Annotated in this window: 46 protein-coding genes, 1 tRNA gene and 2 pseudogenes (1 of these 49 cut by a window edge); 21 read left to right on the forward strand and 28 right to left on the reverse strand. The window is 71.0% G+C overall.

The features are described from left to right. Together ACFYP0_RS25330 and ACFYP0_RS25335 are read left to right on the forward strand one after the other, a co-directional pair. Positions 1–561 (forward strand): WD40 repeat domain-containing protein (locus tag ACFYP0_RS25330; RefSeq protein WP_386997802.1); only part of this gene is annotated, 561 nt, incomplete at its 5' end. Between the two features lie 695 nt (positions 562–1,256). Beyond that, positions 1,257–2,351, forward strand: a complete 1,095-nt coding sequence (locus tag ACFYP0_RS25335; RefSeq protein WP_386997913.1) for a recombinase family protein — start codon at positions 1,257–1,259, stop codon at positions 2,349–2,351. Between the two features lie 225 nt (positions 2,352–2,576). Here ACFYP0_RS25335 and ACFYP0_RS25340 read toward each other — a convergent pair whose 3' ends face one another. After that, complete coding sequence (locus ACFYP0_RS25340) at positions 2,577–3,545, reverse strand: hypothetical protein (protein WP_386997804.1); 969 nt, start codon at positions 3,543–3,545, stop codon at positions 2,577–2,579. Between the two features lie 129 nt (positions 3,546–3,674). On the opposite strand from ACFYP0_RS25340, the gene ACFYP0_RS25345 reads away from it, so the two are divergent. The 3 genes from ACFYP0_RS25345 (at position 3,675) to ACFYP0_RS25355 (ending at position 5,239) form a co-directional block, all read left to right on the forward strand. Further along, complete coding sequence (locus tag ACFYP0_RS25345; RefSeq protein ID WP_386997806.1) at positions 3,675–4,112, forward strand: DUF6188 family protein; 438 nt, start codon at positions 3,675–3,677, stop codon at positions 4,110–4,112. 137 nt (positions 4,113–4,249) lie between these two features. Then, on the forward strand, positions 4,250–4,696 hold the full coding sequence (locus ACFYP0_RS25350; protein WP_386997807.1) for a hypothetical protein: 447 nt from the start codon (positions 4,250–4,252) through the stop codon (positions 4,694–4,696). 87 nt (positions 4,697–4,783) lie between these two features. Continuing rightward, on the forward strand, positions 4,784–5,239 hold the full coding sequence (locus ACFYP0_RS25355; RefSeq protein WP_386997809.1) for a hypothetical protein: 456 nt from the start codon (positions 4,784–4,786) through the stop codon (positions 5,237–5,239). Between the two features lie 123 nt (positions 5,240–5,362). Here ACFYP0_RS25355 and ACFYP0_RS25360 read toward each other — a convergent pair whose 3' ends face one another. The 5 genes and pseudogenes from ACFYP0_RS25360 to ACFYP0_RS25380 all read right to left on the reverse strand — a co-directional run bounded on the left by ACFYP0_RS25360 (position 5,363) and on the right by ACFYP0_RS25380 (position 8,765). Further along, a complete protein-coding gene (locus ACFYP0_RS25360) occupies positions 5,363–5,848 on the reverse strand; it encodes a hypothetical protein (RefSeq protein WP_386997811.1) in 486 nt (161 codons plus the stop codon). A 31-nt stretch (positions 5,849–5,879) separates the two neighbouring features. Beyond that, complete coding sequence (locus tag ACFYP0_RS25365; RefSeq protein WP_386997812.1) at positions 5,880–6,668, reverse strand: 2-keto-4-pentenoate hydratase; 789 nt, start codon at positions 6,666–6,668, stop codon at positions 5,880–5,882. Beyond that, on the reverse strand, positions 6,665–7,651 hold the full coding sequence (locus tag ACFYP0_RS25370; RefSeq protein ID WP_386997814.1) for a class I SAM-dependent methyltransferase: 987 nt from the start codon (positions 7,649–7,651) through the stop codon (positions 6,665–6,667). The genes ACFYP0_RS25365 and ACFYP0_RS25370 overlap by 4 nt, the downstream gene beginning before the upstream one ends. 86 nt (positions 7,652–7,737) lie before the next feature. Further along, positions 7,738–7,941 carry a hypothetical protein gene (locus ACFYP0_RS25375; RefSeq protein ID WP_386997816.1) on the reverse strand — a complete coding sequence of 68 codons (204 nt, stop codon included), beginning with the start codon at positions 7,939–7,941 and terminating at the stop codon, positions 7,738–7,740. A 60-nt stretch (positions 7,942–8,001) separates the two neighbouring features. Further along, positions 8,002–8,765 (reverse strand): annotated as a pseudogene (locus ACFYP0_RS25380) (transposase family protein). A 211-nt stretch (positions 8,766–8,976) separates the two neighbouring features. Between ACFYP0_RS25380 and ACFYP0_RS25385 the strand changes: the two are divergent. After that, a pseudogene (locus ACFYP0_RS25385) lies at positions 8,977–9,303 on the forward strand (transposase family protein); the annotation flags it as partial. A gap of 456 nt (positions 9,304–9,759) precedes the next feature. On the opposite strand, the gene ACFYP0_RS25390 reads toward ACFYP0_RS25385, so the two are convergent. From ACFYP0_RS25390 to ACFYP0_RS25400, 3 genes are all read right to left on the reverse strand, one after another. Next, positions 9,760–11,076, reverse strand: coding sequence for an MFS transporter (locus ACFYP0_RS25390; protein ID WP_386997818.1), 1,317 nt, complete (start codon positions 11,074–11,076; stop codon positions 9,760–9,762). Next, positions 11,073–11,696: an ArsR/SmtB family transcription factor gene (locus tag ACFYP0_RS25395; RefSeq protein WP_386997820.1), complete on the reverse strand. Its 624-nt coding sequence runs from the start codon at positions 11,694–11,696 to the stop codon at positions 11,073–11,075. The genes ACFYP0_RS25390 and ACFYP0_RS25395 overlap by 4 nt, the downstream gene beginning before the upstream one ends. Positions 11,697–11,758: 62 nt before the next feature. After that, positions 11,759–11,971 (reverse strand): MbtH family protein, encoded by a 213-nt coding sequence (locus tag ACFYP0_RS25400; protein ID WP_386997822.1) that lies wholly within the window; start codon positions 11,969–11,971, stop codon positions 11,759–11,761. Positions 11,972–12,268: 297 nt separating this feature from the next. Here ACFYP0_RS25400 and ACFYP0_RS25405 point away from each other — a divergent pair, with 297 nt between their 5' ends. After that, positions 12,269–13,447, forward strand: a complete 1,179-nt coding sequence (locus tag ACFYP0_RS25405; RefSeq protein ID WP_386997824.1) for an IS701 family transposase — start codon at positions 12,269–12,271, stop codon at positions 13,445–13,447. An 822-nt stretch (positions 13,448–14,269) separates the two neighbouring features. Beyond that, entirely contained in the window at positions 14,270–15,670 is a 1,401-nt protein-coding gene (locus ACFYP0_RS25410) for a recombinase family protein (RefSeq protein ID WP_386997826.1), read from the forward strand. 19 nt (positions 15,671–15,689) lie between these two features. Here the strand turns inward: ACFYP0_RS25410 and ACFYP0_RS25415 are convergent. Continuing rightward, positions 15,690–15,773, reverse strand: a tRNA-Leu gene (locus ACFYP0_RS25415). A gap of 231 nt (positions 15,774–16,004) precedes the next feature. Here ACFYP0_RS25415 and ACFYP0_RS25420 point away from each other — a divergent pair. The 6 genes from ACFYP0_RS25420 (at position 16,005) to ACFYP0_RS25445 (ending at position 27,211) form a co-directional block, all read left to right on the forward strand. Then, positions 16,005–18,866 carry a tetratricopeptide repeat protein gene (locus ACFYP0_RS25420; protein WP_386997828.1) on the forward strand — a complete coding sequence of 954 codons (2,862 nt, stop codon included), beginning with the start codon at positions 16,005–16,007 and terminating at the stop codon, positions 18,864–18,866. Positions 18,867–19,059: 193 nt separating this feature from the next. After that, entirely contained in the window at positions 19,060–21,675 is a 2,616-nt protein-coding gene (locus tag ACFYP0_RS25425) for a fibronectin type III domain-containing protein (RefSeq protein WP_244219239.1), read from the forward strand. 27 nt (positions 21,676–21,702) lie between these two features. Continuing rightward, positions 21,703–22,698, forward strand: a complete 996-nt coding sequence (locus ACFYP0_RS25430) for an AAA family ATPase (RefSeq protein ID WP_112583044.1) — start codon at positions 21,703–21,705, stop codon at positions 22,696–22,698. A 14-nt stretch (positions 22,699–22,712) separates the two neighbouring features. After that, positions 22,713–23,885, forward strand: a complete 1,173-nt coding sequence (locus ACFYP0_RS25435; RefSeq protein WP_386997831.1) for a DUF58 domain-containing protein — start codon at positions 22,713–22,715, stop codon at positions 23,883–23,885. Continuing rightward, the gene (locus tag ACFYP0_RS25440) at positions 23,879–26,233 is read left to right on the forward strand and encodes a DUF3488 and transglutaminase-like domain-containing protein (RefSeq protein ID WP_386997833.1); all 2,355 of its coding nucleotides are present in this window, start codon (positions 23,879–23,881) and stop codon (positions 26,231–26,233) included. The genes ACFYP0_RS25435 and ACFYP0_RS25440 overlap by 7 nt, the downstream gene beginning before the upstream one ends. A gap of 174 nt (positions 26,234–26,407) precedes the next feature. Continuing rightward, positions 26,408–27,211, forward strand: coding sequence for a class I SAM-dependent methyltransferase (locus tag ACFYP0_RS25445; protein WP_386997834.1), 804 nt, complete (start codon positions 26,408–26,410; stop codon positions 27,209–27,211). Positions 27,212–27,217: 6 nt separating this feature from the next. Here ACFYP0_RS25445 and ACFYP0_RS25450 read toward each other — a convergent pair whose 3' ends face one another. Beyond that, entirely contained in the window at positions 27,218–28,009 is a 792-nt protein-coding gene (locus tag ACFYP0_RS25450; RefSeq protein ID WP_124854185.1) for an SDR family oxidoreductase, read from the reverse strand. Further along, positions 28,006–28,989: an LLM class F420-dependent oxidoreductase gene (locus ACFYP0_RS25455; RefSeq protein WP_124854201.1), complete on the reverse strand. Its 984-nt coding sequence runs from the start codon at positions 28,987–28,989 to the stop codon at positions 28,006–28,008. The genes ACFYP0_RS25450 and ACFYP0_RS25455 overlap by 4 nt, the downstream gene beginning before the upstream one ends. 154 nt (positions 28,990–29,143) lie before the next feature. Between ACFYP0_RS25455 and ACFYP0_RS25460 the strand changes: the two genes are divergently transcribed. After that, positions 29,144–30,364: a low temperature requirement protein A gene (locus ACFYP0_RS25460; RefSeq protein ID WP_124854186.1), complete on the forward strand. Its 1,221-nt coding sequence runs from the start codon at positions 29,144–29,146 to the stop codon at positions 30,362–30,364. A 47-nt stretch (positions 30,365–30,411) separates the two neighbouring features. Continuing rightward, positions 30,412–31,275 (forward strand): DUF1028 domain-containing protein, encoded by an 864-nt coding sequence (locus ACFYP0_RS25465; protein ID WP_386997837.1) that lies wholly within the window; start codon positions 30,412–30,414, stop codon positions 31,273–31,275. Between the two features lie 32 nt (positions 31,276–31,307). Here ACFYP0_RS25465 and ACFYP0_RS25470 read toward each other — a convergent pair whose 3' ends face one another. Both ACFYP0_RS25470 and ACFYP0_RS25475 read right to left on the reverse strand, forming a co-directional pair. After that, positions 31,308–32,006 carry a maleylpyruvate isomerase N-terminal domain-containing protein gene (locus tag ACFYP0_RS25470; RefSeq protein WP_386997838.1) on the reverse strand — a complete coding sequence of 233 codons (699 nt, stop codon included), beginning with the start codon at positions 32,004–32,006 and terminating at the stop codon, positions 31,308–31,310. 23 nt (positions 32,007–32,029) lie between these two features. Next, positions 32,030–32,917 carry a phosphatase PAP2 family protein gene (locus ACFYP0_RS25475; RefSeq protein WP_208740872.1) on the reverse strand — a complete coding sequence of 296 codons (888 nt, stop codon included), beginning with the start codon at positions 32,915–32,917 and terminating at the stop codon, positions 32,030–32,032. A gap of 169 nt (positions 32,918–33,086) precedes the next feature. Here ACFYP0_RS25475 and ACFYP0_RS25480 point away from each other — a divergent pair, with 169 nt between their 5' ends. Continuing rightward, a complete protein-coding gene (locus ACFYP0_RS25480) occupies positions 33,087–33,755 on the forward strand; it encodes a DUF3159 domain-containing protein (RefSeq protein ID WP_386997916.1) in 669 nt (222 codons plus the stop codon). A gap of 338 nt (positions 33,756–34,093) precedes the next feature. Here the strand turns inward: ACFYP0_RS25480 and ACFYP0_RS25485 are convergent, their stop codons facing one another. Next, positions 34,094–37,000, reverse strand: a complete 2,907-nt coding sequence (locus ACFYP0_RS25485) for a glycoside hydrolase family 48 protein (protein ID WP_124854190.1) — start codon at positions 36,998–37,000, stop codon at positions 34,094–34,096. An 847-nt stretch (positions 37,001–37,847) separates the two neighbouring features. Here ACFYP0_RS25485 and ACFYP0_RS25490 point away from each other — a divergent pair. Continuing rightward, positions 37,848–39,191 carry a GH1 family beta-glucosidase gene (locus ACFYP0_RS25490; RefSeq protein ID WP_386997841.1) on the forward strand — a complete coding sequence of 448 codons (1,344 nt, stop codon included), beginning with the start codon at positions 37,848–37,850 and terminating at the stop codon, positions 39,189–39,191. 79 nt (positions 39,192–39,270) lie between these two features. On the opposite strand, the gene ACFYP0_RS25495 is transcribed toward ACFYP0_RS25490, so the two are convergent. From ACFYP0_RS25495 to ACFYP0_RS25505, 3 genes are all read right to left on the reverse strand, one after another. Next, a complete protein-coding gene (locus ACFYP0_RS25495) occupies positions 39,271–39,693 on the reverse strand; it encodes a roadblock/LC7 domain-containing protein (protein WP_088988684.1) in 423 nt (140 codons plus the stop codon). Further along, positions 39,690–42,227 (reverse strand): sensor histidine kinase, encoded by a 2,538-nt coding sequence (locus ACFYP0_RS25500; protein WP_208740877.1) that lies wholly within the window; start codon positions 42,225–42,227, stop codon positions 39,690–39,692. Before ACFYP0_RS25500 ends, ACFYP0_RS25495 begins: the two co-directional genes overlap by 4 nt. A 99-nt stretch (positions 42,228–42,326) precedes the next feature. Continuing rightward, on the reverse strand, positions 42,327–43,739 hold the full coding sequence (locus ACFYP0_RS25505) for an FGGY family carbohydrate kinase (RefSeq protein WP_124854192.1): 1,413 nt from the start codon (positions 43,737–43,739) through the stop codon (positions 42,327–42,329). Positions 43,740–43,944: 205 nt separating this feature from the next. On the opposite strand from ACFYP0_RS25505, the gene ACFYP0_RS25510 reads away from it, so the two are divergent. Next, entirely contained in the window at positions 43,945–45,867 is a 1,923-nt protein-coding gene (locus ACFYP0_RS25510; RefSeq protein WP_124854193.1) for an anthranilate synthase family protein, read from the forward strand. An 87-nt stretch (positions 45,868–45,954) separates the two neighbouring features. Here ACFYP0_RS25510 and wrbA read toward each other — a convergent pair whose 3' ends face one another. From wrbA to ACFYP0_RS25535, 5 genes are all read right to left on the reverse strand, one after another. Then, entirely contained in the window at positions 45,955–46,572 is a 618-nt protein-coding gene (wrbA, locus tag ACFYP0_RS25515; RefSeq protein ID WP_124854194.1) for an NAD(P)H:quinone oxidoreductase, read from the reverse strand. A gap of 293 nt (positions 46,573–46,865) precedes the next feature. Beyond that, positions 46,866–47,234, reverse strand: coding sequence for a DUF3037 domain-containing protein (locus tag ACFYP0_RS25520; protein WP_091404117.1), 369 nt, complete (start codon positions 47,232–47,234; stop codon positions 46,866–46,868). Next, positions 47,231–47,989, reverse strand: a complete 759-nt coding sequence (locus ACFYP0_RS25525; RefSeq protein ID WP_124854195.1) for a HipA family kinase — start codon at positions 47,987–47,989, stop codon at positions 47,231–47,233. The genes ACFYP0_RS25520 and ACFYP0_RS25525 overlap by 4 nt, the downstream gene beginning before the upstream one ends. A gap of 65 nt (positions 47,990–48,054) precedes the next feature. Continuing rightward, positions 48,055–48,447, reverse strand: coding sequence for a hypothetical protein (locus tag ACFYP0_RS25530; RefSeq protein WP_124854196.1), 393 nt, complete (start codon positions 48,445–48,447; stop codon positions 48,055–48,057). Between the two features lie 64 nt (positions 48,448–48,511). After that, complete coding sequence (locus tag ACFYP0_RS25535; RefSeq protein ID WP_124854197.1) at positions 48,512–48,955, reverse strand: MerR family transcriptional regulator; 444 nt, start codon at positions 48,953–48,955, stop codon at positions 48,512–48,514. Between the two features lie 56 nt (positions 48,956–49,011). Here ACFYP0_RS25535 and ACFYP0_RS25540 point away from each other — a divergent pair, with 56 nt between their 5' ends. Both ACFYP0_RS25540 and ACFYP0_RS25545 read left to right on the forward strand, forming a co-directional pair. After that, positions 49,012–49,938: an SDR family NAD(P)-dependent oxidoreductase gene (locus ACFYP0_RS25540; RefSeq protein WP_124854198.1), complete on the forward strand. Its 927-nt coding sequence runs from the start codon at positions 49,012–49,014 to the stop codon at positions 49,936–49,938. Positions 49,939–50,074: 136 nt separating this feature from the next. Further along, positions 50,075–51,184, forward strand: a complete 1,110-nt coding sequence (locus tag ACFYP0_RS25545; RefSeq protein ID WP_124854199.1) for a winged helix DNA-binding domain-containing protein — start codon at positions 50,075–50,077, stop codon at positions 51,182–51,184. Here ACFYP0_RS25545 and malQ read toward each other — a convergent pair. The 5 genes from malQ to ACFYP0_RS25570 form a co-directional block, all read right to left on the reverse strand. Beyond that, entirely contained in the window at positions 51,136–53,250 is a 2,115-nt protein-coding gene (gene malQ, locus ACFYP0_RS25550) for a 4-alpha-glucanotransferase (RefSeq protein WP_244218795.1), read from the reverse strand. The genes ACFYP0_RS25545 and malQ overlap by 49 nt on opposite strands. A 173-nt stretch (positions 53,251–53,423) precedes the next feature. Further along, positions 53,424–54,632 carry an ABC transporter ATP-binding protein gene (locus ACFYP0_RS25555; protein ID WP_124858596.1) on the reverse strand — a complete coding sequence of 403 codons (1,209 nt, stop codon included), beginning with the start codon at positions 54,630–54,632 and terminating at the stop codon, positions 53,424–53,426. Positions 54,633–54,642: 10 nt separating this feature from the next. Continuing rightward, positions 54,643–55,479 carry a carbohydrate ABC transporter permease gene (locus tag ACFYP0_RS25560; protein ID WP_091404101.1) on the reverse strand — a complete coding sequence of 279 codons (837 nt, stop codon included), beginning with the start codon at positions 55,477–55,479 and terminating at the stop codon, positions 54,643–54,645. Between the two features lies 1 nt (position 55,480). Further along, complete coding sequence (locus ACFYP0_RS25565) at positions 55,481–56,464, reverse strand: carbohydrate ABC transporter permease (RefSeq protein ID WP_124858598.1); 984 nt, start codon at positions 56,462–56,464, stop codon at positions 55,481–55,483. Then, positions 56,461–57,671, reverse strand: partial view of an ABC transporter substrate-binding protein gene (locus tag ACFYP0_RS25570; RefSeq protein WP_355494681.1) — the 3' portion only. Its footprint extends 76 nt past the window's final position; 1,211 of the gene's 1,287 nt are visible here — the last part of the coding sequence; its start codon lies beyond the right edge, outside the window; its stop codon occupies positions 56,461–56,463. The genes ACFYP0_RS25565 and ACFYP0_RS25570 overlap by 4 nt, the downstream gene beginning before the upstream one ends.

Here is a 57,671-nt window from a genome sequence, read left to right on the forward strand (position 1 = left end):
AGTCCTGACGGGAGACTGCTCGCGTCCGCGGGATCGGACGGGACGGTCCGACTGTGGGATCCGATCACACGTCAGGCTGTTGGCGCTCCGCTCACCGGGGATACGAACGAAGCGACCACTGTGGCGTTCAGTCCTGACGGGAGACTGCTCGCGTCCGCGGGATCGGACGGGACGGTCCGACTGTGGGATCCGATCACACGTCAGGCTGTTGGCGCTCCGCTCACCGGACATACCGGTGCCGTGACCGCCATGACGTTCAGCCCGGACGGCAGGCTCCTGGCCACTGCCGGCGACGACAGGACCTTACGGCTGTGGACCACAGCCACCTGGCAACCGGTGAGCACGCCGTTGACCGGCCACACCGCGGCAGTCGTGGCAGTTGCCTTCAGCCCCGACAGCTCAACCGTCGCCACCGCGAGCATGGACACGACGATACGGCTCTGGCACCCCGCCCACTACGTCGAGCCCGTCGAATACATCTGCAGCATGGTAGGACCCCCAACCAGCACGGAGTGGAGAGGATTCGCCCCGGGTGAACCTCTCCCGAGAGTGTGCGCATAGCACTCGAGATTCTTGAGGTCCGGCGCTTCAGGCGCGGTCAGAGAGACCTATGGCGGCTCGCAGCTCGACGCGAACTCGCTGCCCTGGCGTCCGTCCTCGTAGGACATAAAGAGCACGGTGCCGCAGCTGCAGCCCATCGCCTCTCCCTCACCTCGGCGGCCATCGCCGCCACAAGGGTCTTGCGATCCCGGCGGATCAGGGCAGCGATCTGCTCCGCGTTTTCCGCGGATGCGAGGCGCTGCCGCTCGCCGGCGAAACCGGCGGCCACGGCCCGGCGAACCGCCGCGTCCAGTGCGGCCAGTGACAGCGGGTCGCGCCGCCGACGCTGCGCCGGCTCAGACGCCTTCCAGCCGGTCTGGCAGCACGCCTACAGACATGGCCTTAGGCAACCGAGACGGCGGCCAGCGCCAGTCATCCCGGGAGCGGCAAGCCCTGACCACTTCGACCTCTACTGGGAGGTCACGCCACACCGCTCGACCGAATCACCACAGGCCAAAGCCTTCGCCTCTGTCCGGCGTCGGTGAGTACTTCGGGCGCGGTGACCACTTCGCCAACCTTACGGCTACACACTCCGCGATCTTGGACCCCACCCCAACCCCGCAAAGGCCGCCGACGGCAAACACCTCAAGGGCCTTACTCCGGACGAACAGACCGCTCCAATCGTCCGGCAGATCTTCGCCGAGTTCCTCGCCGGTATCGGCCTCTTCGCCATCGCCGAGGGACTTACCGCCAACCACGTGCCTTGCCCATCCGCACACGACCGGGCCCGCAACCGGCACCGTAGCGGCATCGCCTGGTCCAAGAGCGCCGTCCGCGTCATCCTCACCAACCCCCGCTACACAGGGCGGCAGGTGTGGAACAAGCAACGCACCGACGAAGTACTGCTCGACGTCAACGACGTGGCAATGGGTCACACCGGCGTCATGCGCTGGAACGCCCGCGACAAATGGGTGGTCTCCAAGGACATCACCCATGAGCCACTCATCGACGACGCGACCTTCGAGCAGGCCCAAGCGATACTGCAACGACGCGGACGAGGAGCCGGCGGACAGCACGTCCGGCAGCGCACCCGCAACCCGTACGTCTTCCGGGGCATGATCTACTGCGCCGCCTGCGACCGACGCATGCAGGGCCAGTACAACCACGGCGACGCCTACTACCGCTGCCGCTTCCCGCAGGAATACGCCCTCGCCAACCAAGTTGAGCATCCCAGCAACGTGTACCTGCGCGAGGATGCCCTCACCGACCCGATCGACACCTGGCTGGCCTCCGCCTTCGCACCCCACCGCATCGAACACACGATCACCGCGATGGCCGACGCTCAGCCCTTGGAACATCCGCCCGCAACCGCCCCAGCAGCACAGACGATCATCACCGAATGCGACGCCAAGCTGGAGCGCTACCGGGCCACCCTCGACGCTGGAGCCGACCCAGCGGTGGTCACCGGCTGGATCGCGCAGACCCAGGCCGAACGTGCGCGGGCTGAAGCGGATCTCCACACGAGTGTGGGCACCGCCCCACGCAGGATGAGCCGAGCAGAAATCACGACCCTGGTGAACGCGCTCGGCGACATCACCGCCGTGCTCCGCGACGCCGACCCGGCCGACAAGGCCGAGGTCTACCGGCAACTCGGACTCCGACTCACCTGCCAGAGCGAAACGCAAACGGTGCGCGCCGCAGTGGATCTCAGCGCGCACCGTGGGGTTATGGTTCGTGTCCGAGGGGCGACACGACCCATTGCCCCACCGCCGATGGCGCTCAGCGCAACTCTGGGGCTCGCACAAGTCTAGTCGCTGGGTTGAACTCTTCGGGCTCGCCGAAGTGGTCGTCACAGCGGATGTGCTGGTTAGGGCACCACCGCATGGCATTGCTGTCTCAGCTGACTACACCAGTTACCGATCCGGTGGTGCCGGAAGCCTTCAGCTCGCCGCGCCCTCTCCGGGCCTTGCTGGTCGGTGCAGGAACTGCGGGGCTGCCCGAGCGGGCAGGTCACCGCCGACGTGCAGGGGCCCGGGTTACAGGATGCGGGTCAGCTCGTGCATCGCGGCGAACTGCGTGTCCGGACGTGGTGGTGGCAGCCGCAGAAGGTCATCGGCGTCGCGGTCGCGCTGTTGGCTTCCCAGCACGATCTCGGCGCGTTCGAGTGTCGGGTGACCAACGAAGGGGACGACCGCGTTGACGGGCAGATGCGGCGCTGCAACCAGGAGTTCCCGCAACTGCGGTGCCGCGGCGAGGCCCTGGAGGGCTGCCGGATGTCGGAGGTGACGCATCCCGAGGCATTCGGCGCGCGTCAGCATGATGCTGGAGCCGAAGTCCGGAAGCCGGTCGACGGTGAGCGTTTCCAGCCACAGCCACTGCAGCGCGCGCAACCGTGTCACCGGGGTGAGGTCGCTGAGCTTTCGCACCTGGCGCAGTGCCAGGTAGCGAAGTGTGGGGATCTGGGTGAGCCATTCGCTGTTCGTCAACGAGCCGAGCGTCAGCGCCAAGGCCTGCAGGTGTGGCAAGGCAATGATGGGCAGGACGTGGTCGACGGGGAGCCGCCACAGCGACAGGTCCCGCAGACCCGGGTTGGCGTGCAGCAGCTCGGGAAGCCCACGCCGGTGCTCAACGATCCTCAGCCGGCGAAGCCGACGAAACTGGGCAACAGGAGCTAGGTCGAGAGGTCTGCGGGTCTCGCCGATGTCAAGGAACTCCACATCAGCGCTCAACTGATCCAACGGGGCCAGATCGGTCAGGTGCCACAGGCCCGCGACACTGAACCGGCGAACATGTGGAAACCAGCGCAGGAACCGCAGCGTCGCAAGGTCGTCATCGAACCCGTAGACCCGCAGCGGGACCATCGGATGATCCACCAGGAGCGCGGCCACCGACCGATACCCCGCCTCGATGAGCGGCTCACTGAACTGGACGACATCCGCATCGCCCAGCCGGGCGCGGAGCTGCGTGACGTCGACCGGGCTCCGCACCTCCACGACACTGCCCATCCCCACATGATCCCGTACCGCCTACCGCCTACCGCCCTCGGCAACCGGAACATGTTCGTGGTCTGGGCCCGCCGTGGCAGATCCGGATACTCGGCGAGGACCTGCAGGATCCAGGGAAGCATGGGTCCCATGACCATGCGCGGAGAACCGACCGGGCTGATCGAGCAGACCGGTAAGTGGCTGCTACCGGTCGGCGGCGGCGTCGTGACTCAGCTGCGGATCGACTTTGCATTCACGCTCATAGTCGAGTCGTGGATCGAGATCCGCATCGAAACTGAGTTCTCCTACGGCGCACCCGGCGCGGAAAGCCGGTTCGACCCCTCGACGTCAGCAGGTCTGGCACCGTTGCTCGACCGGCACCAAGCTCAAATCACGGCCGCCAAGATCCGCAAGGACAGTCGGCTGACTCTGACCTTCGCCGACGACGCAGTCCTCGTCGTCGAGCCGGACGATCAGTACGAGGCGTTCACAGTCACGACTATGCCGCCGCCGGGAATCCGGGGATTCCGCTTCGTCGCTGTCCCCGGCCGCGGCCTCGCCCACTGGGTAGCCGAACACCGACAGTGATGCACACGCCTTCACGACCAGCGGCAGATCCGTACACCTGACCTCGACCTCGATCCGTTGGTCCGACGGCCCAACGCCGCAGTTGCACTGGACTACGCGCCGTTGGCGGGACGGGCTCCTCCGTAGCATGTTCCGCCATGCACCGCATCGTCATCAGGCCACGCATCCAGATTCGGGTCCTAGTCGTGATCTTCGCTGTATGGACCCTGCTGGGCGTCACGTACTTCACCTCCGGGGACGTACTGGCCGAGCGCGACTGGTTCGGCATCGTGCTGGGATGCCTACTCGTCACGAGCGGCATGGCCGGGATCTGGCGGGCTCTTCGACTCGGCGTGGTAATCGGCGGCGAGGGTGTCCGTGTCCGCAGCTTCGACAGCCGTGACCAGGTCACAGCGTGGAGCGCGATCCAGTCGGTCGACTGTGTACAGATCGACCTACGGGGAGGCTTGCCGCTCTACGCTCCCGTCCTCCATCTCGGCGACGACGCCATGCCGCTGTCGGCGCTCGGCTCGTACTCACGGCAGGACGCCGAGCGCAAGGTCGAACAGCTGCGGAGCCTCAAGGCCAGCGCCGCGCGTTCCTGACCGATACGCAAAGGCGGGCGCCCGACCAGCGACATGAGAGTGCGCTTTGGGTCAGCCCTGTGGGCGCCGATCGCGTACCTTGCAGGCATGCCAGTGGCATCCGCCGACGCGCTGCAAGCTGCGTTCGCTACCCCGCCAAATCGTCGCCTCGCAACGATTGCGTTCTCCCTAGCGCTGGTCGCCGTAGGGCTGGTCGGCGGCTTCGGGGCGGCCAAGCTTGCCGACGATCCGCACGCCGCCAAGCCGGAGCTGCTCGTTGGGACGGTCACCTGGTCGAACGACCAGACCAGGTCCATCGCCTTTGAGGAGGACGGGGCCCTACGGGGCCCTCTCGATGGCGACACGATCTACTCAGTCATCGCCGAAAGCTGGCAGGACGTGAGCGGGACACTGCACAACGACGGCACCTATCCAACCTGCCTGGCCGGCGAGAAGGACGACCCCGTCTCAGAGGACCGGCACCGAATCGAGCTTGAGGTCCTACACCGAGACACGGGCGGTCAGCCACAGCACATCGTCGTCCACGTCCACTGCCTCGATTGATGGCATGAGCCGGGCCTGCGCTTCTGGCTCCACCTCGGCCACGAGACCGGCCCAGAGTGATCGTTTGGTGACACCGGCAGCAGCGCGAACGACCCAAAGGGGGTGGGTCGATGCGGCGGGCTCTCATCGCTGGCTCCTTAGGGCTTCGAGAACTAGAGCCGCAACCGCCAGGCGGGGAGCCGCGAAGGTTGACCTCTTTGACTTCGATGAAGAGATGCGGTGTCGGCTTCCCGGCTGACCGAGTTGTTCCTCGAGTATGTCCGCGCCGTTGACGGTGGGGACGACCATGCGCCCGATCCGGCTGGGCGTCAGATCGACGAGTACGGTGCCGAGGGGAGCCAGCGCCTCCGCGTGTTCGGCGTGAAAGATGGCGTTGCTCGCGTCGAACACAACGTCGAGTGGTTCCTCGAGTTCGACCAGCGAACGTATGCCGTGGCTCGCAGTCGGCAGGCCCAGCCGGGCCGCCTGTTGGAGACCCGAGCTTTCGGCAGTCCGGCCGGCCACGAGGCGCAGGTCCAGGCAGTCCGAGCGCACGACCTTGACCGCAAGGTCGACGCCGATGAGCCCGGCTCCTAGCACCCCGACGGACAGCCGTCGTTCTGGTTTCATCGTTCAGGCCGCCTTTCTGTCCAGGCCATGGCTACGCTTCGTCGACGTGCAGGGTGACCGGGCCCAGCTGATCGAACTCGGCGGTGTAGGTGTCGCCGGGGGTCAGCGGGACAGCGGCGTGCAGCGCACCGGTCATGATCAGGTGTCCGGCCTCCAGCGTGACGCCATTCTCGCCCAGCAGGTTCGCCAGCAACGCCACGACCGCCACCGGATCACCCAGGGCGGCGGCCCCCTCGCCGGTCGCGATGAGCTCACCGTTTTGGTGAAAGGACAGGCGTACGCCCTGATAGTCCACGTCCGGCCGGGCCGGGATTGGACGCCCCAGTACGGCCGCACCGTTCGAGGCGAGGTCGGCGATCGTGTCGGCGAGCCGGATGCGCCAGTTCTCGATCCGGGAGTCGACGACCTCGAGGCCGGCCATGACCTCTCCGATCGCCTCGCGCGCCTGCTCCACCGTGACGCCCGGACCGCTCAACGGACTGGCGAGGCGAAAGACGATTTCGGCTTCCACCTTCGGCGCGATGAACTGGTCGCGAGCGAGGGCAGCGCCGTCGGCGTGGACGGACGAGCCGAACACGGGGCCGTAGTCCGGGGTGTGAACTCCGAACATCTCCTGCATGGAGGCGGAGGTGAGCCCCGCCTTGTATCCGACGATCTCCTCGCCGTCGGCGCCCAGCAGTTCGGTGAGCTCCCGCTGTACGGCGTAACCGTCAACCGCATCGAGGCTGGGGTCAGCGTCGGTTAAGGGAGGGATCGGCACGCGTCTATTTCGTGCCTCGTGCAGGGCTGTGGCCATGCGCACGGCGTCCTTCGCGGTCATTTCGTAGCCACGAACAGGCGGCTGCCAGGCATCCCCAGGGGTTTGCTAGTCACCTGCGAGAATCCGGCCCGTTGGAACAGGGAACGCCACTGGTCCTCGGACGGCAGCCGCACCCCCATCGAGCTCTCGTGGAGGTAGGTGAAGAGGGCGCTGAAGGCACGCTGTCCAGGACCGTCCACGTACGGCACGGCATCGGTGATGACCATGCAGCCCTCCTCGGCGATGCGTTCCCGGCATCTGGCCAGGACGCTGCCGAAGACCTCGGGATCCTGCACAATGTCGTGCATCACGAAGCCGGCGTGGATGACGTCCGCGCCGTCGACCGGGCCAGGATCGTCGACAAGTGACTCGACGGACCGGTTGACCACTGTGAGCCGTTCCTGCAGATGCGCCCGGCGGCCGGCCAGCTCGGTCTCCTCGCACGCTCCGGAACTGAGGTCCAAGGCCACGCCGGTGCAGCTGGGGAGCTCGGCCAGCAGGTGGATCAACAACGCGCCTGCGCCGGCGCCGAGGTCGACGATGCGCTGCGGCTTGCGGTTGAGGATCTCCGAAACCACGCCAGGATAGAAACCGTACGTGCCGATCCACCGCGATGAGACCGCGACGCGGCGGCCGTCGCGCTGGTACTGCCGGCCGGCTGCCTCGTCATCCTGCAGGAACTCCGCAGCATGGTCGATGTATGGACGGTTCGCGTTCAGCGACCAAGAGAGGTAACCCGCCTCGTACCGCCGGACGGCCAAGTCCGTGCAGGGCGAGAACGGTCCGGCCTCAGCCTGGCGCTCCACCAGCCCGGCGGCGACCATGGCGTTCAGGAACGACAGAGCGCGGGCCTCGGGGACGCCGGCAGCTGCCGTCGCCTCCGCCAGGGTGAACGGCCTTCCTCGGTCGAGGAGTGGCGACAGGCGCAGATTCTCGGCAATCTCTAGGAGAGCGGCATTCGCGGCCAAGTCTGCGGCGATTTCTCTGGTGTCACTGCTTTTCATCAATCGCTCCCCACCAAGGAATCCATGTCTTGTCTCAGACACGATCTAGTTGCGTTTGAATAGTCTCAAACTCGCAACGTCGATCGTCAAGCAAGATCGACGCAACCGCCTCTCAACTGCCTGTTCAGCGGACTGAATTGCTGGATCGAATAATCGCCGGATCGGTCAGTGAGGCCGATCCGGCAAAGTAGTCGACATACGGGTTCTGGAGGGCCATTCAAACCCGCTGCGCAGGCTCTGAAGATCTCCACGGCGGTGACGGTGTGTAGCGCGTCGGTGAAGTCGATCATGCTCCGGGTGGTACTGCTTTTGAAGATTCTCCAGTTCTTCAGGTAGGCACTGAGCCATTTTCATCGTGCGTAGCGGTTGGCTTCGACGTGGTGCAGGACGAGGATGGCCTGGACGATCGCGGTGGCGCGGCGCGGGCAGCAGCGCAGCTTGGCCAGGGTCTTCCAGGTCTTCAGCGTGGCGATGGCCCGTTCGCCGGGGGCTCGGATCCTCGCGTGCGCCCGGTTGACCGCCTTTTGCCGGCGCGACAGCTTCGGCCGGAGCGGCGCCGCTTGAACGGCGTGCGCACGCTGCCCCGGGCGCCCTGGTAGTCCTTATCGGCGAAGGTCATCACGTCCGCGCTGGTCAGCGCGTCGATGATGCCGTGGATGCGGGCGGGGGTGAGGTCGTGCGCCGAGCCCGGCAGTGCCGGTGAGGCCCAGACGGGCTGGCCGGCGGCGTCGGCGATGACCTGCACGTTCACGCCATGGCGCTTGTGCTTGCCGGAGTGGTACGGCTTCTGGTCTGCCACGTGGTCGACCGGAATCAGCGTGCCGTCCGGGATCGCGTACGCCAGTTGCCGGATGCGCCGCATCGCCGTGGCCAGGTCCTCGGCGACCGCTGCAAGCAGCGCGATCGCTTCCTGTACGTAGCGCCAGGCGACGCCGACGGCGAGTCGGGTGTAGGTGTCACCGTTACGCAGGTGGGCCAAAGCGAGCAGCGCCTGCCGGCCCGGGTCGAGGCGTCGCCCCCGGGATCGATGCTGGTTGCGGTGCTGGCGGATGAGGTCAGCGAGATGGTTCAGGGTGCGGTTGGACAGCGGGATCGTGGAGGGGTAAGACAGCACAGGCGAGGCTCCCGGTCGGGGCATCGGATCTTGGTCGGCTGCTGTCTTGCCTGGAGCCTCACCCTCATCGATCTCCGGGTTCGCCGCACCTGCCCTGAGCTGCAAGATCAGCTTGGAAAAGGCTCAATGTCGCGTTCGCCCGCGGCAGGAGCCGGTTGATCGGGGCGTTGTAGTTTTTCTACGCATTGGTAAGGTTGCCGCCGAATGGTTCATGAGCACCGTGTGGCGCTATTGCGCGAGGCCGTCGACCTGCTCGCCGCCTACGCCGACGACCTCACCGCCGCGATGCGCCGAGCCGATCGGCTGGCGTAGGCCAGCCTCGACGGGATGCTGATCCCGATCGACCGGGTCGCCGACCAGCGGTCCTACTACTCCGCCAAGCAAGCGCCACGGCGTGAAGGTGCAGATCCTCGCCGACGCCGCCGGGCGACTGGTCTGAGCGTAGGCCGCTCGGCCCGGCGCCGTTTATGACCCCACCGCGGCCCGAACCCACGGCCTGATCGAGGCGTTGAGCAGCGTGAACGTGCTGACCTTCGCGAAGATCCCGATGGCGCGCCGGCAGGTGATCGACACCCCGAAGCCGTACCTGCGGTGGCCCAGCATCAGCTGAATCACGCTGGCCTGCCGGTGTGAACAGCGCAGCGCCGCCGCCGTGCCGGTCGACCCATCAAGCCGAAGCGTAAACGCACGCCGGTTAACCGGCTCGGCGACCGCCGCGACGACTACCTACGCTTCGTCACCAACCCTCCGCCCCGTTCGAGTCGAGAACAATCCGTCCGAGCAGGCCATCGGCGTGCCGAAACTACCGATCAAAGTCTCCGGCGGCAATGCGCAGCTTCACCAGAGCCAAACACCTCGTCGCGCTCTGCACCTACACAGCGGCCACCACCGCCACCTGGCAAGGCATCGGCATGCTAGGTGGGCTCAGCCATGCCGCCGTCGGCGACCCGTGGATCCCGACCAGCAGAGATTCCGCACCACCTGGGTTAGGCACCTATCCAGTTACGTCCGCGGTGCGAACGTATCCGTTGTCCAAGCGGTCTTGGTCGGATGTCTGCTCCGGCAGGTCGCGCCGGTTGCGGATGGGCGAGAACAGGAGAATGAGGCCAGCGGCCGGTACTCCGCCGACAAGGATCCACAGGGCGGTGCGGGTCCCAACCGCAGTGGCGAGCGCACCACCGATCAGCGCGCCGACGGGGACGGCGCCCATGTTCAGGAAGGAGGTGCTGGCGGTGAGCCGCCCGAGGAGGTCGCGGGGGCAGTAACGCTGGATGAAGCCGGTCTTGATGATGTTGTTCGCGACGACGCCCGCCGCAGCGCTCAGCCCTCCTATGACCAAGAGCAGGACACCTGGTCCGCGGGCGGTGAGGGGGATCAGCAGGATCGGCAGCGTGACCAGGACGGCGAAGAAGAGGATCGCCCGGGCGGAGCCGATCATGTTGGAGACCCGTCGGGCGGCGAACGCGCCGATGATTCCACCCGCGCTGGTGGCGGCTACCAGAGTGCCGACCATCCCCCCGCTGAGACCGACGTCATTGACCAGAAAGACGGGGAGGATGGTCTGGTAGCCCACCAGGAACAGGTTGGCGGCGGCACCGGCAATGGTGAAGGACCGGAACCAGGAGTCACGAGCGACGAGTTGCAGGCCTTCCCGGATCTCCGTGACCATGGGGCGACGGGTGCGCTTCGGCTTCTCCGGGTGCGCTTCGCGGTGCCGGATGCCGAGCAGGCAGGCGAGGCTGATCGCGAACGTGGCGGCGTTGAGGAGCAGCCCGTTGACCGGTCCGGCCGCTTGGATGAACAGACCGCCGCAGCCCAGGCCCACGATCTGCGCGGCGGACGCGCTGCCCTGGAGCTTGGCGTTGCCCTCGGTCAGATCCTCGCTGGCGACCAGGGACGGCAGGTAGGCGGTGTAGGCGACCTGGAAGAACACCGAAGCCACCCCGGTCAGCAGCGAGACGCCGAGCAGCCACCAGTAGGAGAATAGGCCGGTCCACGCGGCCACCTGGACGCTCAGGAACAGAGCGAGCGAGATGGCGGCGGCCCATATCATGACCCGGCGCTTCGATAGCCGGTCCACCCAGGCGCCGGCGGGCAGACCGATGACCACCCACGGCAGCCACACGGCCACCACCAGCAGGCTGACCTGGAATGTCGTGGCGTGCAGCGTCGAGATCGCCGCCAGCGGCATGATAACGCTGGTGGCCGACGAGCCGAGCTTTCCCGCGACTTCACCGATCCACAGCAATCGGAAGCCTGGATGGCGGCGAAGAAGCCCGCCCGGGCGGGCGGACGGCCGCAGCGCGCTCATCGGGCTTCTGCTTCGGGAGGGGCCGGGAACACCTGCAGTTGCACGACGACGGGCAGGGAATCCGAGGCCGGCGCGTCGCTGGACGTCGGCAGGTAACGTTCCACTGTCTGAATCAGCTCCTCGGTGAGTGCGGTCATCTGTTTGGCGGTGAGGCGCAGCTCGGTCCATTCAGAGATGTTTCCCGCGTTCCGCCACTCGCCCGGCAGGTCGCTGCGCAGGTGACGGGCGACCCGGTCGAAACTCCAGTGCACGACTTCCTGCAGTAGGTCCACAACCGCCTCGCGCCCGGCCGACTCCTCGCCCAGGTCCTCGGTGTCGAAAACCCCGGTCCTGGCCTGGGCCCGCCACCAGCGCTCGCGCTTGCTGCGGAGCCCGGGATCCTCCTCGATGAAGCCGTGCTGAGCTAGCTGCCGTAGATGCCAGCTCACCGTTCCCGTACTCTCGCCGACCTGCTTGGCCAGGCGGGTCGAGTTCGAGGAGCCCTGGAGCCGCAGGATATCCAGGATTCGCAGACGCAACGGGTGCGCGAGGCCGCGCAGGCTATGCGCGTCGAGGCGACGATCGGTCCTTTGGGCTGGGACTCCGTGGCGCTTGACCCGCCGCTCTGGCGAAGGCTCCATTCGGTCACTTTAGACCGCCAACGGTCCTCTGCAAAGAGTTCGCTGTCGTCCGGGCGTCGAGGTCAGCCGTTCATCGCCTTGATCAGCGACTTTGGCCGGAGGTCGGTCCAATGAGTCTCCACGTAGTCGAGGCACTCCTGCTTGCTGCCTGACTCTCGCACGACCGCCCAGCCGGCCGGTACGTCCAAGTGCTCCGGCCACAGTGAGTGCTGACCCTCGTCGTTCGCGAGCACGACGTACCGGCCATCCGAGTCGTCAAAGGGGTTGGTCGTCATTGGCTGCCTCCTCCGTAGTTCGAACGTGTGACAAACCCACGCTAGGGACCGCGTACCGCCACCGGAGGCAGTGGTGTAGGCAGTTTACCGGCACCGCGACCGGCGCTCCGCGAACTAGCTAGTACTCCAGCCGCAGTTGCCTGATCTGGAGTTTCGGCAGCTCAGCGACATGATCGACGTTGTAGTTGAGCCTGCGGCGTAGCTGCGAATGTCGATGTTAGTCGGCGGGTGGGTTGCGGGGTCGCACCGTCTGTCTGTTGTGGTCAGTGGCAGGGCGGGCAGGCTCCCGTGCTTGTGTTGATCGATGAGATTGTGGGCTGGCGGGCGGGTCTGGATGATCTGCTGGCGCGGTTCGCGCACCGGTTCGGGCGCGCGGAGCCGCGCCGGCAGGCGCTGACCTACCTGGTGGGGTTGTTGTCGCCCCTGGCCAGCAAGAATGGTTGGACCTTGGCCGAGGCTGCCGGCGATGCGACGCCGGATCGGATGCAGCGGCTGCTCAACCGGTCGGCGTGGGACCCGGACGCGGTCCGCGATGACCTGTTCGCTTACGTGTCTGAGCACCTCGGTCACGGCGACGGGGTGCTGATCGTCGACGAGACCGGTTTCCTGAAGAAGGGCATCAAGTCCGCCGGGGTGCAGCGTCAGTACTCGGGCACTGCCGGGCGGACGGAGAACTGCCAGCTCGGAGTGTTCCTGGCCTATGCCAGCCCGGCCGGGCGCACGCTGATTGACCGGGAGTTGTATCTGCCCCGCGGCTGGTGCGATGACCCCGCCCGCCGCGAGGAGGCCGGCATCGCAGCGAACATCGGGTTCGCCACGAAACCCGCACTGGCCCTGCGGATGCTCGAACGCGCCATCACCGCCGGCCTGCCGGCGAGGTGGGTCACCGCGGACGAGGCCTACGGACAGGACTCCAAGTTCCGCACCTGCCTGCAGCAGCACCGGATGGGCTACGTGCTTGCCGTGCCCCGCAACCAACGGATCCCGACCACGACTGGCAGTTCCCGCCCGGACGTCCTCGCCGCCAACGCGCCGGCCCTGGCGTGGAAGCGGCGCAGTTGCGGCGCCGGCGCCAAAGGACCGCGACTCTACGACTGGGCGGTAGCCTCCCTACCCGGCACCATCCACGGGCACGGCCACTGGCTGCTGATCCGCCGCAGCATCACCAACCCCACCGACCTGGCCTACTACCTGTGCTTCGGCCCCGCCGACACCAGCGACGAGACCCTCATCCGCATCGCCGGAACCCGGTGGGCGATCGAGGAGTGCTTCCAGACCGCCAAGACCGAAGTCGGCCTGGATCACTACCAGGTGCGTCGCTACGACGCGTGGTACCGCCACATAACACTCGTTCTGTGCGCCCACGCCTACCTCGCCGTCACGGCCGCCCACGCCAAAAAGGGGGCACCGAACCCGACCAGGACGGCCTCATTCCGCTCACCCTCGGCGAGGTCCGACGTCTCCTGGCACACCTGATCACCACCACCCGACCCATCGACCACATCCATCGATGGTCACGATGGCGACGCCGACACCAGTACCGCGCCAAAACAGCCCACTACCAGCGAAGACTCCAACTCCATCAAGTGCGGCTGGAGTACTAGACGAGTAATTCCTAACCCTTGCTGGGGCGGTGCGCGCAGCCGGCGGCCGGAGGTGACCCTCGGTCACCTCCGTGGGGGCAGACACGGTCGTAAGCGGTATACCTCAGAGTCATATTCATACCTCTGAGGTATACCGCTCACCAGCACATCGAGATGGCGGGCGACCAAAGTGGATGACCGCGCCCTTCGCCGCAGGCCACAGCCCGTCTTGAGTTAGGACTTACTCGTCTAGGTGTGCTGTCCGGGGAGGTTGGTTGAGGTTGTGTGACGACACGGTTTGATGTCGTAGGTAGGTGAAGGCCTCCGGTTGCGGAGTGGAGCTGTCGAGGAACCGCTCCGCCAACCAGGAGGCCTTCATGTCCCACGCTAGTGCTGCTTTGACCCCTCGCGCACGTCTGCGCCTGGCGCGTCTGATCGTGGATGAGGACTGGTCAGTCGCTGCGACGCTGAATCTCAACAAAGCCAGGTATCACCTCGGCGAGATTTTCGGAGAGAGCTCGCGCACCGCCGGCTGACGTGCGCGGATAGGCCGCTAACCGCGCGTCACGCATTGTCCCCGTCGGTCGAGCGGATGCTCGGTATGCCAACACAGTGCACAGACCGACTGCCACCAAGCGGCCCGACAGTCCTTCGACCAGCGCGAGCGGACTGCTTGTCCGACTCGACTGCGAAGATCCTTCGTAGAAATATCGGCGTGTCGGACAACCAGCGTGACGATCTCGAGGATCCCCTGACTCGATGGCTCAACGGGCAGCCGCGGGCCGACCCGCAGCTGCCTACCGAACGGCGGGGTGGTCTGCGGTTTGCGTTCTACGGTCGGATGTCGACCGCCGAGCACCAGGACCGGGTGACCTCCCGGCACTGGCAACGGGACTGCGCCACTGAACTCGTCGCCGCTCACGGCGTGATCGTCGCCGAGTACTTCGATGTCGGCTGCTCTCGCCGCCGCGGTTGGCGGCAGCGCCCGCAGGCCGCCGCGCTGCTGGCCGCGCTCGACGACCCAGATCGCGGGTTCGACGCGATTGTGGTCGGCGAGTACGAGCGGGCGTTCTCCGCCAATCAGCTGCAGCACCTGGCGCCGGTGCTCGAACAGCACGCTGTGCAGCTGTGGCTGCCCGAGACGGACGGGCCTGTCGATCACCATGATCCGACCCACCAGGCGCTGATCATGATGCTGGGCGCCCAGTCGAAACGTGAGGTGCAGCGCGCCCGGTTCCGGGTCGTCACGGCGATGCGGGCCCAAGCGCGGGAGCAGGGACGGTATCTCGGAGGCCGGCCGCCCTACGGCTACCGACTCGCGGACGCCGGCCCCCATCCGAACGCCGCCCAGGCGCGCTGGGGTCGCCGGCTTCAACGCCTCGAACCGGATCCGGCCACGGCCGGACACGTGCGGTGGATGTTCGCCCAACGCCTGGACGGCCAGAGTCTCGCCAGCATGGCGCGCGCCCTCAACCACGCCGGGATACCGTGCCCGTCGGGCGTCGATCCCGACCGCAATCCACACCGCAGTGGCGACCGGTGGACCCTGCGAACGGTCGCGGCGATCCTCGCCAACCCTCGTTACACGGGTCGGCAGGTCTGGAACCGGCAACCCGCGCACACCGACGCCGACGCTAGCCGCTCGCAGCGAGAACCGATCCGGCGGAACCCGACCGTGGACTGGGTGGTCTCCACGCAACGGGCCCACACCGCGCTGGTCAGTGAGCAGGACTTCGTCGCCGTCCAGGCCATCCGCTCCCACCGGAGCGCCCACGACGGCACCACCCGCCGCTACCTCTTCACCGGCCTACTGCGCTGCGGACTATGCGGCCGAAGATTGGAATCTCACTGGATCAACCAACGCCCCGGTTACCGATGCCGCCACGGCCACACCAGCACTCAACAGCCCACCGACCGTCGACGCAAGATCCTCTACGTCAGGGAAGACCACATCATCGCAAGACTCGCCGACCATCCCCGCCTGCCCAGCGGGATCCAGACTCCACGTGACCTGGTCGCACTCCTGCACAAGAGGAAGATCACCATCGTCTGCGACCAGGAGCATTGCACACCAACCACAGAAAGATCCGCGCAGGCCAACCTGCGCGGATCATGATCAATATGTGGTAATGATGTGTCCGAGGGGGGACTTGAACCCCCACACCCTATACGGGTACTAGCACCTCAAGCTAGCGCGTCTGCCATTCCGCCACCCGGACCTACACGTTCAGCCTACCTCGCCGACCAGATGATCTTTCATCCGGTGGTCGGCACAGCGGGCCGCACGGGGAGTTACTGTACACGCCGCCGGTGGATCATGCACATCGCCTTCCGGCGCCTCTCTCCCGGCGCTCTCGCCGCTGCTCAAGCCGCCTCAAACGGCCGCGCCGACACACCGTCGGGGCGTGTCCGGGTAGCGTCCGGCGGCCCTCTGACGGCAGCATTGCCACGTGTCCCATCCCTCCCCCTTGGCAGCCGCCCAGCACCGAGCCCTCGCCCTGCGCGCCGCGGGCGACCTCAGCGCCGCCCGGCAACTGCTCGCGGAGGCCGTCGAATCCGCTCCCCCGCCGTACGGTGACGACCATCCCGAGGTGCTGCACACCACACACCTGCTGGCACGGCTGCACCGCGAGGGGGACGACCCGCTCGCAGCCCGCCGGGTGTTGGAGGAGGCGTTCGCGGCGGGCGAGCGGCGCTGGGAGCACTCCGACCCGCTGATGCTCGCGCTCGCATTCGAGCTCGCCGAGGTGGCGGAGGAGCTCGGCAACCGGCACGAGGCCCGCCGCAACTACACCCGCGTCGCCACCGCCGGTCCCGCTGCGCTGGGGGAGAACCACCCGGCGGTACGCGCAGCCCGCGACTACCTCGGCCCACCCCCGTCGACGCCGGGCGAGCAGCACCCCGCGCCGAAGCCCGGTCCGGTCCCGGTCGGCCCGGTGACCGAGCCCGGTGCCCGGTCGGCGCTCTCCGGCCCGACCCTGTCGCTGGCGACCCTCGCCGCGATGCGGCCCTCCGCCAACACCGTCTCACCCTGGGCGCCGCAACCGCCGGCCACGCCCCGACAAACCCCTCCAGGGGTACGCGCACCAGCCACACCCACGTCGCCCGGCCACGCCACCCCGGCACCGGTCCCAGTTCCTCGGGCGACGCCCGTTCAGCCGGCAGTTCCCTCGATCGCGCCAGCGCAGCCCGGCCCGCCGGCGGCCGCACCCCGACCCGCGACGCCGCCCCGCCCGCGGGCCGACGCGCCACTGGCGGCGAATGCGATGTCGCTCGGCTCGGGCGTCAGCGGGCAACCCCCCACGAACGCGCATCCACCACTTCCGCGCACCGATGAACAACCACCCGAGCGTGCGATGCCACGCCGTCAACGCCCGGATGAGCAACCGCCCGGACCGTCCCGGCCGGCTGCCGGCCCGATGCCCCGGCCGAGGGCTGAAGGCCAGCCGACGACGCCGGCCGGGCAGCGGTCACCAGACCGACCGCCGTCCGGCCCGGCCGTGGCACCGCGTCAACGGGTTGGTGGCCACGCGACCCCGCCGGTGGTCCCCCCGCCGTCGACCCCGACCGCCCCGCCGGCAACACCGGCCGTGCCGGCACCCCGCTGGGACAACCCCACGATCCGGGTACGGCAGATCGAGCCGCTGCTCGCCGACGAGGCCGCCCGAGCCGCCACCCAGCCGACCACGCCGAGCGAATCGCACAACGTGTCCGGCACCGAGGCGACATCATCGGGCAGCCCTTCCCCGGCCGTTGCCCACCCGGGGCCGGCGTACCCGGTGAGCGGACCACCGGCCCAGCCCATCAGCGCACCCCCGGTGACCCCGCCCCCGATCTCCGCTCCCCCCAGCCAGCCGTACCCGGTCTCGGGACCACCGGCCCAGCCGTACCCGGTCTCCGCACCACCCGGCTATGGCCCAACCATCTCCGGACCACCCGGTCAGCCCGTCTCCGCACCCCCCGGTCAGGGCTACCCCGTGTCCGGACCGCCCGGCTACGGCCAACCCGTGTCCGCACCCCCCGGGCAGAGCTACCCGGTGTCCGCACCGCCCGGCTACGGCCAACCCGTGTCCGGGCCTCCCGGCTACGGCCAACCCGTGTCCGCACCACCCGGGCACACCTACCCGGTGTCCGCACCACCCGGTTTCGGGCCGCCCGTCTCGGGGCCGCCCTACGGACCACCCGTCTCCGCGCCTCCGGTGAGCGCACCACCCGTGCCGCCCTGGGGGTTGACCGCACCGCCCTGGAGCAGCAGCGCCCCACCGCAGCCCTTGCCAAATCCAGACGCCGCCTCCCCCGCCCAGACCACTACCGCTGCGCAGGCCGCCACCGCCGGACAGGCCCCGGCGGCCGGGCGGACCATGATGGACGCGGGCGGTACCGGTGCGGACGGTGACTCCGGCCTGGGCATCCTCGACGCCCCGGTGGCGCCCACTCAGCGGACCCCTGGCGCGTTGTCCGACCAGACCGTGGTGTTGCCGTCCATACCGGCGCAGGGCGGCCCGACCAAAGTTGAGACCAGTCCGGGCTGGCCCGCCGCCGCGCAGGCGAACCCCACCGCCCAGGCAAACCCGAGCCTCGCCCAGGTAAACCCGAGCCTCGCCCCGGCAAGCCCCAGCGCCGCGCAGCCGAACCCCGCTGCACAGCCGGCCTGGCCCCCGTCCGTCAGCGCCGACCCGACGCTGGCGCCGCCGGCCGCACCGCCACCGGCCCAGCAGTACCACCACCAGCCGCCCCAGGCGCCGTACCCGACCCAGGACCAGCACCACGCGCCGTACCCGGGTCAGCAGTACCACCCGGCGCCGGACGCGTACCGGCCGGCGTACGCCGATGAGGGTGGGTCGACGGGCCGGAACCGGGCGGCGCTGATAGGTGCGGTCGTGGCGGCCGGGGTGGCCGTCGTGGCGGTGGCCGGCCTGGGTGCGGTGATGCTGACCCGCGACGATCCGCCGCCGACCGGGACCGCGCCGACGGCGGCGGCACCGACGACGGCCGGGCTTCCGCCGGGCGACCTGGAGCTGCGCGACGATTCGACCACGATCACGTTGACCTGGACGGACCCGACCGGTGGCGCGGTGCCGTTCATGGTCGCCGCGGGCAGGGCCGGGCAGGCCCTGGGCGTGATCGCCACCGTGGACCCGGGCCGGACCAGCTACACGGTCAACGGGTTGAACTCCCGAGTGGATCACTGTTTCACCGTGTTGGCGGTCTACTCCACTGACAGCTTTGCGACTTCCGGGCAGGTCTGCACCGCGCGGGAGCGCCGAGCCACACAAAGCGAGGAGCCCTCCGGCCGACCGTCGCCGCGCTGAGTCGAGCCGAAACCGCGCCGAGTCGAGCGGAAACCGGGCTGAGCTGGACGTCCACAACGCACACGCTCGGTATCCACAGGGGTGACGGTGCGGGTTCCCCCGCCACCACCAGCGCCATATGATGGCACCCGGCTCAGGGGAGGGGTCGCCGGAAGGCGCGCCACCTGCCACGACTCAGGGGAGGCAGCCGGCTGTGGCCAGCATCGACGACGCCGTACAGTCCGAGGCCCCCCGCTCCCGGTCCCGGCTGCGCGGCGGGCTGGTGACCGTCGGCACGGTGGCCGCGCTGTTGGCCGCCATGGGGCTGACCGTCCTCGGGTTGGGCGCGGCGGACAACGCGGTGGCCAACTACGACGCGAGTTCCTGGCTGTGGAGCGCGGCGCGCAGCGAGCTGGCCCGGGTCAACGGGGTCACCGCCCGGGTGGACACCCGCACCGAGATCCCCGCTGCCCGGCAGCATCCGATGCAGATCACCCAGACCGACCGGCTGCTGATCCTGCGCGACCTGCAGACCGGGCAGGTCAGCTCCCTGGATCTGGCCACCCTCCAGCTCAGCGCGACCACCCGGACCACCCCTGGCCTGGGCGTGAGTGTCGCCCTGCACGAGGACGCGGCGTTCGTCGTCGACGCCGTGCAGGGCATCGTCCGGCAGCTCGACCCGCGATCGTTGACCCCGGTCGGCGAGCCGGTGCGCTATCCGCCGGGCATCACCGGCGGCACCTTCGACGGTAAGGGTCGGCTCTGGATCGCGGTGCCCAGCCAGGGCACCGTCTCGGCGATCACCGCGGCCAAGCTGCCGTCCGCGCCGGCGACAGCCAGTGCCGGGCTCAGCCCGCAGCGGGTCGAGTCGTACGACGTCGCCGACGCCAGCCACGAGCTGGTCGTCTCCACCCTGGACGACGGGGTGGCGGTGCTCGACCGGACGGCCGGGAAGCTGGTGCGGGTGCAGGGCGGTGAGGTGCACCCGACGGCGCTGACGCTGTCCGGCCCGGCGGCGCTGCCCGCGCGCACCAGCGGCCCACGGGTGCCGGTCACGGTGACCGCCGATCGGCGGGTGCTGCTGGTGGGTGACGGTGGGCAGGAGAGCGGGTTCACCGTGCCGGGTGAGGGGGATCGGCTCAGCCCGGCGGTGGCCTGGGCGAACCGGTTCTACTGCGCCGACGAGGCCACCGGCACCATCTACTCCTTCGACGCGGCGGGTCAGCTGGTCGAGACCATCCGCGGGCGGGCCAACGGGCCGCTGGAGCTGGAGGTCCGGGAGAACCACCTGTTCATCAACTCCCCCGACTCGGCGACCGCCCGGGTCGTGGACGACAAGCACCAGGTGCGCGAGGTCAACAAGTACGCCAACGACGTGCTCGGCGGTGACCCGCCGCCGGTTCCCCCACCGCCGCCTCCGCCGAAGAAGCCGCGGGTGGGCAAGCCGAGCGCGCCGCGCAGCGTCACCGCCGCCGCCGGCAACGCCCAGGCGCGGGTGAGTTGGCGCCCGGCCGCCGCCAACGGCGCCGAGATCATCAAGTACGTGGTGCAGGGCGCCGGGCAGCGCCTGGAGGTGGGCGCCAACCAGCGTGCGGTGGAGGTCAAGGGCCTGACCAACGGCGAGACGTACCGGTTCGCGGTGCACGCCGTCAACGCCAAGGGCGACGGCCCACCGCGCAACAGCAACCCGGTGACGCCGACCGCCGCGGTGCCCGACCCACCGGCGAGCGTCACCGCGCAGGAACGGCCGGACGGCACGGTGCTGGTCAAGTGGCCGGCGGCGAACGGGCAGGGCAACACCATCGCGAGGTACGCGGTGACGGCCAGTTCGGCGGGGACGAACGCGCCGGCCGGCGAGTCGACCAGGACGGAGCTGGTGGTGCCCGCCGGTGAGCTGGAGTTCGGCACCCAGTACGCGTTCACGGTGGTGGCGGTCAACAGCAAGGGCGCCGGGTCGGCGGCTTCCCCGGTCAGCAACACGGTGGTGCCCTTCGCCGCGCCCGGTCGGCCGCTCGACCTGCGCGCCGGCACCGTCGCCAACCAGCCGGGCGCGGTGACGGTGCAGTGGGCGCCGGCCGAGGCCAACGGTCGGCCGGTGACGAAGTACCTGGTGGACGTCGGTGGGCGGGTGAGCGAGGTGACCGACACCCGCACGACCGTCACCGGGCTGGGCAACGGCCAGAACGTCACGGTGAAGGTGAAGGCGGTCAACGAGGCGGGGCCGGGCCCGGAGGCCACCGCCACCGCCCGCACGGTGGCCGAGCCACGGGTCACGGTGACCGGCTCGTCGTCGACGGCCACCGGGGCGACGGTCACCTTCACAGTGGACGCCGGTGGCGGTCAGGCCACCTGCACGCTGACCACGACGGGCGAACCGGCGAAGACCGGGGCGTGCTCCAGCATCACGATGACGGGCCTGACGCCGGGCACCGACTACACGTTCACGGTGACGGCGAGCAACGCCGCCGGCAAGGGCACCGCGAAGAAGGCGCAGGCAACCCAGCCGATGTTCGGGATCGCGACCTGCAACAACGGGCCCGACGGTGACCAGCGGACCTACTGCGACAAGGAAGTCGACGGTCGCAACGGCAACGAGGTCTTCAAGGTCACGCGGCAGGACAACGACCAGCAGGCCGGCTGGGCCAAGCCCGGCAGCCGGCTCAAGGCGTACTGCAAGAAGTCGGGCGAGAACGTCGACTCGTGGATCTACAACAACCAGAAGCAGAGCAACTGGTGGGTGCAGGTCGAGTTCAAGGGGAAGAACTACATCCCCTGGGCCTGGCTCAACCTGGAGGGCGGCGATGACATCAAGGTCCTGCCCACCTGCTGAAACACCAGGCGAGGAGCACCACCGACCGTGAACACCCACGAGCCGCTCACTCAGCCGGAGGTGCAGGGCTTCGCCGCCCTGGCCGCCCGGCTGGCCGAGAACGTCAACGCGGTGGTGCTCGGCAAGCCGCAGGTGGTGCGGCTGGCACTGACCGCGCTCTTCGCCCAGGGTCACGTGCTGCTGGAGGACGTGCCCGGGGTCGGTAAGACGACCCTGGCACGGGCCATCGCCGCCACGGTGAAGGGCGAGTGGCGGCGCATCCAGTTCACACCCGACCTGCTCCCCTCGGACGTGTCCGGCGTGACGATCTTCAACCAGGCGACCCGGGACTTCGAGTTCCATCCGGGGCCGGTCTTCGCCAACATCGTCATCGCCGACGAGATCAACCGGGCGTCGCCGAAGACCCAGTCGGCGCTGCTGGAGGTGATGGAGGAACGGACGGTCACGGTGGACGGGGTCCGGCACCCGGTGCCGTCGCCGTTCCTGGTGGTCGCCACCCAGAACCCGGTGGAGATGGACGGCACCTACCGGCTGCCCGAGGCGCAGTTGGATCGTTTCCTGGTGAAGCTCTCCGTCGGGTACCCGGACGAGGCCGTCGAGGTCGAGGTGCTGCGCGGGGCGACCGTGCGGTCCCCCGAGGCGCTCGCGCCGGTCACCGACACCGCCACCGTCGGCGAGATGGTCCGGATGGCCCGCCGGGTGCACATCGCCGAGCCGCTCTACGCGTACGCGGTCCGGTTGGCCGCGGCCACCCGCACCCACCCGCAGGTACGCGTCGGGGTCAGCCCCCGGGGCGTGATCGCGTTGACCCGCGCGGCGTGCGCGTATGCGCTCATCGACGGGCGGGGCTGGATCATGCCGGAGGATCTGAAGGCGCTCGTCGAGGCGGTGTTCGCGCATCGGCTGCTGCTCACCCCGGACGCCCAGGTGCGCGGGATGACCCCTGCGGAGGTGCTGCGCCAGGCCGTCGCCTCGGTGCCGGTGCCGCTGCCGTCGGGGCAACCCGCTCCGGTGCAGGGCTGACCGGCAGCAGCGCGATGGGGATCACCGCCCGTGGGGTCGGGCTGCTCGTTGCCGCCGTGGTGCTGTCAGGGGTGGGTTTCCGGTTCGCGTACCCCGAGTTGACGCTGCTCGGCGCGGCGGCCGGCGCGGCCGTCGGCTACGCCGCGCTGGTCGCGGCCTGGCGGCCCCGGCTGACGGTGACCCGCCGCGCGGACCCGGACCGGGTTGCGCGCGGCGAGCCGGCGAGCATGACGTTGACCGTGCGCAACACCGGGCGGCTGCGCTCGGCGAACCTGCTGGCCGAGGACCGGTGCGGGCAGCGGACTGTGCCGGTGCCCGTGCTGCGCCTGCGGCCCGGCCGGGACACCGAGGTCCGCTACGACGTGCCGACCGACCGTCGTGGGGTGGTGCCGGTCGGTCCGCTGCGGGTGACCCGGCGCGACCCGCTGGGGTTGGTGGCGCTGGCCCGCCCGTACGGCGCGGCGGTGCCGGTCTGGGTGCACCCCCGGATCCATCCGCTGACGGCGGTGCCCCGGGGCGCGGGACGCAGCCTCGACGGCCGGGTGGACGGGGTCCCGCACGGGTCGATCACGTTCGACTCGCTGCGGGAGTACGTGGTCGGCGACGAGCTGCGCCGGGTGCACTGGCGCACCAGCGCCCGGGTGGGTGAGCTGATGGTGCGGGAGAACGTGGACACCAGCCTGCCGCGCCTGGTCGTCCTGCTGGACAACCGCATCGCCGCGCACCCGCAGCGGGTCGGCGGTGTGGCGGAGTCGTTCGAGTCGGCCTGCGAGGCGGCGGCGTCGATCGTCACCGCCGCGCACCGCGCCGACCTGCCGGTGCTGTTGCTGTTGGCCGACGCGGAGCCGGCGGAGGTCACGACGCCCGACGGCGAGGCCGACGGCGCGCTCGGGCCGCTGGACCGGCTCGCTGCCGCCGACCTGTCCGCCGCCGGTGACGCGGTGCGGGCGGCCACCACCCGGCTGCGGCAGGACCGGCTCGGCGACACGTTGATCTTCCTGACCGGGCCGGGTGGCCGCGACGAGCTGGGGCACGTCGGGGCGCTGCGCGGGGCGTACCCGTCGGTGGTGGTCGGGGTGTTCGGCGCGGCCGAGCCGACGCCGCCGGGCGCCGCCGGCCTGGTGGTCGTCGACGCGGCGGACGGCGCGCAGTTCGCCGCCGAGTGGGACGGGGTACGCCGGTGGTGACGGGCGCCGTACGGGTGCTGCGGGCGGCGGTCCTGCCGCTGGCGCTGATCGGGCTGACGGCGCTCGCCGGGGTCGTGCTCGGCCGGGTGTACGCCGGTGGCCTGCTGACCTGGCTGGTCGTCGGCGCGGCGGCGGGTTCGGTGCTGGTCAGCGTGGCCGCCCGGCGGGTGCCGTCCTGGCTGGTGGCGCCGGTGTCGGTGGCCGCGATGGCCGGATGGACACTGTGGTCGCTGCGGCTGGCCGCCACCCGCGCCGAGTTGCCCGGCGGCCTGCTGGAGGTCACCGCGGACGCCGCCCGTAACGGCATCCCCCGGCTGCTCACCGCGATGATCCCGGTGGAGCCCACACCGGACACGGTGCTGGTGCCGGTCGTCGCGGCCTGGCTGGCCGGGCTGACCGGCGCGGAGGTGGCGCTGCGCACCGGCCGGGTGCTGCTGGGTTACCTGCCGGCGGCGGGGCTCTACGCCGCCGCCCTCTACGTGGTCGGCCCGAACGCCGAACCGGCGCTGGGGTCGACCCTGGCGTTCGTCGCGGTCGCGGCCCTCGGCCTGGCCACCCCCACCCGGACCGCGCCCGGCGGCGGCGATCCGACCGCCGAGCTGACCCCTCGGGTACGCGCGGCGGTGCGACTGCGGCTGGCCACCAGCGCGGCACTCGGGGTGGCCCTGGTGGTCGGGCTGGTGGCATTGCTCGGTCCGGTCGTCGCGGAGCAGGTCGACGGCCGGCCGGTGGACCCACGCCGGTACGTGGAGCCGCCGCAGGTGCAGACGCTCGACGAGAACCCGTTGATCCGGATCTCCGGCTGGGCTCTGCACCCGGAGCAGAAGCTCCTCGACGTGAGCACGCAACGCCCCGCCGCACCGCCCGCCGACGCCCCGCCCGAGGCCGACCCGGCGGCGGACGCCACGCGCAGTGTGCGGATCCGGTTGGCGGTGCTCAGCGACTACGACGGGGTGACCTGGCGGGTCGGCGCGACGTACCGCAACGCCGGGCGGATCCTGCCGGCCGCGACCGCGGCCCGGGACAGCACGGTGCAGACGGTCCGGCAGCAGATCAGCGTGGCCGAGTTGAGCGGTCGGCTGCTGCCCGCCGTGGCGACGCCCCGGGAGGTCAGTGGGGCACGGGTGGCGTACGACCCGGCGAGCGGGACGCTGATCCGGCCGGAAGGGCTGACGCCGGGGCTGCGGTACACGGTGACCTCCGCCGAGGAACGCCCCGACTCGAACCTGTTGGCCAGCGCGAACGTGCCCGCCGGCGACGAGGTGGCCCGGGTGCTGCGGGTCGCGGACGGGGTGCCCGACCCGATGCGCCGGCTGGCCACCCAACTCGCCGAGGAAAACGGCGCCCCGTTCGCGCGCGCGTCGGCGATCGAGCAGTTCCTGGCCGAGCACTACCGGGTGGTGGCGGACGCCCCGAGCGGGCACGCGTACCCGAACCTGGGTTTCTTCCTGTTCGGGCCGCGCAACGGCGGCGGGCAGGAGGGCACCTCGGAGCAGTTCGCGGCGGCGTTCGCGGTCCTCGGCCGGCTCTCCGGGCTGCCCACGCGGGTGGTGGTGGGCTTCCGGACCAGCGGGCAGGGCCCGGTGCTGGCCGGTGACGCGTACGCCTGGCCGGAGGTGCTCTTCGACGGGCTGGGTTGGGTGTCGTTCGACCCGCTGCCCCGCCCCGACAACGAGCCGCGACCGGTGGAGGAGGACTTCCGCCCGACCCCGGAGGACCCGCCGCCCTCGGAGGCGCCGGCACCGACCGCCGAGCCCAGCGCCTCACCGGACCCGGCGACCGCCGCCGACGCCCCGCCCGGCAACGACGGGGTCTCCACGCCGGTGCTGGTCGCCGGCGGCAGCGCCAGCCTGCTGCTGGTGGTGGGGGCACTCCTGCTCACCCTGCTGGCGATGCGCCGCTCCCTCACCCGCAGCCGGCTCGTGCGGGGCGACCCCGGCCAGCGCATCGCCGGCGCCTGGCGGGAGGTCACCGACGCGCTCCGGCTGGCCGGGAGACCGGTCGGAGACGACCTGGCCGCCACCGAGATCGCCGGGCACGCCCGCCGAACCCTCGCCGACGCCCGCCTGGGCCGGACAGGAGGTGGCGCGGTCGGTGACCCGGGCGCTGTCGCGCCCAGCGGCACGGCGCAGGCAGACGCGTCCAGCCCGGCCGTCGACGAACTGGCCGCCCTGCTCAACCAGGTGGGCTTCGCGCCCGGCGCCGCAACACCCGACCAGGCGGCTCGCGCCGCTGAGGTGGCCACCGCCTACGTGACCACCCTCCGCTCCGCCCGCCCCTGGTGGCGCCGCCTGCTCTGGTCCATGCACCCCACTCCCCTGCGCCACGCCCGCCGCTCCCCGCGGTGATCAAGAGCTTTGCGTCGGCTGCGGGCCTACTTCTGACACAAACTTCTTGATCACCGACGGCAGGGTCAGCGATGGCCCTCCGGGGGGCGGGGGCGGGGGCGGGGGCGGGGGCGGGGGCGGGGGCGGGGGCGAAACACGCTGGCGCGGGGGTTGCCCAACTACGAGCATCAGAGCGTGGATCAGCATTCGAGCGACATCGTCGACTACTACACGCAGCACTACCGCGAGGACCGGCGGCTCACCGCCCGCCCGCAGGCGCGACTGGAATGGATCCGCACGACGCAGCTCCTGGGGGATCTCCTACCCGGTCCAGGCGCCCGGGTGCTGGACATCGGTGGGGGCACCGGCGAGTACGCGCGGGCCCTCGTCCTCGCCGGCTACGAGGTCCGCCTCGTCGACCTGGTGCCCAGCCACGTCGCGCAGGCCCGCGACGGGCACCCTCCGGTCGAGGCACAGGTGGGCGACGCGCGTGCGCTTCCCGACGCCGACGGTGGGTATGACGCCGCGCTGCTGCTGGGCCCGCTCTACCACCTGGTACGCCGCGCCGACCGGCTACAGGCCCTCCGCGAGGCGGTCCGGGTCACCCGCCCCGGCGGTCTCGTCGTGGCCGCCGTCATCTCCCGCTTCGCCGGCCCGTTGGACTTCGCGGCCACCGGACGACTCGACGAGAGGCTGCTCGACGAGGCCAGGGCGCTACTGAGCGACGGCGTCAACGATCCGCGGATCGGCTTCACCCACGCCTACTTCCACCGGGTCGAGGAGATCACCGACGAGTGCTCAGCCGCAGGGCTGACCGATGTCGTCGTACACGGGGTCGAGGGCCCGGCCTGGACGGCGGCGGAGGCGGCGGCGAACGGGCCGGCGCGGGACGTCGTCTTCGCCGCGGCGTTGGACCTGGCCCGGCTCTACAGCAGCGAGCCGGCGCTGATCAGCTCCAGCGCCCATCTCCTGGCCGTCGGGCGCGTTCCGGCGCGGTAGCGGGTTTCAGGCGGTCAGCCGGCGGACGAGTTTGCGCATGCCGGCCTGCCAGCCGTCCGGGTCCTCGGCGCGGCGGCGCGCGTAGTCGGCGACCTCGGGGTGCGGCAGGATCAGGAACCGTTCCTCGGCCAGCCCGGCGATGGCCGCGTCGGCGACCTGGTCCGGGGTGAGCACCGCACCGGACGCGGCGACCACCCGGGCGCCCAGGTGACCGTCGGCGAGCCCGTCGGCGAGCATCGGGGTGTCCACCCCCTGCGGGCAGAGCGCGCTGACCCGGATGCCCCGGTCCCGATAGGTGATGGCCAGCCACTCCGCGAACCCCACCGAGGCGTGCTTCGTCGCGGTGTACGCGGCGTCGCCCACAGCCGTCAGCACACCGGCCGCGGAGCAGGTGTGCAGCAGGTGCCCGCCGCCCCGGGCCAGCATTCCGGGCAGCACCGCGCGGGCCGAGTAGACGTGGGCCAGCACGTTGACCCGCCAGGAACGGTCCCAGCCGGCGTCGTCGACCTCCACTCCCCCGCCGGTGGTCACCCCGGCGTTGGCGCAGAACAGGTCGATCCGGCCGTACCGCTCCTCGGTGTCGGCGACCAGGTCGCGGACCTGCTCCTCGTCGGTGACGTCGAGGGCGATGGCGTGCGCGACCGGGCCGATCCCCTCGGCCACCGCGTCGGCCGCGTCGGCGTCCAGGTCGGCGACCACCACGGCGGCGGCGCCCTCGGCGGCGAACCGGCGCGACAGCGCCGCGCCGATGCCGCCGGCTCCGCCGGTGACCACCACGATCCGGTCGGTGAGGTTCACGCGGACGCCTCCACGGAGTTGGTGCCCAATTGGGCGATGAGGCTGAGCAGCGCGGTCGCGCCGCCGGCGGTGACCTCGGGGGTGGGCAGCAGCGCGACGATCGGCACGTCGACCCCGTTGTCGGCGTAGCGGCGCACCTCGGCGCGGCACCGCTCCGGTGAGCCGTGCAGCACCAGCGCGTCGACCACCTCGTCGGGCACCGCCGCGCTGGCGCCACGCCGGTCACCGGCGGCCCAGGCCGCCCACATGGGCGCGAGCGCCTCGTCGCGGCCGAGCCAACGGTGGAAATCGGCGTACGCCGGGACAGTGAGGTAGCTGGTGATGAGCCGACGGCCCAGCGCCCGGGCGTACGCGGCGTCCTCGGTGGGGCAGACGAAGATCCGGGCCGCGACCTCGAAGCCGGTGCGGCGCTCGCCCAGCTCGGCCAGGGCACGCGGCACGTCGTCGGCGCTGAGCCAGTTGAGGATGACCCCGTCGGCTTCCGCGCCGGCCAGTCGGAGCATCCCTGGGCGCAGCGCGGCGAGCAGGATCGGCGGTGGCACCGCGGGCGGTCGTTCCAGCGTGAACCGGCGGACGGTGAACGTGTCGTAGGCCTCGTCCACGGTCTCGCCGGCCAGCGCGGCCCGCAGGAAACGCAGCACGTCGCGGGTGCGGCGGAACGGCTCGTCGAACGGCACCGCGTTCCAGTCCCGTACCAGCACGGGTGAGGACGCGCCGATGCCGAGCGAGAACCGGCCCGGCGCGGCCTCTGCCAGCGCCGCCGCGCTCATCGCCAGCAACCCGGGGCCCCGGGTGAAGACCGGCGTGATCGCGGTGCCGAGCCGCAGCCCCGGCTGCCAGGCCGCGGCGAGCGCCAGCGGGGTGAACGCGTCGGTCCCGGCGACCTCGGACGACCAGACGTCGGTGAACCCGGCCCGGTCGAGAGCCGCGTAGGCCGCGTCGTGCTGCGCCAGCGCGATTCCGCCCAGCGGCACCGTCATGCCCCATCGATTCGTCACCGGTTGATCGTGCCCGTTGACGCCGGCCCGAGCAAGATCCCCGGGTTGGGCAGAATCGCCGGTTTCCGGCCGTATGCGCAGGTGGGAGGTGCTACTCCTTCGAGGTGGACCGGACCGACGGCGCAGGCCGCTGACCATGGGTTCCAGGGCGGCGGGACACCTGGAGCCAGTCCCGGCGGCGGCCACGCCCGGCCGGGCGACGTTCCTGGAACTCTTCTTCGACCTGGTATTCGTCTTCGCGCTCACCCGGATCTCGGCGCGCGCGTTCGAGGACCTGACCGAGGAACCGGGCCGGGAGCACGGCTGGGGAACGATCACCGGCAGCGGCAAGACGTTGCTGTTGCTGCTCGCGCTCTGGGCGGTCTGGCAGGGAACCGCGTGGACGACCAGCCGGTACGACCCGTACCGGGTGCCGCTGCAGACCGTGGTGATCACCGCGTTGGTGTGCAGCATGCTGATGGGGGTCGCGATCCCCCGGGCGTTCAGCGAGACGGCGCTGATGTTCGCGGTGGCGTACGTCATCGCGCAGGTGACCCGGCCGGTGATCCTGTCGATCGCGCTGGGACCGCACCGGTACCGCCGGCTGAAGGTGCGGATGGCGGTGATCTTCGCCGTCAGCGGGGTGCTCTGGATCAGCGGAGCGATGCTGTCCACCAACGTGCAGGTGCTGCTCTGGGCGGCGGCGCTGGCCATCGAGTACCTGGCCGCCCGCTGCGGCTGGCCGGTGCCCGGCCTGGGTCGTTCGACGATCTCCAAGTGGGAGATCGCCGGGGAGCACCTGGCCGAGCGGTACCAGCAGTTTTTCCTCGTCGCGCTTGGCGAGACGATCCTGGTGGCGGGTTTCGCGTACAGCAAGGTGCCGTACGAGATGGGGCACGCCTGGGCGTTCGCGCTGGCGCTGGCCACCTCGATCATGCTGTGGCGCATCTACGTGCAGCGCGCCGGGCGGATCCTGGGTGAGGCGGTGATGAAGGCCCGCCACCCCGCCAACATCGGCCGGTCGGCGGCCGACACCCACCTGCTGATGGTGATCGGTCTCGCCGCCACCGCGATCGGGTACGAGCTGATCATCGACCATCCGCTGGAGCGGATCCCGGCGCCGTGGCTGGCCATGGTGCTCGGCGGACCGGCCCTGTTCCTGGCCGGCCGGGCTCGCCTGGAGTACGAGGTGTTCGGGCGGGTCTCCCCGTCCCGATGGATCGCCGTCACGGTGTTGGTGGCGGCGTCGGTGCCGCTGCTGTACCTGCCCGGTGTGATCGCGACCGCGGTCGGGGCGCTGGTGCTGGCCGGGATCGCGGTGGCCGACGCCCGTCGTGCCCACGGCGCCCCACCGGAGGCCGCCGCGCCACCGTTCTGAGCGTCGCGGGCCGACGTCGCGCCGGCGCGGACGGCTACTCTCGGCCGGTGACCTTCTCGCTCGTCGCCCGCTCCGCCGACGGCCGTTTGCACGGCGTGGCCGTCGCCAGCAAGTTCCTCGCCGCCGGGGCGTTGGTGCCGGCCGCCGCCGCCGAGGTGGGCGCGCTGGCCACCCAGGCGCACGTCAACCTCGCCTACCGCCCGCAGGGCCTCACCCTGCTGCGCACCGGAGTGGCCGCCGCCGACGTGGTGGCCGGGCTGATCGCCGCCGACCCCGAGCGGGAGCACCGCCAGCTCGGCGTCGTGGGGGCCACCGGCTCGGGCGCCAGCTGGACCGGGCCGGCCTGTCACCCGTGGGCCGGCGGGCGGACCGGCGACGGCTGGGCCGCGCAGGGCAACGTGCTCACCGGCCCGGAGGTCGTCGACGCCCTCGGCGAAGCCTGGCTGGCGGGAACGGCGCTGCCCTTCGCCGAGCGTCTGGTCGCCGCGCTGCGCGCCGGCGACGAGGCCGGCGGCGACCGGCGTGGCCGCCAGAGCGCCGGCCTGCTCGTGGTGGAGCGCGGCGGCGGGTACGGCGGCACCAGCGACGTGGTGGTGGACCTGCGCGTGGACGACCACCCGAACCCGGTGGCCGAGCTGGGTCGCCTGCTCACTGTGCACACCATGCTGTTCGGCCGGCCCGACCCGGCCACCCTGCTCGACCTGAGCGGCGCGGTCGCCGACGAGGTGGCGGCACTGCTCGGCGCGCTGGGCCACTCGGTGCACCAGGACGGTACGGAGGCGGCGTTGATCTCCTGGGCCGGGTTGGAGAACCTGGAGGAGCGGCTCGTGCCGGGGCGGATCGACCCGGTGGTGTTGACGCACCTGCGCGGTGTCGCCCCACACGTCCCCGCACCCCGCGCCGCGAGCTGACCCGCCACGGCCGGTGCCGGCCGCGACCGGGGTCAGCGGCCGAAGGCTAGCCAGCGGAAGCCGGCGGCGGCGATCGCGGCCTGTTCCGGGGCGGTCAACGCCGCTCGGCCGGTGGTCTTGCGGATCAGGGTCAGCTCGTCCCAACGCAGCCCGGCCGGTGTCGGTTTCCCGCCGGTGAGCAGGTCGGCGATCACCGCAGACGCCTGCGGGGTGAGCCATGGCGGCCGGCCCAGCGCGGCGGCCAGGTCCAGACCGTGCACACCCACCTCGACGACCCGGGTCCGCAGGAATTCGGTGAGGAGCATTGCGTCGCCGTGCCGGGTGCGTACCACCCGATCGGTCGGCGCGGCGGCGACCGCCACGTCGGTGGTCCGCCAGGCCCGGTCCAACTCGGTCGCCAGCGCTGCTCGGCCCACCTGTAGCGCGTCCTGCCGCCCACCGGCGATCCGGTCGGCGTCCACCTGCGCGGTGAACTTCGCCCTGCCGAAGTAGCCCGCGGCGTCCACCTCGGGGCGTGGCGGGGCCGGCGCAGCGAGCATGTCGGCCAGCCGGCCCACTCCGGTGCGGATGTGGGCGATCAACTCCCGGACGGTCCACGGCGGGCAGTCGGTGGGTCGGTCGAGGTCGGCGTCGACCAACTCGGCCAGGATCTCAGTGAGCTGCGTGCACTCGGCGGAGAACGCCACGCGGACGAGGTCGCGCAGGCTGCGGGCATCCCGGTTCCCGATCATCCGCGGATCCTCCTGATGCCCGCTCAGCCCTTGACCCTGGGCACCAGCCGGTGCACGACGGTGAGCGCCAACGCCATCACCACCGCCATCGTGCCGGCGATCCCGGCGGCGCTGCCCGCGTACCCGACGAACAGAGGGCGGCGGGCCAGCTCCTCCGGCCCGGTGTCGCGCAGGTCGAGCAGCCAGGACAGGGAGAGCCCGCAGGCCACCAGGGCGAGCACACCACCGAGCCCGAGCACCAGCGCCGCGACCCGGTGCGCGTCGCCCGGGGCGATCTCGGCCTGCTCCCGCTGGGTGACCAGCAGCAGCAACCCGGCCAACGCCGCCCACACACCCACCACCAGGTACGCGGCGACCGCGTCGCTGGGCCGATGCCAGCCGGCGGAGAGGGTGGCGACTCCGGCGACGGCGGCGTAGCCGGCACCGATGAAGGCGCCGACGGCCCGCACCTTGCGCGGCAGCACGAGCATCAGCGCGACCGCCACCGAGGCGGCCACCGTGGCGTGCCCGCTCGGGAGGCTGTTGCCCACCGCGGCACGTTCCGGGTCGACACCGTAGTCGGGCCGGCTCAGCCCGTACTTGAGCAGTTGGGTGGTGACGTTCGCTCCGGCGATCAGCAGGGTCGCGGTGATCGCCAGGGCGATCCGCCCCCGGATCAGCGCGATGAACCCGATCATCGCGGTGGCGGCCAGCAGCGAGACCACCGACATCGCGTTGAGGATCCGGTCGACCGGACCGTCGATGGTGTCCTGCCCGATCCGATTGCCGGTGAGGGCAACCGTGTCCACCCACTGACCGATCTCAAGGTGCACGGCCACCCGCCACACGGCGAGGAAGGCGGCCGCCTGGACGAGGGCCAGTACGACCAACCAGACAGCGGTCCAACCCCGTGCCGTCGCGCGCATCCGCACACCGTAGCGGCAGGTGTCGGCGGTCCGACCGGTGGCCCGCCGCCAATCGCCGTTAGGTTGTGCCGGAGGCGAGGAGGCGGTGGTGAGCGGAACACCGGAGCGCGACACCGGCTCGGCCGAGCCCGGTCCGGAGCAGCGTGAAGGCGACAACCCGGGGTCGGCAGGGCCGGTGCGGGCCGGCGCCGACACCGGTCCGGGTGGGCCGGCGCGGGCCGAGTCGCTGACGGATCTGCTGGGCGGGCGGCGCGGCGCCATCGACGCCACCCTGCCGCCGTTGGCGTTCGCGGTGGGCTGGGTGCTGGGCGGCGAGTCGCTGTGGGGCGGGGTCGGCGCGGCGCTGGCCGTGGGCGCGGTGGTGGCCGGCGTACGGCTGCGCCGGGGTGACCGGCCGCGCTCGGTGCTGATCGGGCTGCTGGCCGTCTGCGTCGCGGCGTTGATCGCGGTGCGCACCGGCCGGGCCGAGAACTTCTTCCTGATCCAGGTGCTGTCGAACGCCGCGAGCGCTCTGGCGTGGACGGTCAGCATCGTGGTGCGGTGGCCACTGCTCGGTGTGCTGGTCGGCGCGGTGCTGGGCCAACGGGCCGGGTGGCGGCGTGACCCGGCGCTGCTGCGCGGCTACGGCCGGGCCAGTTGGGTGTGGACGGCGACCTACCTGCTGCGGCTCGTCGTGTTCGTGCCGCTCTATCTGAGCGGGCAGGTGCTCGCGCTGGTGGTGGCCCGGGTGGCCCTGACCTGGCCGCTGGTCGCCGCGGCGCTGGCGCTGAGCTGGGTGGTGCTGCGGCGCTCGCTGCCGGCCGGGCACCCGGGGCTGCGTCACCCGGTCGCGCCACCTCGCTGAGCGGCCCCGCGCGGCCGGACTCGGGGCAGAGAAGCGGCCGGACCCGGGGCAAAAAAGTGGAGAGGCCGCCACGGGGGGAGCGGCCTCTCCGGTGACGTACGTTACTCCGTCACGGACCTCGGTGTGATCCCGCGAGGGCCCGAATTTCTGGGCTTTTTTGCGGCTGGCTCCAGTCCGGGCGGTGGGGTGGGCCAGCCGATCCGCTGCGTCGGCCAGATGGCCGGCCCACCCCGGCCTGACCGTGGGTGTCAGGCCGTCCCGCCAGCCCCGGTCCGTCGTTCCCCGGACCCGGGCCGGAGCCCGGGGTGGGCGGTCCACGCCACCCACCCCGGGTCGTCTCAGCCGTTCGGGAACATGCTGCCGTAGTCGGCGTACGCCATGGCGACGTCAGCCTGCGCCCAGAACCGGTGGTAGTTGAAGCTCGGCTCCGCACCACCGTCCAGGTACGCCTGCACCTTGGGCCAGTCCGGGTCGTTCTTGTAGAAGGACCGGATGTCGAGGAAGCTCTTGCCGGCGGCGATGGTGTCGCCGTTCGGCATCTTCCCGGTCCAACCTGACGGGACATAGAGGCCCTGCCCGGTGGACGCGTTGTAGACGTCGTCGAAGCGCCGGTAGTCGCCACGCTTCTCGGTGGTGGAGACACCCTTGGCGTCGCTGGCGGCCGACAGCGCGTCGAGCAGCCCCTTGGCGGTGTCCTTCGCCGCCACGTTGCCCGACTTGGCCGCGTACGCGATCAGGATCCGGGCGTAGGCGGCGGTGACACCGACGTCCTGACCCTTGCTGATGACCTCGACGTGCAGGCCGGTGTTGGGCTGCGGGTTGGACGGGTTCCAGGTGGTCGGCTGACCGGTCCACGCCATGTCCGACGGGATCGACCAGTTGGTGCCGAGGGTGGTGTTGGCGATCGCCCAGGGCACCCACTTGTCCAGCAACGCCTTGGCCTTCGCGTTGCCGGTCTGCTGGTACAGCTCGGCGATGCGCTGCATCGACCAGGCCTGCATACCGAACCACTGGTTCGACGGCGGGTCGTTGTAGACCGGGTCGACGTCGTAGAACATGCCGTAGAAGGTGCTGGTGCCGGCCGGCGGCTGGGCGTAGCTACCGTCCCAGCTGTTGGTGGCGCCACCGGCGATGCCGCCCTCGGCGGACTGCAACCAGGTGTAGAACTCCAGCTGCCGCTCGAAGCTCTTGGTCCAGTCGGCGACCGCGGTCGACGACTGCGGCTTGAGCTCCGGGGTGTTGGTCAGCGCCCAGGCCGCGAACGGGTTCTGGTAGCCGAAGTGGTTGTGGCTGGAGCCGATCCGCCAGGACCAGTTCTGGCTGGCGTCGTACGCACCACCCCAGGCGTAGTACCAGGACAGCAGGTAGTGCGCCGAGTCCTTGCCGCTGCCGGCGGGGCAGGTGCTGGCCCCGACGCAGTTGCCGATCTTCTTGAAGTACTTGTCGAACATCGCGTACCGCAGGTAGTCGCCCATCTTGGCGGCCTTGGCGATGGTGGCGGCGACGTCGGCCTGCTTGTTCTGCGCCTTGGACCAGGTCAGCGCCCAGTACGCGGCCTGCACGGCGCGGGCGTCGGCGTCCGGGGCGTTGGTGTACTTCCACTGCTTGGCGGGGGCGCCGGTGTCCTTGACGAACAGGTCGAGGTAGCCGTACTGACCGCCGTGCTTGAAGGTGTCGCAGGAGGGCTGCGGAACGGTCTCCCACACCGACTCCTGGGTGCCCCGCTGGAAGGTGTTGATGTAGGCCGGCTTGGTGGTGCCGTCACCGCAGCGGCCGAAGCCGTAGGTGTTGTCGACGTCCATCAGCCAGTGCATGCCGTAGATGTCGCCGGTGCCGTAGGTGGACTGCAACTCCGAGCGCAGCGGGTCCTGACCGACCGGGACGTTCGGGTTCAGCGCCGAGGGGTACTGGCTGGGCAGGTTGTACTCCGCGGCGTACTGCGGGGTGCCGGCGGAGCCGGCGGTCGGCTGGTCGGCGTGCGTGGGGATGATGTACTTTTCCATCACCGTCCAGGCGTTGTTGAACGGGGCCCAGTTCTGGGTGACCTTGCCGTAGTAGGCCTCCAGCCAGAGCCAGAAGCTGAACGCCTCCGAGGTGGTCTCGTGGCCGTGGTCGGGCGCCTCGACGATCAGCGTCTCCACCGAGTGGTACGGCACGCCCTCGGGGCTGAAGTAGCCCGAGTTCTTGATCTTGCCGTATTGCTCGAGGAACTTCGCGGTGTAGGCGTTGTCTCCGCCGGGGGTGTCGTTGTCGATCTCGGTGGCGCTGACCGCCAGCGAAGCCAGACCGGTGGCGGAGGCGGTGATGGTGGCGGCGCCGCCGACGGTGTCGGTGTCCTCCGCCGCGGCGACCGTGACGGTGACCCCGGTGTTCCAGTTGCTCGGGGTCAGCGTGGCGGTGGCCGGCGAGACCGTGACGTCGGTGTCACCGGTGCGGGTGAGGGTGACCGGCACGTTGGCCGTCGGGGCGGCGCTGAGCTTCAGGTTGAAGGTGGCGGTGCCACCCTCGTTGACGCTCACCGCTGACGGAGTGGCGATCAGGGTCGGGCCGGTGGCGGTGCCGACGGTGAACGCCTTCTCGTCGACCCCGATGCCGTTGGCGTTGTCGTACGCCTTGGCCTGGACGGTGTAGCTGCCGGCCGGCAGGTCCTCCTGGGTGTACGCGTACGGGGCGGAGGTGTCGGTGTTGATCAGCAGGCCGTTGCGGTAGAACTCGACCTTGCTGATCGTCCCGTCCGGGTCACTGGCGGTGGCGGTCAGCGGCACGTCGGCCGGCGCGGTGAACGGCCCGGACGGCAGGCCGAGCGAGACCGTCGGCGGCTGGTTGGCCGGGGTGCCGTTGCAGGGGGTGCCGTTCAGGGTGAACGCGGTGGGCTTCGGGTTGCTGCCCGTGTGGGCGCCGTTGAAGCCGATGGTGGTGGAGGCCCCGGTGGCAAGGTTGCCGTTGTACGACTCGTTGGTCGCGGTGACCTCGCTGCCGGTCTGGCTGAACCTGGCCGACCAGCCCTGGGTGACCCGCTGACCGCTGGTCGGGAAGGTCCACTTGAGCGTCCAGTTGCTCACCGGGTCACCCAGGTTCTTGATGGTGACGTTCGCGGTGAAGCCGGTGTTCCAGTCGTTGGTCGCGTAGACCACGTCGCAGGCGGGTGCGGCCTGTGCGGCGCCGGCAGGCAGGGTCACCCCGCCGATGGCGAGCAGCGCGGCGGCGGCGAGCGCCACGCGCCGGCGTATAGCCAGTTGTCTCATGTGCGCGGTGTCTCCTCGGACCAGGCCGGGATGGTCCCCGGCGAGGCGCCTGCCCGCGACGGTGGTGGTGGTCCGCGGGGATGTCGAGGCGCCGGGAAGGTGGTCTTCCCCGGGCCCGGCCGGGGTAGGGCGTGCGGCCCGCACGGGAGGGGGTCCCGCCGGCTGCGCTCGGGTGACCGTGACCGGAGCTGGTGCTGCCGGTTGCCCTCGGTGGACCCGCACTACGCGATGTGGCTCCTGTCGCGTCGAATCGACAGTGTGCCATGGAAGCGCTCCCACAACAAGCGCACGGAGCGCTGGATCAGCTCCTTGTTTCGATCTCGTTTTGGGTCTTTCACAAAGGCGTGACGGGCGTTACAGTCGCAACATCGGTCGATGGGAGCGCTTCCATCGACAAGGTTCCAACAAGAAGATCGCTGGGGTCGTTCCTGACGAGCCCAGGGAACCAGACCGAGGGCCGACGACGGGCCAGCCCGGACGCCGTCGTCAGCCATCGTCCCGCCACAGGGAGGGAGGTGGAACCAGAGCCACTCGCGTGGCCCGGCTCCCGCGCGACACGCACGGCAGGACCCAAATTCCGCCCGTGTGTGTGCAGTTACGGTGGGGACGGGGGTTGCCCTCCCCCGTCCCCACACTAAACCCCCGTACACGATAGGAAAAGAGGCCGACGGGACAGGCGCGCCGCGCCGCCCGGACGGCCTCGTTCGCTGCCCGGGGCCACACACCCGCCTCCCACCCGCCAGCGCTGGCCGTCCTGACGGCCGGCTGACCGGCCGGCAGCGTCTGCCCTATCATGGGAGCGCTCCCGAATCCTTCGGCGGTGGCCCCGTATCCATGAGGAGAATCCATGTCGATACCTATCGGGCCCGCCGGCCCGCTGCGCTTCCCGGACAACTTCGGCTGGGGCGCGGCCACCTCCGCCTACCAGATCGAGGGCGCCACCAAGGAGGACGGGCGCGGCGAGTCGGTCTGGGACACCTTCAGCCGCGTCCCAGGGCGCACCCGCAACGGCGACACCGGCGACGTGGCCATCGACCACTACCACCGCTACGCCGAGGACCTCGACCTCATGCGCGACCTCGGGTTGCGCAGCTACCGCTTCTCCATCTCCTGGCCCCGGATCCAGCCCGACGGCACCGGCACCCCCAACCAACGCGGCCTCGACTTCTACCGCCGCCTCCTCGACGGCCTGCACGAGCGCGGAATCACCCCGATGGCCACCCTGTTCCACTGGGACCTCCCGCAGGCGCTCCAGGACGCCGGCGGGTGGGAGTCACGCGACACCGCCCACCGCTTCGCCGACTACGCCGACGTGGTCTTCCGCGCCCTCGGCGACCGGGTGCCGGCCTGGCTCACCATCAACGAACCCAAGACCGTGGTGCAGAACGGCTACCTCACCGGCCACCACGCCCCCGGGCGGCAGGACCCGGACGCCGCCTACCTGGTCGCCCACCACCTGCAACTCGCCCACGGGTTCGCCGTCGCCGCGCTGCGGGCCACCGGCAGCGACAGCCGCATCGGCCCCGCGCTCAACCTGCACCCCTGCTACCCCGCCGACGACTCCCCGCAGGCTGCCGCGGCCGCCCACCTCTACGACGCCTACGAGAACCGCCTCTACCTCGACTCCCTGCTCAAGGGCAGCTACCCGGAGGACCTGCTGGCCGACCTGGGCCCGCAGAGCCGGATGGTCCAGGGCATCCGCGACGGCGACCTGAAGACCATCTCCGCACCGGTCGACCTGCTGGCCGTGCAGTACTACACCCCGATCTACGTCACCGGCGACGGCGGCACCGCGCACCGCTGGGCGACCTCCGAGGCCGAATGGCAGCAGATCTACCCCGAGGGGATGTACGACCTGTTGACCCGGATCACCCGTGAATACGGGCCGATCCCGCTCACCATCACCGAGAACGGGCTGCCCACACCGGACACCCTCGGCGCGGACGACACCGTCCAGGACGCCGGCCGGATCAACTTCCTGCGCGACCACCTCACCGCCGCGCACCGGGCCATCGCCGACGGAGTGCCGCTGGAGAGCTTCCACGTCTGGTCACTGCTGGACAACTTCGAGTGGGACCAGGGCTACGACCAGCGCTGGGGCCTGGTCTACGTCGACTACGCCACCCAGCGCCGGGTGCTCAAGAACTCCGCCACCTGGTACCGCTCCGTCATCGCCGACGGCGGCTTCTGACCGCGCCGCCACCCGGACGGCCGGGCCCGGACGGCTCGGCTCGGGTGAGCCGTGACCGTCCGGGCCTCGGCCGGCTCACTCAGCGGGGCAGCGCCTGCTGCAACTCCGCCCGCAGGGCCGGGGTGAGCATCTCCCCCGCCTGCTTGGCCAACCGGGCCATCTCGTAGCCCACCACGCCGATGTCCGCGTCACCGGCGGCCAGCGTGGCCAGAATCGAACCGTCGCGGATCTGCATCACCAGGAAGTAGCCACGGCCCATCTCGACCACCGTCTGCTTGACGACATCGCCGTCGAACATCGAGGCTGCGCCCGCGGTGATACTCATCAGCCCGGAGGTCACCGCGGCGAGCTTGTCCGCGTTGTCACGCGGCAGGTGATCGGAGATCGCCACCAGCAGCCCGTCAGAGGAGACCACCACCGCGTGCGCCACACCCGGCACCCGCTCCGCGAACGCGCTCACCAGCCAGCTCAGGTCACGCGCCTCCTGGCTCAACGTCGTCACTGTCGTCGTCCCCCTTCGTCGTGCCCCCCGGACGGTGGCACGGGTATCTCGGTGGTGTCCTCAGCCTCGGCGCGCCGTACTCCGCTGTAGAGCCGCGAGAGCATGCCGCCGACCGCCTCCGGGTCCGGGTCGGTGCGGGTCGGTGCCGTCATCGGTTGTGCCGAACGGGTGACCGCGCTCAACTGCGCCATGGGCACCCGCACCGGCAATCCCCGCTCATTGGTGCCGGCGGTCACCGGGATCTGCGGTGGCGCCGCCGCAGCGGGCACCACCGGCGCGGTCGGGCCCTGCCGCGAATACCAGCCCCCGCCGGCACCGCGATCAGCGGCGGGGGTCAACACGTCCTCGGCGCGTACCGGCACCGGGCGGCCCTGACGCGGCACGCCGACGCCCGGCGGGCGGCCGGCCACCGGCAGGTCCCGCACCGCGCCGTTCAGCATCGGGCCAGCTGCCTGCCGGCCTGCCCCGGACTGCGGAACCAGCCCCCGCGCCGCGCCCGCCGCCAGCATCCGCGCCGACGGGGGCGCGTCCAGCTCCACACTGCCCGGCGGCGCCAGCAGCACCGCGGGCAGGGCGAGCCGGGCGACCAGGCCGTCCTCGCCGCCCTCCAACCGCACGCGGACGCCCAACCGGGCCGCCAGGTGACTGACCACGAAGAGCCCCATCCGTTCCACCGCCGCGACGTCCGCGGCCGGAGGGCTGGCCAGCACCTCGTTCGCCTGCACCAACGCGGTCGGGCTCATACCCAGACCCCGGTCGACGATCTCGATCAGCGCACCCCCCGCCTCGAGCCGGGCGGTCACCACCACGACGGTGTCCGGACGGGAGAAGGCCGTGGCGTTCTCCAGCAGCTCGGCCAGCAGGTGCACCAACTCGCCGACGGCGTGCCCGACCACGTGCACGTTGGCCACCGACTCGATCCGGACCCGCTGGTACTGCTCGATCTCCGCGGCGGCGGCCAGCAGCACCGCACCGAGCCCGACCGGCCGGTTCCACCGGCGGGTGGAGTCGGTGCCGGCGAGCACCAGCAGGCTCTCGTCGTTACGGCGCATCCGGGCAGCCAGGTGATCGAGCTTGAACAGGTTCTCCAGCTGGTCCGGGTCGCTCTCCTCGCGCTCCAGGTCGTCCAGCAGCTCCAACTGACGCTCCACCAGCACCTGGCTACGGCGGGCCAGGTTGACGAACATCGCGTTGACGTTGCGCCGCATCATCGCCTGCTCGACGGCGACGGTGACCGCGCTGCGGTGCACCGCCACGAACGCCTCGGCCAACTCGCCGATCTCGTCGAGTGAGCGGACCACCGCCGGCGCGACATCGATGCGCGGCACCCCACCGGTGACGGTCTTCAGTCGGTCCAGGGCGTCCGGCAACTCGACCTGGGCGATCCGCAGTGCCTGGCTGCGCAGCAGCCGCATCGACCGGGCGACCGACCGCCCGATGAGCAACGAGATCAGCAGGGCGGCCAGCAGGACCGTGACCACCCCGCCGACGACCAGCAGGGTCGTCCGGAGCTGATCGTCGCTGGCCTCCTCGGCCTGCCGTACGGCGTCGTCGAGCACACCCGCCTCAAGCTGACGCAGCAGCTCCTGACGCTGCTGGCTGGCCGACCACCACTGCTCCGACGGCAGCACCTGCGGCGACGCGGCGCCGGAGGACAGGCTGCGCTCCTCCAACCCGGTGGCGACCAGGAAACCCGCCGACACCGATGTCTCGTCGTAGCGGCGGATCTGCTCACTGGTCGCGGCCACCCGGAACGCACCGAGCGCGGTGAGTTGCTGACCGCGCAGGTCGGCGAGGATCACCCGGTCCTCGGTGCCGTACGCACCGACGCGGGCGGCGGCGTAGAGCTGGGCCCGCACCCGGGAGGAAAGCTCCTTGACCCGGGCCAACTGGACGTAGCGCAGCACCGCGTCGTTCAACGCCGGCTGGTTCTGCCCCGGCGTCGGTTCGGCGAGCAGGTCGAGCAACGCCCCGACGGCCCGGTGGTAGTTGCTCAGGATGGTCTCGCTGCTGAGCACCGCCGGCGGAATCGCCGCGCGGATGTCGACCACCTGGTCGTACGCCTCCAGCGCCTCGGAGAAGGCCACCCGCCAGGACGCGTCCGCGTCCGCCAACGGCTCGGCGGCCCGGCTGAGGTCCACGATGGCCTTGTCGGTGGCCTCCTGCAACGGCTTCAGGTCGTTCGCGGCGGCCTGCCGGTCACCACCCTTACGCAGCTCACCCAGCTCCCCCGCCGAGCGGTCCCGCTCCTGCTGGAGCTGGTGCACGGCGGCGGTGATCTGCCGTCCGATGCCGACCTGACTGGAGAAGTCGTTCAACGCCGTCGTCCGCCCCACCAGGGTGCTGGTCTGCACCCCGGCGAGCAGGAGGAACGCCATCGACGGCACCAGCAGCACGGTGGCGAGCTTCGTGCTCATCCGCCAGTCGCGCAGCCGGAACGGCGACCGCCGTCGATGCGGAACGACTCGGACATCGAAGCGGCGTCGGCGATGGTTCGACACCGCGCCGTTCGCCGGGTCGGGACCTGCCGCCACCCTGCCTCCTCCGTCCTACCGCGTCCACCGCGGTCGGGGGAGCGCAGTCCATCCAACCAGGCTCGGTACCGCTGTCAACGGCCCGGGCGAGGCCGAGGTTCAGGAAGGATACTGCGGGTGGGAACGTCCTGCCGTGGTCGGTAAAACCAGCTCGTCCGTCCGGCCGATGTCGGCGAGCCCGATCGCGTCATCGAAGCGCCCCAGCGCCACCAACGCGGCACCGGTGGCGCCGATCTCCGGGTTGCGTTGATGCGACACCGGTCGCGGTGCGAGCGCGGTCGCGAAGGCCTGCCGCCACCACACCGAGGCGGCGACCGCGCCGCCGCCCAGCACCACACCGACCGGTTTGTCGATGGTGGACTCCAGCACCCCGAGGTCCTCGGCGACCAGCTCACACAACCCCTGCATCAGCCCGGCCAGGATGTCGACCGAGGTGGTGCTGAAGCTCAGACCGCGCAGCTCACCGCTGCCCGCCGGCGCCAGCCCGGGCGCCCGGTCGCCACCGAAGCGGGGATCCGCCGGCCGGCCACCGCCCGTCGGCACCAGCGCCAGCGCCGCGTCCAGCTCGGCGCCCCGGGGCAACCGCAGCTCCCGGTCCGCCCAGGCGAAGAGGTTGCCGCCGTTGGCGTACGCGGCCCCGGTCACCACGTGGTCGTGGTCGACCCGGTACCGCCACAACCGTTCGGGCAGGCGGGGCATCGGTTCGCCGGCCGGGATCCGCTGCATCAGCCGTACGGCCGCGGAGGTGCCCACGGTGACGGCGGCCCGGCTCGGGTCGACGCAGCCGGAGCCGACGTTCGACGCCCCACCGTCGCCCACCGGCGGCGTCCACCGGGCCTGCGCCAACTGCGGCCACCGACGGGCCAGGTCGACCCGGAGCCGGCCGTGCCAGTCCAGCTCGCCCAGCGGCGGCAGCTCCTCCGGTCGTGCCTCGGCCAGCGTCAGCGCCTCCTCGTCCCAGCGCAGGGTACGCAGGTCCAGCAGACCGGTCCCGGAGGCCTGGGAGATCGACATGGGCGCGGTGTCGAGCAGCTCGCCCAGCACGTACTCGGGCAGACCGACGAACCGGGCGATCGGGGTGCCCGACTGCTGGCGCAGCCAGGGCAACCGCATGGACCAGTACGAGCGGTGCCACCAGCAGCCGGTGCGCTGGTGGAAGCCGTCCGGGTCGGCCGGGCCGGCGGTGCGCCCGACCGGGGCGGGCCGGGTGTCCAGCCAGGTGACCACCGGGCCCATGGGTGCGCCGTCGCGGTCCAGCGGGAGCACCGAGTGCCACTGGGCGGAGACCGCCACCAGGCCGACGTCGTGCAGGTGCCCCGAGTCGGCCAGCTCGTCCAGGCACTCGACCAGGCTCGCCAGATAGTCCGGACCGGACAGCGTGCCGGTGCCGTCGTCGCCGATGGCGAGGTCGACCTTGCGGCGGGCCAGAGCGCCGGGCAGCGGCTGGGTGTCCGCGTCCAGCACCAGCCCGCGTACCGAGGAGGTGCCCAGGTCGAGCGCGAGAATGTTCATCGCCGGTCAAGTTACCCCGTGCCAGCGGGGCGACGGGCGCGTAGGGTGGATCACATGCTCGCGCAGTTGACCAGTTGGTGGCCCGCCGACCCGGCGGCCATCTCCCGCGCGTAGCTCCATCCACGCGGCCGCCATCGAGGCGGTCGCCGGATCTCCCCGGCCGGAGGGCCGCCCAACGGCGGCACCCAGCCCAACGGAGACTCCAATGACCCACCTGACCGACCTGCTCGCCGCCGTCGCGCACGGCGTCGACCCCGGCCCCTTCGCGCTGCTGCGCCGCGAGGGCGCGGACGAACTGGACCTGTTCACCGGCCCGGTCGACACCGTCGAAGAGCTCACCGACCTCCCACTGCCGGCGGGCCCGCCCGGGGCCCGGACGCTGGCCCTGGTGCCGTACCGGCAGATCACCGAGCGCGGCTTCGCCTGCGTCGACGACGCCGCCCCGCTGGAGTTCCTCCAGGTCCGCGAGCACCAGCGGATCACCCTGACCGACGCCCTCGCCGCGCTGCCCGACGAACCGGTGCACACCACCGACGCCGGGTTCGACGTCAGCGACGAGGAGTACGCGCGGACCGTGCAGCGGGTGCTGTCCGAGGAGATCGGCCGCGGTGAGGGCGCGAACTTCGTCATCCACCGCGCCCTGCACGCCACCGTGCAGGGCCCGCCGCTGGGGGCCGCGCTGGCCGCACTGCGCCGGCTGCTGGTCGCCGAACGCGGCGCGTACTGGACGTTCGTGGTGCACACCGGCACCCGGACGCTGGTCGGCGCCAGCCCGGAGCGCCACGTCAGCGTCGACGACGGACTGGTGATGATGAACCCGATCAGCGGCACCTTCCGCTGCCCCGGTGGCGTCGCGGACCGGGCGGCCCTGCTGCGCTTCCTCGCCGACCCGAAGGAGACCGAAGAGCTGTACATGGTGCTCGACGAGGAGCTGAAGATGATGGCCACCGTCGCCGAGCACGGCGGGCAGGTGATCGGCCCGTACCTGAAGGAGATGTCGCACCTGGCGCACACCGAGTACCTGCTCGCCGGGCGGGGCACCCGCGACGTGCGGGAGGTGCTGCGCGAGACGATGTTCGCCCCCACCGTCACCGGCAGCCCGATCGAGAACGCCTGCCGGGTGATCGCCCGGCACGAACGCCGGGGCCGGGGCTACTACGGGGGCGTACTGGCGCTGCTCGGCCACGACGAGGCCGGCCGGCAGACACTCGACGCCCCGATCCTGATCCGGACCGCCGAGATCGCCCCCACCGGCCGACTGCGGGTGCCGGTCGGCGCGACCCTGGTCCGGCACTCCACGGCGGCCGGCGAGGTGGCCGAGACGCACGCCAAGGCCGCCGGGGTGCTGGCCGCGCTCGGCCTCGGGCCGGCGGCGTCCGTCGGCGACCGCGGGCCGGTCGCGCGGCTGGCCGACGACCCGGCGGTACGCGACGCGCTGGCCGCCCGCAACGCACCGCTGGCGCGGTTCTGGCTCGATCAGCGCTCACCGGACGCGCCCGGACTGCCCGGCCTGGTCGGCCGCCGGGTGTTGATCGTGGACGCCGAGGACACCTTCACCGGAATGCTGGCGCATCAACTGAGCGCGTTGGGACTCGCGGTGACCACCCGCCCCTGGCACGCGAGCGGCCCGGTCGACGACTACGACCTGGTGGTCGCCGGTCCTGGACCGGGCGACCCGGGCAGCGCGGACGAGCCGAAGATGCTGGCGCTGCGGAAGCTGCTGACCGGGCTGCTGACCACCGGCCGTCCCACCCTCGCGGTCTGCCTCGGCCATCAGGTGCTGGCCGGGCTGCTGGGGCTGACGCTGCACCGCCGGGACGCGCCCTACCAGGGGTTGCAGCGGGAGGTGCCGCTGTTCGGCCGGACCCGCCGGGTCGGGTTCTACTCGACGTTCACCGCCCGCTGCGAGGCCGACCGGCTGACCACCGCGTACGGGCCGGTGGAGCTGGCCCGGGACCCGGACGACGGCGCGGTGCACGCCCTGCGGGGACGCGGCTTCGCCGGGGTGCAGTTCCACGCGGAGTCGGTGCTCAGCCCAGACGGGCTCGCCGTGCTCAGCGAGCTGTTGACCGAACTGCTGCCCGCGTCGCGCCCGGACGAGCTGTCCGCGACACGCGGAGGCAAATGATCGCCCTGGCCCGGGGGTAGGGCTGGATGGATCGGCGGCGCGGACGGGCCGAGAGCCCCCGCCCGCGCCGCCGGTCGCCCTCGTCCGTCAGCCGGCCAGGCCCGCCTTCAGCGCGGCACCCATCTGCACGGCGCGCCGGGCGGTCAGCGCGCAGGCCTCGAGCACCACGGCGTCCGGGGCGATCTCCCCGTTGTTGCTGGTGTGCGAGGGGCCGTACGGGTTGCCGGCGATGAACTGGCTGGTGTCGGTGTAACCGGGGGTGACCACCACACCGCCCCAGTGGTAGAAGACGTTGAAGAGCGAGGTCAGCGTGGTCTCCTGACCCCCGTGCGAGGTCGCCGTCGAGGTGAAGGCGGAGTAGACCTTGTTGGCCAGCGCGCCCTGGGCCCACAGCGGGCCGGTGGTGTCGATGAACTGCTTCAGCTGCGCCGCGACCATGCCGTACCGGGTCGGCGCGCCGAGGATCACCACGTCGGCCCAGGCCAGGTCGTCGACCATCGCCTCGGGCACGTCCTGGGTCTCCAGGCGGTGCGCCTGCCAGCCGGAGTTGGAGCGGATCGCCTCGTCCGGCGCCAACTCGCGCACCTTGCGCAGGCGCACGTCGGCACCGGCGTCCCCGGCGGCCTCACACACGGCCTGCGCCATCTGGTAGGTGATGCCGGTGGCGCTGTAGTAGATCACCGCTACCTTGGTCTGGGCAGCCATCAGAGTGTCCCCTTCTCGTCTCGGATCAGCTCCCGCGACTACCCGCTGCGGACGCGCTCTAACGACAGCCCCGGCGCTCCCGGTTTCCGGCCCGCCGGCTCAAGTTTTCCGCAACTTCCCGGTCGTTCCGGCCCGACGTCGCGCGCGGACCGCGATCCTGATGCCATCGGTGCCGGCGGGATCGAGCCGCCGCCCCGCACCGGGCACCTGAACGGGGGATCGCGCTCCGCCGGCAACGGCGCTGGCGTAGCGCGATCAGGGGACGATCACCAGCTCCCGCGCCCCGCTCCGGCTCAGCGGACCAGGGTCGCCATCAGCCGGTCCAGCTCGGCCGCCGGGTCGACGGTGAGACCGGTGTGCACCGGCCCCGTCTGGATCATCGTGCTGCGCGGCGCGGCCAGCCAGTGGAACCGCTCACCGAGCCGCATCCGGGTCGCCGGCCCGTCACCGGAGCAGGTCCGGTCCCAGGAGTCGAGCACCGCGGCCACCGCCGGCAGGTCGACGTCGGGCGCCAGCGCGCGAACCCGGTCGGCGTCCAGGTGCGTCCGCGCGGCCAGGAAGTCGCGCTGCTGGCAGTAGAGCAACACCCCGACGTTGATCTGCTCACCGCGCTCGATGCGGGGCACGAGCCGGATCAGCGCGTACTCGAAGGGTTGCCTCATGCCCCGCTCCCCGATGGCAGCCAGTCGGCCGTGCGGGCGACCCGGCGGGACAGGTGATCCAGGTACGCGTCGCGCGCCGCGTCGGCCGTCTCGAAGTCGGCGGCGGTCAACCACTCCCCCGGCACCAGGGCGAGCACCTCGGTGAGGAGTTCCGGGGTGACCTGGGGGGCCAGCTCGGCGTCGGCCTCGGCCAGCCGCGACGCGTACGGGGCCAGCACGTGGTCCTCCGCACGGTAGGCCCGGTGCACAGAGGCCTCGGCGCGCGGCCAGTTGTGGTGGAAGTACAGCGAGGCGCCGTGGTCGATCAGCCACAGCTCCCGGTGCCAGACGAGCAGGTTCGGGTTGCGCCAACTCCGGTCGACGTTCTCCACGTACGCGTCGAACCAGAGCACCCGGGAGGCCAGCGCCGGGTCGACGGGGTGCGCCATCGGGTCGAAGCCCAGCGCCCCGGGCAGAAAGTCCATCCCGAGGTTGGCGCCGCCGCTGCTGCGCAGCAGCTCCTGCACCTCCTGGTCGGGCTCGGCCCGCCCGATCACCGGGTCGATGTCGAGGACCACCAGCGGCGGCACCCGCAACCCCAGCCGGCGCGCCAGCTCACCGCAGATCACCTCGGCGATCAGCGCCTTGGGCCCCTGCCCGGCGCCTCGGAACTTCGCCACGTAGGTGCCGAGGTCGTCGGCCTCCACCACGCCCGGCAGCGACCCACCCTCGCGGAGCGGGGTGACGTAACGGATCGCGGTGACCTGGCGGAGCACGCCGCCCACCCTACTGTGGCCGGCCGGGACGGGTGGCGGGGCCGGCCCAGACCGGCACGCGCGGGTCAGTCGAGCTTGTCGCGCAGCTTGTCGACCTGGGTCTGCAGGCGGTCCACCGCATTCTCGTTGTTGACGAACGTGGTGATGCCCGCGGCCAGACCGAGGCCGATCAGCACGGCCAGGATGCTGAGCACCAGGCCGCCGATCGACACGCCACGACCGGTGACCCCGGGTCGGCGAGCCATCTTGAGGCCGACGATGCCGAGGATGATCCCGATGATGCCGAGTATCAGCCCCAGCCAGGCGAGGATCGCCGTCAACACGCTGAACAGACCGGCCACTCCGAACACCAGGGCGAAGGTGGCCGCGGCGCTCGTCTTCGCGCGGGTGTCCCCACGATGGCCGCGGGATCCGGCCGTCACGCCGGCGCCCCGCGCCGGCTCATTTGCGGCAGTCATGACGCTCCCTTCCGCACGCGCGACGCGCGCACTTCCGGCCGCCGCATCCCCCGTGCGCGTCCCGTTATGCCCCGTCGATCCGGTGCTCTTCCGGTGCGGGCGGGCGTTGCTGGTGCCAGGGATCGCCGGAGGCGCCGGCGCTGAGGTGTCGTTCGTAGCTGGCCACCTTGACGTTGATGAGGTCGAGGCAGTCGCGCAGCTGCGCGAACTGCTCGGTGATGTGGCGCTGGTGTGCGCGGAGCAGTTCGAGCCGTTCCGCCTCGTTGCCGCTGCCCGCGCGAACGAGCTGGGCCAGGCGGCTGATCGTCGTGAGCGGCATTCCGGAGGCCCGGAACTTGACGCAGTTCGCCAGCCACTCGACGTCCCAGGCGCTGTAGACGCGCCTGCCCGACCCGTCACGCCGCACCTCGCTGGCCAGCAGACCCTCACGCTCGTAGAGCCGCAGGGTGTGCACACTCAATCCGGTGCGCCGCGCCACCTGCCCGATGCTCAAGCCCTCGTCCGCCATGGCGTCGACGGTAACCCGTTGACCTAGACCTCGGTCTAGCATCTAGCGTCCGCGGCATGACCAGCGACACGACCCACACCACGTTCGGTGCCCACAGCACGACCGGAGACGTCCTCACCGGAATCGACCTCACCGGCAAGACCGCAGTCGTCACGGGCGGCTACTCCGGCCTCGGTCTCGCCACCACCCTCGCGCTCGCCCAGGCCGGGGCCCGGGTCGTCGTCCCAGCTCTCCGGCCGGACGTGGCGCAGCGGGCGCTCGCCGACACGGCCGGAGTCGAGATCGAGGTCGACCAGTTCGATCTCGCCGACCTCGCCTCCGTCCGTGCATTCGCCGAACGATTCCTCAGCAGGCATCCAGCCCTCGACATCCTGATCGCGAGTGCCGGCGTCATGGCGTGCGCGGAGACACGGGTGGGACCCGGCTGGGAGGCGCAGTTCGCGATCAACCACCTCGGTCACTACGCGCTGGCGAACCTGCTGTGGCCTGCGCTCACCGCTGCCGGAACGGCTCGTGTCGTCGCGGTCGCCTCCGGCCGCGACCCGGCGTGGCGAATCCGGTGGGACGACGTGCAGTTCGAGCGCGGCTACGACAAGTGGGAGGCCTACACCCAGTCCAAGCTCGCGAACGTCCTGTTCGCCCGTCACCTCGACCTGCTCGGCAGACCGCACGGCGTCCGGGCCTTCTCCGTGAACCCCGGCTGGATCCGCACTCCTCTGCAACGACACCTCGCAGTCGAGGAGATGGTCACCGCGGGCTGGATCGACGCGGACGGGAATTCCGCTCCGGGTCTGTTCAAGACCGTCGAGCAGGGCGCGGCCACCCAGGTCTGGGCCGCCACGTCACCTCACCTCGACGCGAACGGCGGCGATTACTGCGTGGACTGTCGCCGCACCGACGCCGCCAGCCCCACCGACGACAGCGCGGCAGCCCGCCTCTGGGCTCTGTCGGCGGACCTGACCGGCCTCGACCTCATCGACTGAGTTCGCGCGTACCTGCCCAGCGCGCGAACGTGCTGCCGCGCGCGGTGCTGCGGCTGTCGGCCCGCGTACCGGCCGGGGTGCCCTGGCGGTGCGGACGGCTCCCTAAACTGGGTCTTTTCCTCGGGAAGGGCTGCCGATGCCTGTCGACCTCAGCGCGGCCGACGCGCTGGCGCTGCGGATGACCAGCCTGCTGCTGCGCCCACACCCGAGCACCCGACCCGGCACCGTCGCCGAGGTGGTCGAGTGGTTCGGCGCGATGCAGGCACAGGATCTGGCCAGCGGGCTGTGGTCGCTGGGCGCCCGGCTACCCGGTCGCAGCGCGGCCGACGTGCAGGCGGCGTTGGAGCGGCGTGAGGCGCTGCGGACCTGGCCGATGCGGGGCACCGTGCACCTCGTCCCGTCCGCCGACGCCCGCTGGATGCTGGAGCTGACCGGCGTACGATCCCTGGCCGGCGCGGCGACCCGGCGGGCGCAGCTCGGGCTCACCGAGGCCGACGCGGATCGGGCGGTGGAGGTGCTCGGCACCGCGTTGGCCGGCGGTGGTCGGCTCACCCGCGCGCAGTGCCTGGCCACCCTGCGGGCGGCCGGCCTGGGCACCGACGGGCAACGTGGCTACCACCTGCTGTGGTATGCGAGCGTTCGCGGCGTGACCTGCGTGGCGCCGAACGTCGGCACCGAGCAGACCTTCGCCCTGCTCGACGAGTGGGCACCCACGTCCCACCGGCTGGAGCGGGACGAGGCGCTGGCCCTGCTCGCCCACCGTTACGTTCGCGGGCACGGCCCGGTCACCGACCGCGAGTTCGCAGGGTGGAGCGGCCTCACCCTGACCGACGCCCGGCGCGGCCTTGCCGCCGCCGACGACGCGCTGAGCACGGTACGCGTCGACGGCACTCCGATGTACGTCGACGCGGCCCTGGCCGACGCGCCACGCACCGCGCCGGACGACGTGTTGGCGCTGCCCGGCTTCGACGAGTATCTGCTCGGCTTCCGGGACCGCACGTTGATGCTCGACCCCGCCCACCAGGCGGCCGTGGTGCCGGGCAACAACGGCATCTTCCAGGCCACAGTGGTCCGCGCCGGTCGGGTGGTGGGTGTGTGGAAGCGCAAGGTCGGCCGGACCGCGGTCACCGTGACGGTCCAGCCGCTCACCACGCTCGACGCCGCCGCGCGGGCCCGGGTGGAGCAGGCGCTCGGGCGCTACGCCGACTTCCTCGGGTTGCCGGCCCGCTTCGACTGGCTGACCTGACCCGGCGGCGTCAGTGCTTCGGCGGTGCCGGGGTCGGCCGGTCGTGGGCGGGCGGCGCTGAGCAGGTCGACGATCCGGGTCACCCGGGGGTCCGCGCGGATCTGCGCCACGCTGGCCGGCAGCGGCAGTCGCCAGTTCGGGTACTCGTCCACGGTGCCCGGCATGTTGGGTTGGCGCACCTCGCCCAGCACGTCGTAGAGGGAGACGCCGACCAACCGGGTCGGGCTGGCCGCGAGCGCGGCGTGCATCGCCACCACCACCTCGCCGTCGTCAGGTGTCGCAGCCGCATCGGACGGCGCCGGATCGGCATCCGTCCTTTGCTCTGCACCCCCGGAGGCGACAGTCACGGTCGGTAGCTGCGGCGTCGGCTCGGGCAGCAGGTTCTCGGCGCGCAACATCGTGAGCAGCCGGTCCCGATCGGCGGCGGCGCGGGCCCGCTCCACCGCCACGTCGGTGCCGAGCAGCTTCAACTCGTCACGCACCCGCACGTGCTCACCGGTCAGGAAGCCCGGCGCGGTGGGCAGGTCGTGCGTGGAGATGGTGGCGAGGGCGTTGCGCGGCCACCGGGCCGGCGGGACGAAGTCACCGGCCTCGTCGCGTGCGAACCACAGCACTGTCGAGCCGAGCATGTTGCGCCCCCGCAACCCCCGGGTCACCGCCGGTTGGACCGTGCCGAGATCCTCACCGACCACCACCGCGCCGGCCCGGTACGCCTCCAACGCGAGGATGCCGAGCATCGCCTCCGCGTCGTAGCGCACGTAGGTGCCCTCGGCCGCGCCGCCGCCCGGCGGCACCCACCACAGTCGCCACAGGCCGGCGACGTGGTCGACCCGCAGGCCGCCGGCGTGCCGCAGGACGCGGCGCAGCATGTCCCGGTAGGCGGCGTAGCCGGTGGCGGCGAGTCGGTCCGGGCGCCACGCGGCGAGCCCCCAGTCCTGGCCGAGCTGGTTGAAGTCGTCCGGTGGCGCGCCGACCCGCACGCCCTGGGCCAGCACGTCGGCGAGCTGCCACCCGTCCGCGCCGCCCGGGTCGATGCCGACGGCCAGGTCGTGCACGACACCGACCGGCATCCCCGCCGAGCGGGCCGCCGCCGTGACGGCGTCGAGCTGCTCGTCGCAGAGGTGTTGCAGCCAGGCGTGGAAGCAGACCCGGTCGGCGAGGCGCCGACGCTGCTCGGCGACCGCGGGGGCGTCCGGGTGGTGCAGCTCCGCCGGCCAGGCACGCCAGTCGTTGCCGTGCCGCTCGGCGAGCGCGCACCAGGTGGCGAAGCTGGTCAGCGCCGGGTCCGCGGCAAGATCCACCGGCTGGGCGTACGGATGCAGCAACTCCAGGGCGCGCCGCTTGGCGGCCCACACCTCGTCGTAGTCGATCAGGGGCCCCCGGTCGGGACGCAACGCGTCGACCACCGCACGGGTGGCCGGGTCGGCCGCCCGGTACGCGGCGGTGTCGCTGACCCGCAGGTAGAGCGGATTGACGAAGCGTCGACTGGCGGGCGAATACGGTGAGGTGGCCACCGGATGCGCCGGCCCGACCGCGTGCAGCGGGTTGAGCAGCACCAGCCCGGCCCCGGTGTCACCGGCCCACCCGGTGAACTCGGCGAGGTCACCGAGGTCTCCCATGCCCCAGGAGCGCTCCGAGGTCAGCGCGTAGAGCTGGAGCATCCACCCCCAGCTCGACGGCGGCACCGGCAGTCGGCGCGGCACCACCACCAGGGTCACCTCCCGGTCGGCGCAGGCCAGCCGGTGCCAACCCAGCGGCAGGTCCGCCGGCAGCTCACCGTCGACCGCGCGACGGCCACCGTCCTCCAGGGTCACCACCCCCGGGCCGGGCAGTGCCCGGCTGCGCCCGTGGGTGAGCACGACCGTCTCCGGCAGGGCGCTCCGGTCGACCGCGCGGGCGGCGGCGAGCGCGTCGGCGATCGCCGACGGGCTGGTGGCGTCCACGCCGAGCAGCCCCAGCACACCCACCACGGTTTCCGGTGCCACCTCGACGCGGCGGTGCCGCCAATCCTCGTACCAGGTGGAAACACCGTGCGCGTTGGCCAGCGCGGCCAATCGTCGGTTCATGTGTCCCCCGCTTCACGACGCGACCTGCGACCACCCTGCCACGCCCGCCCCCGCCCCGCCCCGCCCCCGCGCCCCCGCCCCCGCCCCGCCGATCTTGCACTTCCTGTCCCGACACAAGGGGCATTCCACCTGTATCGACGACCGAAAGTGCAAGATCGGCGCGATCGGGGCTGTCAGTCGGCGAGCGCGCCGGCGGCTCGACCCTCGTGCAGGGTCAGGTTGCGGCCGTTGGCCGGGTCGAACAGGTGGATCTTCTCCAGGTTGAACCAGACCCGCCGCGTCTGCCCCTCGGCGACCGGGGACTCGGCGGACAACCGGGTCACCAGGTTGCCCCCGGCACCGGCGAAGTCGGCGGCGCCCGCGTCGGCGGCCAGCTCCTCCAGCTCGGCGGCGCTGGCCTTCTCACCCTCGACGGTGAAGTAGACGTACTTGTCCGAGCCCATCGACTCGACGATGTCCACCGGCGCCTCGAACTCCATGCCCCGCCGACGGGTGTCGTCGTCGACCAGTTCGGCGTCCTCGAAGTGCTCGGGCCGGATGCCGAGGATCAGCTCGCGGGGCGCGTCGGCCGCCTCCAACTCCCGGCGGACCCGGTCACCGATCGGCACCGTCCCCAGGGCGGTGTGCAGCTCGCCGTCCTGCACTGCGGCGTGCAGGAAGTTCATCGACGGCGAGCCGATGAAGCCGGCCACGAAGAGGTTCTTCGGGTGGTCGTACAGCTCCTGCGGCGGCCCGACCTGCTGCACCGCGCCCCCGCGCATGATCACCACGCGGTCGCCGAGGGTCATCGCCTCGGTCTGGTCGTGGGTGACGTAGACGGTGGTGGTGCCGAGCTGCTTCTGCAGGCGGGACACGACGGTGCGCATCTGCACCCGCAGCTTGGCGTCGAGGTTGGACAACGGCTCGTCCATCAGGAACGCCTTCGGCTGGCGGACGATCGCCCGGCCCATCGCCACCCGCTGACGCTGGCCACCGGAGAGGTTGGCCGGCTTGCGGTCCAGCAGCGAGGTCAGCTCCAGCACCTTCGCCGCCTCGTCGACCTTGCGGTCGATGGTCTCCTTGTCGAGTTTCGCCAGCCGCAGCGGGAACGCCATGTTCTCCCGCACGGTCATGTTCGGGTACAGCGCGTACGACTGGAACACCATGGCGATGTCCCGGTCCCGGGGGGCCTTGTCGTTGACCCGCTGCCCGGCGATGCGCAGCTCACCTGAGCTGATGTCCTCCAGCCCGGCGATCATGTTGAGGGTGGTGGACTTGCCGCAGCCCGAGGGCCCGACCAGGATCACGAACTCGCCGTCGGCGATCTCCAGGTCGACGTCCTGCACGGCGACGGTCCCGTCCGGGAAGCTCTTGCTCACCTTGTCCAGCACGATGTCAGCCATGACTACCCACCTATCCCTTTACCGCGCCGGAGGTCAGCCCGGACACGATGCGACGCTGGAAGAAGAGAACGAACAGGATGATCGGAACGGTGATCACCACGGCGGCGGCACAGATCGCCCCGGTGGGGTCCTCGAACTGCGACGCGCCGGTGAAGAACGACAACGCGGCCGGCACCGTGCGGGACCGCTCGGTCGAGGTCAGCGAGATGGCGAACAGGAAGTCGTTCCAGCAGAAGATGAAAACCAGGATCGCCGTGGTGAACAGTCCGGGCGCGGCCAGTGGCGCGATCACCCGCCGGAACGCCTGCCCCTGGGTGGCGCCGTCCATCTTCGCGGCCTTCTCCAGATCCCACGGGATCTGCTTGAAGAACGCCGACAGCGTGTAGATCGCCAGCGGCAGTGCGAAGGTGATGTACGGCAGGATCAGCCCCAGCCAGGTGTCGAAGATCTTGAGCTGACGCTCGATCTCGAACAGCGGCGACACCAGTGACACCTGTGGGAACATCGCGATCAGCAGGGAGACGCCGACCAGCAGCTTCTTACCGGGGAAGTCCAGCCGGCTGATCGCGTACGCGGCCATCGCGCCGAGCACCACCGCGATCAGCGTGGCGATCAGCGCGATGCCGATCGAGTTGACCAGCGCCCGGACGAACTGGTCGGTGTCGAAGATGGTCCGGTAGTTGTCCAGCGTCCACTCCCGGGGGATGAAGTTCCCGTCGGTGAGGGTGGCCGGCGTCTTGAACGACAGCGACGCGATCCACAGCACCGGGACCAGCGCGAAGACGACCACGAGGACGTCGAGCAGACCCCAGCGCAGCTTTGCCCTGGTAGTGGTTTCGACAGCCATGTCAGCGCCTCTCCCCGTCGTCGCTGCCCGGGGCAGCGGTGCCGAACAGCTTCACGAAGATGAACGCGATGATCGCCACGGTGATGAAGATCAGCACCGACATCGTCGAACCGATGCCGAGGTTGAGGCCCCGGATCAGGTTGTTGTAGGCGAGCATCGACACCGACGACGTCTCGTTGCCTCCGGCGGTCAACACGAAGATGTTGTCGAAGACCCGGAACGCGTCCAGGGTGCGGAACAGCAACGCGACCAGGATCGCCGGCTTCATCACCGGCAGCATCACCTTGGTGAACTTCTGCCAGGCGGTCGCGCCGTCGGTGGAGGCCGCCTTGAGCAGGTCCTCCGGGACCAGTGCCAGGCCGGCCATCAGCAGCAGCGCCATGAACGGGGTGGTCTTCCAGATCTCCGCCAGCATGATGATCGCCAGGGAGCTGGCCCGTTCGGTGAGCGGCGCGCCGTCGCTGAACAGGTCGGCCAGGTAGCCGGTGCCGGGCGTCCAGGCGTACCGCCAGGAGAACGCGGCGACCACTGTGACGATCCCGTACGGGATCAGCGCCGAGGTCCGGACCAGGCCGCGCCCGACGATGGTGCGGTGCATGATGATCGCCAGGCCCATGCCGAGCACCAGCTCGACGGCGACGGTGACCACCGTGATCAGCGTTGTCACCCCGAAGGCGGTCCACCAGAACTCGTTGGTGAGCACGGTGACGTAGTTCTCCAGCCCGATGAACTCACGCTGGTCGGGGAAGCGCAGGTCGAAGCGCTGCAACGACAGCCAGACCGAGTAGATGATCGGGTACGCGGTCACCGCGATCATGACCAGCGCGGCCGGCGCGCAGAGCAGCAGACCGAGCCGGCGTTCGGCCTTCTTGTTCTCGCTCAACGGGGGCTTGCGACGGCTGCCGCGTTGCTTCGGTACGGAGGCGGGCCGCTGGGTTTCCTCGGCGGCGACTTCGGCGCCGGTCGGCGTGGCGTTGATACTCACGGCAGGACCCCCTTGGACTGGAGGGCGTCGGCGATGGCGCCGCGCAGCTCGTCGGCGGTCTGCTGCGGGCGGATCCCGGACGGTGGCGACAGGATCGCCGACATCACTGTGGAGATGCTCTGGTAGGCGGGGGTCAGCGGACGCGTCGCCGGTTCCTTCAACTCCTCCAGGATGGTGTCCTTCATCGGGTACGCCTCGGTCATCTCCGGGTCGTCGAAGACCGCCTCGATGGTCGGTGGCACGCCGTCGTTGATGGCGGAGAACTTCTGGTGCTCGGCGCTGCGGATGCACCGGGCCGCCTCGAAGGACTGCTCCGGGTGCTTGGAGTAGGAGCTGACCGCCAGGTTGACCCCACCGATGGTGACCTTGCTGGGGGTGCCTTCGTCGATGCCCGGAATCCGAGCCCAGCCGACCTGTTTGGCCAGCTCCGGGTTCGCCTCCTGAAGAGCCGGGTAGACGAACGGCCAGTTCACCTGGAACGCGCCCGCACCGGACTGGAACTCCAGCCGAACCGGGTCCTCGGTGGCGTTGCTGAACGACGGCGAGGTCACGCCCGACGTGGCGAACTTCTTCAGCTGCTCCAACGCCCGGACCGTGCCCTCGTCCATCACGGCCTTCTTGCCGTCGTCGCTGAGGATCTTCCCGCCGGCGCTTTCGGCCAGGGTGTTGTAGAGGACGACCAGACCCTCGTACTGCGCGCCCATGGTGAGCACCTGGTACGGCTTGCCCTGGTCCTTGAGCTGCTGGGCAGCGCTGATCATCTGTTCCCAGGTGGTCGGCGGCTGCGGCACCAGGTCCTTGCGGTACCAGAGCAACTGGACGTTGGTGTTCTTCGGCGCTGCGTACAGCTTGTCCTCGTACCGGGCGGTGTCCAACGGCCCGGCGAGGGTGCCCTGCTCGACCTCGGCCTTGTCCTGGCCGGTCCACTCGCGGATCCAGTCGGCGCTGGCGAACTCCTGGGTCCAGGTGACGTCCAGGCCGAGCAGATCCATCCCGCTGTCCTCGGCGGCCAGCCGGCGCACCATCTGCACCCGCTGGTCGTCGGCCTGCCGGGGCAGCACCCGGTAGGCGATTTCGTACCGTCCCTGGGCCTGCGCGTTGCAGTCGTCGACGACCTTCTGCAGGTTCTGCTCGGGCGGGTAGTACAGGTTGATCGTGGGTGGGCCGCCAGCGTCGTCCGCGCCGCACGCGGCCAGCGGTGCGACGA

It is taken from the genome of Micromonospora arida (genome assembly GCF_042873195.1).
Taxonomy (GTDB): domain Bacteria; phylum Actinomycetota; class Actinomycetes; order Mycobacteriales; family Micromonosporaceae; genus Micromonospora; species Micromonospora arida.

What these genes read in the sequence shown, in the direction of transcription:
- ACFYP0_RS25340 (WP_386997804.1), bottom strand. Translation starts at nt 3,545, where the DNA reads ATGGGCAGTGTCGTGGAGGTGCGGAGCCCGGTCGACGTCACGCAGCTC.
- ACFYP0_RS25345 (WP_386997806.1), top strand. Translation starts at nt 3,675, where the DNA reads ATGACCATGCGCGGAGAACCGACCGGGCTGATCGAGCAGACCGGTAAG.
- ACFYP0_RS25350 (WP_386997807.1), top strand. Translation starts at nt 4,250, where the DNA reads ATGCACCGCATCGTCATCAGGCCACGCATCCAGATTCGGGTCCTAGTC.
- ACFYP0_RS25355 (WP_386997809.1), top strand. Translation starts at nt 4,784, where the DNA reads ATGCCAGTGGCATCCGCCGACGCGCTGCAAGCTGCGTTCGCTACCCCG.
- ACFYP0_RS25360 (WP_386997811.1), bottom strand. Translation starts at nt 5,848, where the DNA reads ATGAAACCAGAACGACGGCTGTCCGTCGGGGTGCTAGGAGCCGGGCTC.
- ACFYP0_RS25365 (WP_386997812.1), bottom strand. Translation starts at nt 6,668, where the DNA reads ATGACCGCGAAGGACGCCGTGCGCATGGCCACAGCCCTGCACGAGGCA.
- ACFYP0_RS25370 (WP_386997814.1), bottom strand. Translation starts at nt 7,651, where the DNA reads ATGAAAAGCAGTGACACCAGAGAAATCGCCGCAGACTTGGCCGCGAAT.
- ACFYP0_RS25375 (WP_386997816.1), bottom strand. Translation starts at nt 7,941, where the DNA reads ATGATCGACTTCACCGACGCGCTACACACCGTCACCGCCGTGGAGATC.
- ACFYP0_RS25390 (WP_386997818.1), bottom strand. Translation starts at nt 11,076, where the DNA reads ATGAGCGCGCTGCGGCCGTCCGCCCGCCCGGGCGGGCTTCTTCGCCGC.
- ACFYP0_RS25395 (WP_386997820.1), bottom strand. Translation starts at nt 11,696, where the DNA reads ATGGAGCCTTCGCCAGAGCGGCGGGTCAAGCGCCACGGAGTCCCAGCC.
- ACFYP0_RS25400 (WP_386997822.1), bottom strand. Translation starts at nt 11,971, where the DNA reads ATGACGACCAACCCCTTTGACGACTCGGATGGCCGGTACGTCGTGCTC.
- ACFYP0_RS25435 (WP_386997831.1), top strand. Translation starts at nt 22,713, where the DNA reads ATGGGGATCACCGCCCGTGGGGTCGGGCTGCTCGTTGCCGCCGTGGTG.
- ACFYP0_RS25455 (WP_124854201.1), bottom strand. Translation starts at nt 28,989, where the DNA reads ATGACGGTGCCGCTGGGCGGAATCGCGCTGGCGCAGCACGACGCGGCC.
- ACFYP0_RS25460 (WP_124854186.1), top strand. Translation starts at nt 29,144, where the DNA reads ATGGGTTCCAGGGCGGCGGGACACCTGGAGCCAGTCCCGGCGGCGGCC.
- ACFYP0_RS25470 (WP_386997838.1), bottom strand. Translation starts at nt 32,006, where the DNA reads ATGATCGGGAACCGGGATGCCCGCAGCCTGCGCGACCTCGTCCGCGTG.
- ACFYP0_RS25485 (WP_124854190.1), bottom strand. Translation starts at nt 37,000, where the DNA reads ATGAGACAACTGGCTATACGCCGGCGCGTGGCGCTCGCCGCCGCCGCG.
- ACFYP0_RS25490 (WP_386997841.1), top strand. Translation starts at nt 37,848, where the DNA reads ATGTCGATACCTATCGGGCCCGCCGGCCCGCTGCGCTTCCCGGACAAC.
- ACFYP0_RS25505 (WP_124854192.1), bottom strand. Translation starts at nt 43,739, where the DNA reads ATGAACATTCTCGCGCTCGACCTGGGCACCTCCTCGGTACGCGGGCTG.
- ACFYP0_RS25510 (WP_124854193.1), top strand. Translation starts at nt 43,945, where the DNA reads ATGACCCACCTGACCGACCTGCTCGCCGCCGTCGCGCACGGCGTCGAC.
- wrbA (WP_124854194.1), bottom strand. Translation starts at nt 46,572, where the DNA reads ATGGCTGCCCAGACCAAGGTAGCGGTGATCTACTACAGCGCCACCGGC.
- ACFYP0_RS25520 (WP_091404117.1), bottom strand. Translation starts at nt 47,234, where the DNA reads ATGAGGCAACCCTTCGAGTACGCGCTGATCCGGCTCGTGCCCCGCATC.
- ACFYP0_RS25530 (WP_124854196.1), bottom strand. Translation starts at nt 48,447, where the DNA reads ATGACTGCCGCAAATGAGCCGGCGCGGGGCGCCGGCGTGACGGCCGGA.
- ACFYP0_RS25535 (WP_124854197.1), bottom strand. Translation starts at nt 48,955, where the DNA reads ATGGCGGACGAGGGCTTGAGCATCGGGCAGGTGGCGCGGCGCACCGGA.
- ACFYP0_RS25540 (WP_124854198.1), top strand. Translation starts at nt 49,012, where the DNA reads ATGACCAGCGACACGACCCACACCACGTTCGGTGCCCACAGCACGACC.
- ACFYP0_RS25545 (WP_124854199.1), top strand. Translation starts at nt 50,075, where the DNA reads ATGCCTGTCGACCTCAGCGCGGCCGACGCGCTGGCGCTGCGGATGACC.
- malQ (WP_244218795.1), bottom strand. Translation starts at nt 53,250, where the DNA reads ATGAACCGACGATTGGCCGCGCTGGCCAACGCGCACGGTGTTTCCACC.
- ACFYP0_RS25555 (WP_124858596.1), bottom strand. Translation starts at nt 54,632, where the DNA reads ATGGCTGACATCGTGCTGGACAAGGTGAGCAAGAGCTTCCCGGACGGG.
- ACFYP0_RS25560 (WP_091404101.1), bottom strand. Translation starts at nt 55,479, where the DNA reads ATGGCTGTCGAAACCACTACCAGGGCAAAGCTGCGCTGGGGTCTGCTC.